Below are 57,671 nucleotides of genomic sequence, written 5' to 3'. Positions count from 1 at the left end.
TGCAGATCGGCGGCAGTTCACTGCCGGCGGTGCGCATCGAGCTGGAACCCAAGGCCCTCGACCAGTACGGCGTGGCCCTGGACGATGTGCGCAATACCATCGCCAACGCCAACCAGCGCCGGCCCAAGGGTTCCCTGGAAGACAGCGAGCGCAACTGGCAGATCCAGGCCAACGACCAACTGGAAAAAGCCAAGGACTACGAACCGCTGCTGATTCGCTACCAGAACGGCGCGGCCCTGCGCCTGTCGGATGTGGCGAAAATCACCGACGGCGTTGAAGACCGCTACAACAGCGGCTTCTTCAACAATGAGCCGGCGGTGCTGTTGGTGATCAACCGCCAGTCCGGCGCGAACATCATCGAGACCGTCCGCCAGATCAAGGCGCAACTGCCGGCGTTGCAGGCCGTGCTGCCGTCCAGCGTCAAGCTCAGCCTGGCCATGGACCGCTCGCCGGTGATCACCGCCACCTTGCACGAAGCCGAGATGACCCTGCTGATTGCCGTCGGGCTGGTGATTCTGGTGGTGTACCTGTTCCTCGGTAACTTCCGCGCCTCGCTGATCCCGACCCTGGCGGTGCCGGTGTCGCTGGTGGGCACCTTTGCGGTGATGTACCTGTACGGGTTTTCGCTGAACAACTTCTCGCTGATGGCGTTGATCCTGGCCACCGGCCTGGTGGTAGACGACGCCATCGTGGTGCTGGAGAACATTTCCCGGCATATCGACGATGGCGTGCCGCCCATGAAGGCGGCGTACCTGGGCGCCGAGGAAGTCGGCTTTACCTTGCTGTCGATGAACGTGTCGCTGGTGGCGGTGTTTCTCTCCATCCTGTTCATGGGCGGGATCGTTACCAGCCTGTTCCGTGAGTTTTCCATCACCTTGTCGGCGGCGATCATTGTCTCGCTGGTGGTGTCCCTGAGCCTGACCCCGATGCTCTGCGCCCGCTGGCTCAAGCCCCATGTCAAAGGCCGGATGACCGGCTTGCAGCGCTGGAGCCAGAAGATCAACGACCGCATGGTCGCCGGCTACGCCACGAGCCTGGACTGGGTGCTGCGCCATCGGCGCCTGACCTTGCTCAGCCTGTTGATCACCGTGGGCGTGAACATTGCGCTGTACGTGGTCGTGCCGAAAACTTTCATGCCCCAGCAGGACACCGGCCAGTTGATCGGCTTTGTGCGCGGCGATGATGGCCTGTCGTTCAGTGTGATGCAGCCGAAGATGGAGATCTTCCGCCAGGCCGTGCTCAAGGATCCGGCGGTGCTCAGCGTGGCCGGCTTTATTGGCGGCAACAACGGCACCAACAACGCGGTGATGCTGGTACGCCTCAAGCCTATCAGCGAGCGTAAAGTGTCCGCCCAGGCGGTGATCGAGCGCCTGCGCAAGGACGTGCCGCTGGTGCCGGGTGGGCGCCTGTTCCTGATGGCCGACCAGGACCTGCAATTTGGCGGCGGTCGCGACCAGACCAGTGCGCAGTATTCCTACATCCTGCAAAGCGGTGATCTGGCCGCACTGCGCCTGTGGTACCCGAAAGTCGTCACCGCGTTGCGCGGGCTGCCGGAACTCACCGCCATCGACGCCCGTGAAGGTCGCGGCGCGGCCCAGGTCACGCTGATTGTCGACCGTGACCAGGCCAAGCGCCTGGGCATCGACATGGACATGGTCACCGGGGTGTTGAACAACGCCTACAGCCAGCGGCAGATTTCCACGATCTACGACAGTCTCAACCAGTATCAGGTGGTGATGGAGGTCAACCCCAAATACGCCCAGGACCCGATCACCCTGAACCAGATGCAGGTCATCACCGCCGATGGCGCGCGCGTGCCGTTGTCGACCATTGCCCATTACGAGAACAGCCTGGCGGATGACCGTGTGAGTCACGAAGGCCAGTTCGCCTCGGAAAACATCGCCTTCGACATGGCCGAAGGGGTGACGGTGGAGCAGGGCACAGCGGCTATCGAACGGGCGATTGCCAAGGTCGGTTTGCCCGAAGATGTGATCGCCAAGATGGCCGGCACCGCCGATGCCTTTGCGGCGACGCAGAAGGGCCAGCCGTTCATGATCCTCGGCGCGCTGGTGGCGGTGTACCTGGTGTTGGGCATTCTGTACGAAAGCTACATTCACCCGCTGACAATCCTCTCGACACTGCCTTCGGCCGGTGTCGGCGCGTTGCTCGCCATCTACCTGACGGGGGGCGAGTTCAGCCTGATCTCATTGCTGGGCCTGTTCCTGTTGATCGGCGTGGTGAAGAAGAATGCGATCCTGATGATCGACCTGGCACTGCAACTGGAGCGCAATAATGGGATGGGCCCCCTTGAATCAATTCGCAGCGCCTGCCTGCTGCGGTTGCGGCCGATCCTGATGACCACGTTGGCGGCGATTCTCGGTGCCTTGCCCTTGCTGCTCGGCATGGGCGACGGCGCGGAAATGCGCCGCCCCCTGGGCCTGACCATCATTGGTGGCCTGGTCTTCAGCCAGATCCTGACCCTTTACACCACTCCGGTGGTTTACCTTTATCTCGACCGCGCGCGCCATCGTTTCAACAAATGGCGCGGCGTGCGTACCGATGCTGCCCTGGACACTGCGCTATGACCGATTCAACCTTTGCCAAATTGGCCATGACCCGCGGTTCCCGCGTCGCGAGCCTGGTGCTTTGCGGTGCATTGCTCAGCGCCTGTGCCATCGGCCCGGATTACAAACGCCCGGATGTCATCGAACCGGCGCAATTCAAGGAAGCCCAGGGCTGGCGCCAGGCCACGCCGAGTGATTCCCTGGCCCGTGGCGCCTGGTGGGAGTTGTACGGCGACCGTCAGCTCAACGACCTGGTGGTGCGCCTCAATACGGCCAACCAGACCGTGGCCCAGGCCGAGGCACGTTTTCGCCAGGCCCAGGCGTTGGTGCGCAGCTCACGCGGGGCGTTTTACCCGACGGTCGACCTGAGCGCCGGTAAAACCCGCGCCAGCCAGGGCACCGGCAGCAGCAGCGCCAGCCTCAGCAGTTCCAGCAGCGGTATCCGCGACACCCTCAATGCCCAGCTCGGGGTGAGCTGGGAAGCCGACATCTGGGGCAAACTGCGACGAGGCCTGGAGGCCAACGAGGCCAGCGCCGAAGCCAGCTCGGCAGACTTGGCGGCGATGCGCCTGAGCCAACAGTCCGAACTGGTGCAAAGCTACCTGCAACTGCGGGTCATGGACGAGCAGACCCGTCTGCTGCAAGCCACGCTGGACACCTACCAGCGTTCCCTGCAAATGACCGAAAACCAGTACCGCGCCGGTGTCTCCGGCAAGGACGCGGTGGCCCAGGCGCAAACCCAGCTCAAGAGCACCCAGGCCAGCCTGATCGACCTGATCTGGCAGCGTGCGCAACTGGAAAACGCCATCGCCGTATTGATCGGCGAAGCCCCGGCCAACTTCAACCTCGCCGTGAGCAAGGACATTCCAGCATTGCCGCAGATTCCCGTGAGCCTGCCGTCGCAACTGTTGGAGCGCCGCCCGGACATCGCCTCGGCCGAACGCTCGGTGATCGCCGCCAACGCCAATATCGGCGTGGCCAAGGCGGCGTACTACCCGGACCTGAGCCTGAGCCTGGCCGGCGGCTACTCCAGCAGCACCTACGCCGACTGGATCAGTCTGCCGAACCGCTTCTGGTCGGTGGGGCCGAAACTGGCGATGACGTTGTTCGATGGCGGCCAGCGCTCGGCTGAGGTCGACCGTACTGTGGCCAGCTACGACGAAACCGTGGCCAAGTACCGCCAGACGGTGCTGGATGGCTTCCGCGAAGTGGAAAACTACATGGTCCAGCTCAAAGTGCTGGAAGACGAGGCGGTGGTCAGCAATGAAGCGCTGGACGCGGCACGCGAGTCGCTGCGCCTGACGCAGAACCAGTACAAGGCGGGGCTGATTGCCTATCTGGATGTGGTCACCGTACAAGCGACTGCCCTGAGTAACGAGCGTACCGTATTGACCTTGCTGCAAACGCGCCTGGTAGCCAGTGTGCAGTTGATCGCGGCGCTGGGCGGTGGTTGGGATGGCAAGACCGCGATTGATGCCAAGGACTAGCATCGTGCTCCAAATGTGGGAGGGGGCTTGCCCCCGATAGCCATAGGTATCTACACAACTTCCAGTGGATGCTGAATCTATGGCAAATGGGCTGTTGTGGTGAGCGGGCTTGTCCCGCGCTGGGCTGCGCAGCAGCCCCAATAGGGTCACCGCAGAGTGCCAGAATCAATCGAGGTGAACGTTTTGGGGCTGCTTCGCAGCCCAGCGCGGGACAAGCCCGCTCACCACAGGGTTATGTGTCAGCCTTTAAGAGTTGTGTAGATGCCCATGCCCCGATAGCGGTGTGTCAGTCCCTACATCCATGACTGATCCACTGCCATCGGGGGCAAGCCCCCTCCCACATTTTTATCTCCATAAATCAGATAGGTCTCAGCATGCTTTTGATCAAGCCCACCCCTGCCAACCCGCCCGTTTTTAGCCGTTTAAAAGCCAGTCCTTTGACGCCAAATTAAAGGTGATGGCCCTCTGCTAATTAATCACCTGTTCAAGATTTATTCTCGCTACAATCGCGCGCTTTGCCACTTGGTACGGACGTTTCAAGACCGTTGCCCGCGAGAAATCCCATGCTCATCGGTAGTTATTCCACCCCCCTCGTCGTGATCTCCCTGTTCGTCGCGATCCTGGCGTCCTATACCGCGCTGGACCTGACCGGCCGCATCGCGACCGCCAGGGGCCGTGGCGTTTATTTGTGGATGGCCGGCGGTGCGTTGGCGATGGGCGTGGGCGTCTGGTCCATGCACTTCATCGGCATGTTGGCCCTGCGGCTGCCGTTTGCGCTGGGTTTTGACATCGGTATTACCGCGCTGTCGTTGCTGATCGCGATGCTGTCCTGTGGCTTTGCGTTATGGCTGGTCAGCCAGGCGCGTTTACCGGCGTGGCAGCTGGTGTTGGGTGCGTTGGTCATGGGCACCGGCATTGCCAGCATGCACTACACCGGCATGGCGGCGATGCGCATGACCCCAGGCATCGACTACGACCCCACGTTGTTTGGCCTGTCGCTGCTGATCGCCGTGGTGGCGTCCGGTGCGGCGTTGTTGATTGCGTTCAACCTGCGCCGTAACACGCCGTACGTGCGTCTGGCACGGGGCGGCGCAGCGGTGGTGATGGGCTTTGCCATCGTCGGTATGCATTACACCGGCATGGCGGCTGCACGCTTTGCCGATGAAAGCTACTGCGCCGCTGCGTTGGACGGCTTGACCGGCAACGGCCTGGATAACCTGGTGCTGGTCACCACCCTGGCGGTGCTCGCCATTGCGTTGCTGACGTCGCTGCTCGACGCACGCCTGGAAGCCCGCACCGCAGTGCTCGCCGATTCCCTCAGCCTGGCCAACCAGGAACTGACTCACCTGGCCCTGCATGACATGCTCACCGGCCTGCCCAATCGCACCTTGCTGGCCGACCGGATTCAACAAGCCATGCAGGCGGTCAAAGAGCAGGGCGGTTGCTTCGCCTTGATGTTTATCGACCTGGATGGCTTCAAACCGGTCAACGATGCCTTTGGCCATCACATGGGCGACCAATTGTTGCGCGAAGTCGGCCTGCGCCTGCGCGAGGACTTGCGCAGCCATGACACCCTGGCGCGCATCGGTGGTGATGAGTTTGTGCTGCTGGTGCAATTGAGCCAGCCGGACGATGCCCTGCGCTTGGCCGAGCGCCAGGTCGGGCTGATCAACCGCGCATTCCATGTGGCCGAGCACGAGCTGAAAATCTCGGCCAGTGTCGGTATCGCATTGTTCCCCGGCAACGGTGGCAACCCCCAGGAACTGTTGATGAACGCCGACGCCGCGATGTACCACGCCAAGGGCATGGGCAAGAACGGCTACAGTTTTTTCGATGTGTCGATGAACACCAATGCGCGCAAGCAATTGCAGTTGTTGCAGGACCTGCGCAATGCCCTTGAGCAAGAGCAGTTTCGCCTGTACTACCAGCCCAAGTTCGATGCGGTCAGTGGCATCCCCGTGGGCGCCGAAGCGCTGGTGCGTTGGGAACATCCGCAGCAGGGCCTGTTGTTGCCTGTGACCTTTATCGAACTGGCGGAAAAGACCGGCTTGATCATTCCCATCGGCGAATGGGTGCTCAATGAAGCCTGTCGCCAGATGAGCGTGTGGTATGCCCAGGGTTATGAGGATTGGCGCATCGCCGTGAACCTGTCGGCGCTGCAGTTCTGCCATGCGGGGCTGGTCAAGAGCGTGGCCAACGCTCTGGATCGGCATCAGTTGCCGGCCAACAGCCTGACCCTGGAAATCACCGAGACCACCGCCATGAGCGATGCCGACGCGAGCATGACGGTGTTGCAGCAGCTCTCGGACATGGGCGTCGACCTGTCCATCGATGACTTCGGCACCGGTTATTCCAGCCTGATGTACCTCAAGCGCCTGCCAGCCAACGAGTTGAAGATCGACCGCGGTTTTGTGCGCGACCTGGAGCACGACAGCGACGACGCGGCCATTGTTTCGGCCATCGTTGCCCTCGGCCAAGCCTTGGGATTGCGCATTGTCGCCGAAGGTGTGGAAACCGATGCGCAGCAGAACTTCCTGACGCGGCTGGGTTGCAACTCCCTGCAAGGTTACCTGCTGGGGCATCCGCTGCCGGCCGATGGTTTCATGGCGAATATCCAACGGGCCGAGGACGTATTGGCGCCTGACAAAAACCGTGCGTGACGGTTAGTATTGGATCCAACCCTATCACCAGGTTGGACCAGGAGACCGCACGCATGGACAAAGTTGTCATCATCACCGGGGGCAGTCGTGGCATAGGCGCCGAAACGGCATTGCTGGCAGCGCGTGAAGGCTATCGCGTTTGCATCAACTACCGCTGCGACGAAGCAGCCGCCCTCGGCGTTCTGGAACAGGTGCGTGGCCTGGGTGCCCAGGCGATTGCTGTGCGGGCGGATGTCAGCATCGAAGATGAAGTGATCGCCTTGTTCCACCGCGTCGACGCCGAATTGGGCCGCGTGACCGCCCTGGTCAACAACGCGGGCACCGTGGCACATAAGTCACGGGTCGATGAAATGTCCGAATTCCGTATCCTCAACATCATGAAAACCAACGTGCTGGGGCCGATTCTGTGCGCCAAGCATGCGGTGCTGCGCATGTCGCCCAAGCACGGCGGGCAGGGCGGCAGCATCGTCAACGTTTCGTCAGTGGCCGCGCGCTTGGGCTCGCCGAATGAGTACGTGGACTACGCCGCCTCCAAGGGCGCGCTCGATACCTTCACCATCGGCCTGTCCAAAGAGGTGGCGGGCGAGGGGATACGCGTCAACGCCGTGCGCCCCGGCTATATCTTCACCGACTTCCATGCCCTGAGCGGCGACCCGGACCGGGTCAGCAAGCTGGAGTCCGGCATTCCCATGGCGCGTGGCGGCCGACCGGATGAAGTGGCGGAAGCGATTATCTGGTTGTTGTCGGATAAGGCCTCGTATGCCACCGGGACGTTTGTGGATCTGGGCGGCGGGCGGTGAGTCGGTAGCGTCTGTTCGGGCGCCATCGGGGGCAAGCCCCCTCCCACATTCAGATGTGTGAATACCCTCAGTGTGGGAGGGGGCTTGCCCCCGATGATGTCAACGCCACCCAGCCCTCAAAACGACCGCACAATCCGCCCCAACGTCTCCATCGCCTTCTCCGACGCCTCGGTCCACGGGCTGCCGTAGTTCAGCCGAATGCAATTGCGAAAGCGCTGGGTCGCCGAGAAGATCGGCCCCGGTGCAATGCTGATGCCTTGGGCCAAGGCCATCTGGAACAACTTCAGTGAATCCGTCTGTTCCGGCAATTCCAACCACAGGAAATACCCCCCGGCCGGCTGGCTGACGCGGGTCTGTGCGGGGAAATACCGGGCAATGGCGGCGAGCATGGCGCTTTGCTGCTCTTCCAGGGCATAGCGCAATTTGCGCAGGTGCCGGTCGTAGCCGCCATGTTGCAGGTAATCGGCAATCGCCGCCTGGGCCGGCATTGACGGGCACAGCGAGGTCATCAGCTTCAGGCGTTCGACTTTCTGCGCATAGCGCCCAGCGGCCACCCAGCCCACGCGATAGCCGGGCGCCAGGCTCTTTGCGAAGGAACCGCAGTGCATCACCATGCCTTCGGTGTCGAAGGCTTTGGCCGGCTTGGGGGCCTGTTGGCCGTAATACAGTTCGGCGTAGACATCGTCTTCGATCAGCGGCACCTGATGGCTGCGCAACAACTCCACCAGCGCCTGTTTCTTGGCTTCCGGCAGGGTTGCGCCCATGGGGTTCTGGAAACTGGTCATGGTCCAGCAGGCCTTGATCGGGTAGCGCTCCAGGGCTTGCGCCAGGGCGTTGAGGTCGATGCCGTCGCGCGGGTGCACGGGGATCTCCACCGCCTTGAGCTTCAGGCGTTCGAGCACTTGCAGGCAGGCATAGAACGCCGGGGCTTCAATGGCTACCAGATCGCCGGGTTCGGTGACGGCTTGCAGGCACAGGTTCAGCGCTTCCAGGGCGCCGTTGGTGATCAGCAGTTCTTCCATCGGCAGCATCAGCCCGCCGACCATGTAGCGCAGGGCGATTTGCCGACGCAGTTGGGGGTTGCCCGGCGACATGTCCGTGACGACCAGGCGCGGGTCCATCTCACGGCTGGCGCTGGCCAGGGAGCGGGCCAGGCGCGGCAGCGGGAACAGCATCGGGCTGGGGAACGCCGAGCCGAAGGGCACGGTGTTGGGGTCTTTGATCGAGTCGAGTACCGAGAACACCAACTCGCTGACATCCACCTCGGTGGACTCGTGCACCTGTTCGCTCACCACCGGCTCGGAGAACGGGCTCGGCGCATGGGTGTTGACGAAGTACCCGGAACGCGGCCGCGCGCGGATCAGGCCACGGCGCTCCAGCAGGTAATAGGCCTGGAACACCGTGGACGGGCTGACGCCGTAGGTCTGGCTGGCGTAGCGCACCGACGGCACGCGCTGGCCGGGCCCGAGGACGCCGGAGCGGATCAGTTCGGCAATGTCTTCGGCGAATTTTTCGTAGCGTTTCATGTTGGCCTTAAACAAGTGTTTTTTGATACCGAGGTATCAGCGGTTGAGCGGCGCCACAAACCGGCTGTCGGCCACGCTGTAAATGCCCGGTTCATCCACATCCATGACCTTGAAGCGCAACGTCTGCGAACTGCTCGCCGGTTTATCCGCGAGCAACGCCACCGACACCGGCACATCAATGATTTCCCCCGGCGCCAGGCTGACCTCGGTCTTGCCGTGCAGCTGGAAACCGTCGGCGTCGATCAGTTCCACCCGGTAATCCTGGCGCTGCTGGGTTTTGTTGATGACCTTGAGGCTGTAGATGTTTTCGATCTGGCCCACGGCGTTCTCGCGGAACAGGCCACGGTCCTTGGTCACGTCCAACGACACCATCGGCCGTTCCACCAGGGCTACCACCAGCGCGGCAATCATCACCAGCAGCACCGCACTGTAGCCGATCAGGCGGGGCCGGAGCAGATGGGTCTTGCCGCCTTGCAGTTGATGTTCGCTGGTGTAGCTGACCAGGCCACGGGCATAACCCATCTTGTCCATGATCGAATCGCAGGCATCGATGCACGCCGCGCAGCCGATGCACTCCATTTGCAGGCCGTCGCGGATGTCGATGCCAGTGGGGCAGACCTGTACGCACAGGTGGCAGTCAATGCAATCACCCAGGCCGACATCGGCCGGCCTGACCTCGCGTTTGCGCGGGCCCCGGCTTTCGCCACGGGCGCTGTCGTAGGAAATGGTCAGGGTGTCTTTATCGAACATCACGCTCTGGAATCGCGCGTACGGACACATGTGCATGCACACCGCCTCGCGCAGCCAGCCGGCATTGAGGTAGGTGGCCGCGGTGAAAAACAGCACCCAGAACAGGCTCACGCCGCCTATTTCCAGGGTCAGCAGTTCCTCGGCCAACGGGCGGACAGGCGTGAAGTAGCCGACAAAGGTCAGCCCGGTCAGCACGCTGATACCCAGCCACAAGGTGTGCTTGGCCGAACGCCGCGCCAGTTTGTTCAGGCTCCAGGGCGCCGCTTGCAGCTTGATGCGTTGGTTGCGTTCGCCCTCGGTGACCTTTTCGCACCACATGAACAACCAGGTGAACGAGCTTTGCGGGCAGGTGTAGCCACACCACACACGGCCGGCGAACACCGTGACCGCAAACAGGCCGAAGGCGCAGATGATCAGCAGCGCTGACAGCAGGATGAAATCCTGGGGCCAGAAGGTCGCGCCAAAAATATGGAATTTGCTCTCCGCCAGATCCCACAGCACGGCCTGGCGCCCGCCCCAGTTCAGCCATACGGTGCCGAAAAACGCCAGGAACAGAAAGCCCGCACCCGCCACGCGCAAGGTACGGAACAGGCCGGTGAAGCTGCGGGTATGAATCAGGGTGTCGCTGGATTTGGCCTTCACCTTCTTGGGGTGAATGGGTTCAAAGGTTTCCACGGTTGGGATGCGTTCGCTCATGGTCATTCGCTCATCAGCCTCCATCAGGCGGATGAACTATGGGCCGGCGGCTGTTTGCATAACAGACTCAGCTAAAGCGATAAAAAGCGGATCAGATGGCCTGCGGGCCGGGCCCTGCGACAATCTGCTGCACCCCGGCGCGCCTGGGGTGCAGGTTGATTCCAGCGGTGATGACACGGATCAATCAAATCAGCGAACCAGGTTCGGTGGCCTTCACATGGTTACGCCCGTCCGTCGCGCCTTCGACCGTCAGGGCGTCTGCTTCGGTTTCGGTGATGTAGATGCGCTCGCCCGCGAGTTCTACGTAGGACATGGACTTGTCATCGTCCGTCACTATCTTCACGCGGGTGGCAGGCACGCTTTGCTCCTGGCCACTGGCGTCGAGCTTGAAATAGCACAGGTGGTTTTCAATACGCAGCGTCATGTTGGACTCCTTTTTCATCGGCTATGCACCTTAGGGGAGAGTGGCGAGGCAGGGTTCAAGGCAACTGACTGGCGGTAGGCGCTGTCCATGAATTATCGACTTCTTTGAAGGACAGCTTTCATGGACGCTTGGTGGCATGAAGTGTGGCAAACCCTGCAGGCCGAATTCGCCGATATCGGCGATGCCAGGCAACTGACCCAGGTCACCGTGCGCCTGCTGATCGCCGCCTTGCTGGGCGGCATCTTGGGCTTTGAACGCGAGAGCAAGGGCAAGGCGGCCGGGATACGCACCCATATGCTGGTGGCCTTGGGCGCCGCGCTGTTTGTGATGGTGCCGCAGATGTCGGGCAATCAGGCGGACGCCATGAGCCGCGTGGTGCAAGGCGTGATCGCAGGGATCGGCTTTCTCGGCGCCGGCACCATCATTAAAGGCAAGGATGATGAAGAGGGGCATGTCAAAGGCCTGACCACCGCCGCCGGCCTGTGGATGACCGCTGCGATTGGGGTCTCGACCGGGTTGGGCCGGGAATCGACAGCGGTCCTGAGTACGTTGTTGGCGTTGGCGGTGTTCCGCGTCATGCCAAAAATCGTCAAGCGCTTCGAGAAGGACTGACGATCACCGGGGGCATGGTTGTCGGCGGCTCTTCCACGGGGGGTGGCAGATTTTCCGGGGGCTCTTTTTCGGGAATCGGTTCCGATTCAGTGGGCGGCAGGGTCGGGTTGTCGATATTCGGGTCAGGGGTTTCAGCCGGGATCGGGATATTCATCGGTGTGGCCTCCTTTGTGCTTTGCTCTACCGGTGGACAACCGCCTGGGGGATTTGATTCCCCGCTCAGTGGCGGCACATCCACCTGAACTTTTGACCAAGGCTCAGGCTCGGACCTATGACGGCCTTGCTCAGGGAGAGCACTGCCGTTTCAGAATTCGGATCAAGCAAAGAGCGTCCACAGGGCGTAAGGGGAAGATGCTCGATGACTGCTGACACTCAGGTTCCAGATAATTGCTCACTGCCGCTGTCCCAGGCGCTGTTGCTGCCCAGGATCGCGATCGAAAGCACCATGCCGGTAATTGATGGCGGTGAATTCGCCGTCAAGGCCGTCGTGGGCCAGCGGGTCAACGTGACCAGCAAGGTATTCGCCGACGGCCACGACAAGCTCGCTGTCCTGATCCGCTGGCGGCCGTTGCAGGACGAAAGCTGGCACAGCGTGGTGATGACCGACGTGGGTAACAATGGCTGGGAGGGCGCGTTTACCGTCACCACCCAAGGCCCTCACGAATACTGCATTGAAGCCTGGATCGATACCTTCGCCAGCTTCTGCTACGAGCTGCGCAAGAAGCACGAAGCCGGCGTGCCGGTCAGCCTGGAGTTGCAGGAAGGCCGCAGCCTGGTGCTGCAGGCCGCCGAACGCAGTGACAACGAACTGCGCGACCGTCTGATGTTGCTGCACCACGAACTCTCCGGCCTGCTGGAAACCGAACAGGTCGCGCTGTTCCTGCACGAAGACAGTGCACACCTGATGACCCAGGCTGATCACCGCGCCTATTTGAGCATCAGCACCGTTTACCCGATCGACGTGGAGCGTGAGGCGGCGCAGTTCGCCAGTTGGTACGAACTGTTTCCGCGCTCGATCACCGACGATCCAGCGCGTCACGGCACCTTCAACGATGTGCACGCACGGCTGCCGATGATCCATGACATGGGGTTCGACGTGCTGTACTTCCCGCCGATCCACCCCATCGGCCGCAGCCACCGCAAGGGCAAGAACAACTCGCTGACCGCCGGCCCCGATGATCCGGGCAGCCCGTACGCCATTGGCAGCGAGGAGGGCGGTCACGAGGCCATTCACCCGCAACTGGGCAGTCGCGACGACTTTCGCCGCCTGGTCCAGGCGGCCGCCGACCACGGGCTGGAAATTGCCCTGGACTTTGCCATCCAGTGCTCCCAGGACCACCCGTGGCTCAAGCAGCATCCGGGCTGGTTCAACTGGCGCCCCGACGGGACGATCAAATACGCTGAAAACCCGCCGAAAAAGTACCAGGACATTGTCAACGTCGACTTCTATGCGGCGGATGCGATTCCGGGTCTCTGGACCGAGTTGCGCGACATCGTGGTGGGCTGGGTGGAAGAGGGCGTGAAGACCTTTCGCGTCGACAACCCCCACACCAAGCCGCTGCCGTTCTGGCAATGGCTGATCAGCGATGTGCGCTCAAAGCACCCCGAGGTGATTTTTCTCGCCGAGGCCTTCACCACGCCGGCGATGATGGCGCGGCTGGGCAAGGTCGGTTATTCCCAGAGCTACACCTATTTCACCTGGCGCAATACCAAGGCCGAGTTGAGCGAGTACTTCACCCAGTTGAACCAGTCGCCGTGGCGCGAGTGCTACCGGCCGAACTTCTTCGTCAACACCCCGGACATCAACCCAGGCTTCCTGCATGAGTCCGGCCGCGCTGGCTTTCTGATCCGCGCCGCGCTGGCGACCATGGGCTCGGGCCTGTGGGGCATGTATTCGGGCTTTGAACTGTGCGAAGCCGCGCCGGTGCCGGGCAAAGAGGAATACCTGGACTCCGAGAAGTACGAGATCCGTGTCCGCGACTTCACCGCCCCCGGCAACATCATCGCCGAGATCGCCCAGCTCAACCGCATCCGCCGGCAAAACCCTGCGTTGCAGACACACCTGGGGTTGAAGCTCTACACCGCATGGAACGACAACATCCTGTACTTCGGCAAACGCAGTGAGGAGGGCGACAACTTCATCCTGGTCGCCATCAACCTCGACCCGTTCAATGCCCAGGAAGCGCATTTCGAATTGCCGTTGTGGGAGCTGGGCCTGCCCGATGACGCGCAAACCCAAGGTGAGGACTTGATGAACGGCCATCGCTGGACCTGGTATGGCAAGACCCAGTGGACGCGCCTTGAGCCGCAGATGCCGTTCGGGATCTGGCGCATCACCACCTCCTGAGCCTAGTGAAGATCAACATGTGGGAGGGCGCTTGCCCCCTCCCACATTGACCGAGTTCAGTTTGAAAGAATTTGAGTATTCCAGGAGTTTCCAATGGCGAAGAAACCCAAGGCTGCCAGCTTCATCAAGGACCCGCTCTGGTACAAGGACGCGGTGATCTACCAGGTTCACGTCAAGTCCTTCTTCGACTCCAACAATGACGGCATCGGTGACTTTCCCGGGCTGATCGCCAAGCTCGACTACATTGCCGACCTCGGCGTGAACACCATCTGGCTGCTGCCGTTCTACCCCTCGCCACGGCGCGATGACGGCTACGACATCGCCGAGTACCGTGGCGTGCACAGTGACTACGGCACCCTGGCCGACGCCAGGCGCTTTATCGCCGAGGCCCACAAACGTGGGTTGCGGGTGATCACCGAGCTGGTGATCAACCATACGTCCGACCAGCACCCGTGGTTCCAGCGCGCCCGCAAGGCCAAGCCCGGTTCGGCGGCGCGAGATTTTTATGTGTGGTCCGATGACGACCAGAAATACGACGGCACGCGCATCATCTTCCTCGACACCGAGAAGTCCAACTGGACCTGGGACCCGGTCGCCGGCCAGTACTTCTGGCACCGTTTCTACTCCCACCAGCCGGACCTCAACTTCGACAACCCGCAAGTGATGAAGGCCGTGCTGTCGGTGATGCGTTACTGGCTGGACATGGGCATTGACGGCCTGCGCCTGGACGCCATCCCGTACCTGATCGAGCGCGACGGCACCAATAACGAGAACCTTGCCGAAACCCACGATGTGCTCAAGCAGATCCGCGCCGAAATCGACGCCCATTACCCGGACCGCATGTTGCTGGCCGAAGCCAACCAGTGGCCCGAAGACACCCAGCTGTACTTTGGTGACAAGAAGGGCGACGACGGCGACGAATGCCACATGGCTTTCCACTTCCCGCTGATGCCGCGCATGTACATGGCGCTGGCCCAGGAAGACCGCTTTCCGATCACCGATATCTTGCGCCAGACCCCGGAAATCCCCGCCAACTGCCAGTGGGCGATCTTCCTGCGCAATCACGATGAGCTGACCCTGGAAATGGTCACCGACAAAGAGCGCGACTACCTGTGGAACTACTACGCCGCTGACCGTCGCGCGCGCATCAACCTGGGCATTCGCCGACGCCTGGCACCGCTGCTGGAACGAGATCGCCGCCGCGTGGAACTGCTCAACAGCCTGCTGCTGTCGATGCCCGGCACGCCGACCCTGTATTACGGCGACGAAATCGGCATGGGCGATAACATCTACCTCGGCGACCGCGACGGTGTGCGCACGCCGATGCAGTGGTCCATCGACCGCAACGGCGGCTTCTCCCGCGCCGACCCGGCCAGCCTGGTGCTGCCGCCGATCATGGACCCGCTGTACGGCTACCAGTCGGTCAACGTCGAAACCCAGACCCAAGACCCGCACTCACTGCTCAACTGGAACCGACGCATGTTGGCGGTGCGCAAGCAATCCAAGGCGTTTGGCCGGGGCAGTCTGAAAATGCTTTCGCCGAGCAATCGCAGAATCCTGGCCTACACCCGTGAATACACCGGGGAAGACGGCCGCACGGAAATCATCCTGTGCGTGGCCAACGTGTCCCGCAGTGCCCAGGCCGCCGAACTGGACCTGTCGGCCTTCGCCGGGATGGTGCCGGTGGAGATGCTCGGCGGCAACGCGTTCCCGCCCATCGGCCAGTTGAATTTCCTGCTGACCCTGGCGCCCTATGGCTTCTATTGGTTTGGATTGGCGGCGCAGAACCAGATGCCCAGCTGGCATGTGGAACCGGCTCAAAGCATCCCCGACTTCACTACTCTGGTACTTAAAAAACGCATGGAAGAATTGCTCGAAGACCCTTGCCGCACCACCCTGGAGCAGACTTCCTTGCCTGCCTGGCTGCCCAAGCGGCGCTGGTTCGCGGGCAAGGACACCGCTATCGACAACGTGCACATCGCTTACGGCGTGCGGTTTGGCGACCCGGAGCATCCGGTGTTGCTCAGTGAAATTGACGTTACCAGCGGCGGCCAGGTCAGTCGCTATCAACTGCCGTTCGGTTTTCTGAGCGAAGACCAGTTCACCAGTGCCTTGCCGCAGCAATTGGCCCTGGCCCGTGTGCGGCGTACGCGGCAGGTAGGATTGGTCACGGATGCCTTCAGCCTGGAGCACTTTATCCGCGCCGTGATCCAGGGCCTGCAGGCCGGTACGGTGCTGAGCTCCAGCGAAGGCGACCTGCGCTTTGAAGCCACGCCCCATCTGGCGCCGTTGCAACTGACCGATGACGCCCAGGTGCGCTATTTGTCGGCCGAGCAGTCCAACAGTTCGGTGGTGGTGGGCGAGTGCCTGGTGCTCAAGCTGATCCGCAAAGTCAGCGCCGGTGTGCACCCGGAGCTGGAAATGAGCGCCTACCTGACCGCCGCCGATTACCCGAACATCTCGCCGCTGCTGGGCTCGATGATTCGCCGCGACGCCGACGGCCAGGACAACCTGCTGATGATCGCCCAGGGTTACCTGAGCAATCAGGGCGACGCCTGGAGCTGGACCCAGAACAACCTGGAACGCGCCATTCGCGACGAACTGGCGCAGGCCATCTCCGAACAGGACCAGCACTACAACGCCTTGGGCGAATTGGCGGACTTTGCCGGGCTACTCGGCCAGCGCCTGGGGGAAATGCACCTGGTGCTGGGCGCGAAGACCACCAACAAGGACTTCAAGCCCGAGGTCACTACCGCCAAGGACACCCAGGCCTGGGCCAAGGACGTCGGCGCGCAGATCGAACGTGCGTTGCAGTTACTCAAGCTGCATCAAACCCAATTGAACCCTGCGGATCAGGCGTTGGTCAGTGACTTGCTGGCGCAGAAAAAAGCCATCGGCGCCCAGGTCCAGGCGTTGGCGAAAGCCACGTTGGGCGGTCTGCGCATTCGGGTCCACGGTGATTTGCACCTGGGCCAGGTGCTGGTGGTGAAGGGCGATGCCTACCTGATCGACTTTGAAGGCGAGCCAGCCAGGCCGCTGCATGAGCGGCGTGGCAAGCACAGCCCGTATAAAGATGTGAGCGGTGTGCTGCGCTCGTTTGATTACGCAGCGGCCATGGCCCTGAATGTGCAAGGGGCGGATCACTCGCCGCAAGCCGATCAGGCCCGCCGGCGTGTGACCGAACGCTACCTGAATGAAGCACGCGAGGCATTTATCCAGGCTTATCAGGCAGCTACGTCTACACTGGCGCATGACTGGCAGGATGCCAAAGGCCAGGACGCCGCGCTGACATTGTTCAGCCTGGAAAAGGCCGCGTACGAAGTGGCTTACGAAGCGGAAAACCGCCCGACCTGGCTACCGGTGCCCCTGCAAGGGCTGCACGGGCTGCTCAGCGGGCTAATACCTCTATCTGACACTGCACGCGGTGGGGAGACGTCATGAATTACACGCATAAAGAACCGCTGCAGCCCAAGTTGACTGCCATGCCGGCGTCCAAGGACGTCGATGCGCTGGTGCGCGCCGAGCACCACGACCCGTTCTCGATCCTCGGGCCGCACGATGACGAGCAGGGCGGGCAATTTATCCGCGCATTCCTGCCCGAAGCCCTGAGCGTCCAGGTGTTGGCGAAAGACAGCGGCGAGCCCATCGGCAGCCTGGACGCGACCCAGGTGCCGGGCCTGTTTGTCGGGCACTTCATCACACGCCAGCCCTACCTGCTGAAAATCCAATGGGCCGGCGGTGAACAGATCACCGAAGACCCTTACAGTTTCAGCCAATTATTGCTGGGGGAAATGGACCTGTACCTGTTTGCCGAAGGCAACCACCGCGACCTCAGCAGCTGCCTGGGCGCCCAGGTGACCAGCGTCGACGGCGTGCAGGGCGTGCGCTTTGCCGTATGGGCGCCGAATGCGCGGCGGGTGTCGGTGGTGGGCGACTTCAATATCTGGGACGGGCGCCGTCATCCGATGCGCCTGCGCCATCCTTCGGGCGTGTGGGAGTTGTTTATCCCACGTCTGCAACCGGGCGCTGCCTACAAGTACGAGATCCTCGGCGCCAACGGAATCTTGCCGCTCAAAGCCGACCCCATGGCACTGGCCACCCAACTGCCGCCGGACACGGCGTCGAAAGTTGCGCCGCCGTTGCAGGTGGACTGGCAAGACCATGCATGGATGCAGTCGCGCAGCGAGAAGCAGAAACCCACCGCGCCGCTGTCGATCTACGAGCTGCACGTCGGTTCCTGGCAATGCGAGCTGGACGAAGCCGGCGAAGTCGCCCGCCAATATGGCTGGCGTGAACTGGCGGAACGCCTGGTCCCGTACGTGCAGCAATTGGGTTTCACCCATATCGAATTGATGCCAATCATGGAGCACCCGTTTGGCGGCTCCTGGGGTTATCAGGCCTTGTCGCAGTTCGCCCCGACTGCGCGCTTTGGTTCGCCGGAAGATTTCGCCTATTTCGTCAACGCCTTGCACCAGGCCGATATCGGCGTGATTCTGGACTGGGTACCGGCGCATTTCCCCACCGATACCCACGGCCTCGCCCAGTTCGACGGCACCGCGCTGTATGAATATGCCAACCCGCTGGAAGGCTTCCACCAGGATTGGGACACGCTGATCTACAACCTGGGCCGCACCGAGGTGCACGGCTTTATGCTGGCCTCGGCCCTGCACTGGCTCAAGCATTTCCATATCGACGGCCTGCGTGTGGATGCGGTGGCGTCGATGCTGTACCGCGACTATTCGCGCAAGGCCGGCGAGTGGGTGCCCAACCGCCACGGCGGCCGCGAGAACCTGGAAGCCATCGACTTTCTGCGCCACCTCAATGACGTGGTAGCCCTGGAGGCCCCCGGCGCCCTGGTGATCGCCGAGGAATCCACCGCCTGGCCCGGCGTAAGCCAGCCCACCCAACAGGGCGGCCTGGGGTTCAACTACAAATGGAACATGGGCTGGATGCACGACTCGCTGCATTACATCCAGCAAGACCCGGTCTACCGCGCCCATCACCACAACGAGCTGAGCTTCGGCCTGGTGTATGCCTGGTCCGAGCGTTTCATCCTGCCGATTTCCCATGATGAAGTGGTACACGGCAAGCATTCGTTGATCGACAAGATGCCCGGCGACCGCTGGCAGAAGTTTGCCAACCTGCGTGCCTACCTGGCGTTCATGTGGATGCATCCCGGCAAGAAACTGTTGTTCATGGGCTGCGAGTTCGGCCAGTGGCGCGAGTGGAACCACGACCAGCAACTGGACTGGTACCTCTTGCAGTACGCAGAGCACAAAGGCGTGCAGAAGCTGGTCGGTGACTTGAACCGTCTGTACCGCGAAGAGCCAGCCCTGCACGAACAGGACGATGCGCCACAAGGCTTCCAATGGCTGATTGGCGATGACGCGATCAACAGCGTCTACGCCTGGCTGCGCTGGAGCAAGGACGGTAAGCCCGTCCTGGTGGTGGCTAACTTCACCCCGGTGCCCCGCGAGGCCTATGCCGTCGGCGTGCCGTTTGCCGGACGCTGGAGCGAAGTGATCAACAGTGATGCGGACATGTATGCCGGTTCCAATTTCGGCAACGGCGGCGAAGTCTTTACTCAGGATGAGCCGCGCCATGGTCAACCGGTGTCACTGTCGCTGAATTTACCGCCGTTGGGCGTGCTGATTCTGCGGCCTGAAGGGGCTTGACCGCTCTGCTGTGCGGGATTCAGTTGTCCGCGGTGCTGGCAGGGTGCCACAATGGCGCCTTTGTCGCGGCAGTCGAATCAGGCGAATTTCATGAATGGCCTTGGGCGTGAGCAGGACCAGGATTGCTTTATAGAGCAGCAGGTGCGGACCGACCGTCTGCACCAGCTGTTCCGGCAGTCATTTGCCGCCATCTTCGGCAGTTACCTGGCGGCGGTCATGCTCTGCTGGCTGTGTTGGGAACGCTTCGATCGCGATGTCATGCTGGTGTGGCTGGCGGTGCTTTCGGTGTCGTCGCTGCTGCGGGTCAAGATGTTCATGGACTGGTTTCGCTGCCCCAACAGCGAGCGCACGCCGGATCGTTGGGAGCGCCGCTACTGGGTTACGTTGATGCTGTCCGCCGGCGTCTGGGGCATCGGTGCGTTGGCGGTGATGCCGCCGGATGACCGGCTGTCCCAGGTACTGGTCATGTTGTTCACCGTGGGCATGTCGGTCAGCGCGGTGTCGTGTTATTCGGCCTATCGCTACATGACGCTGGTGTCCATCGGCCTGGTGTTGCTGCCTTGCACTGTGTGGCTGCTGTTCCAGCCGTCGTCCATGCAGGTGGGGGTCGCCATCGCGGTGCTGGTGTTCGCCACCTTTGTCGCCAGCGCCACGCGTAAATTGTCCGATGCGCTGGAGAAGGCGTTTCGCCTGACCCGGCAAATGGAACGCGCCCACAGCATTTCCGCGCGCGCCGCACAAACCGACGAACTGACCGGGCTGATGAACCGCCGTGCGTTTTTCGAACATGCCCACCTGCTCTACGCGCAGTGCCGACACAACCAGCAGCCGCTGTGCGCGCTGATGATGGACATGGACCACTTCAAGCACATCAATGACACCTACGGCCACCAGGCCGGCGATCAGGTGTTGCGCCAGATTGGCGGCGTGATCAGTGCCTCCTTCCGTAAATCTGATGTGTATGGCCGCCTGGGCGGCGAGGAGTTTGCGGTGTTGCTGCCCAATACCTCGCTGGAAGCCGCGCAGGCCATTGCCGAGCAGTTGGTCGAGTCGATTTCAGGGCTGGCGGTCGAGCCGGTCAAGGGGCTTTCGGCAAGCCTGGGCGTGGCCTCGACCCAAGCCCAGGATGAGGACCTGCATGGCCTGATGAACACCGCCGACAAAGCGCTGTACCGGGCCAAGGCGCTGGGCCGCAATCAGGTGGCCGTGGCGCAGTAGGGTGGCGTTCAGTCCTTGAGCATCGCCTTGACCAGCACCCGCGACACCTGCTCGGCCGAGTAAGGCTTGGGCAGGAATTCGAAGCCTTCGTAGCCGCAGTCTGCCAACTCGTCGCTGTAGCCCGAGGTCAACACCACTGGCAGGTCTGCCCGGCGCTGGCGCAGCAATTTGGCCATGACGACGCCCGTGATACCGGGCATGACCACGTCGGAGAAAATCACATCGAAGGCCATTGCATCCTGGCCGGCCAAGGTCAGGGCTTGCTCGGCATCGGTCGCCCAGGTGGTCTGGTAGCCCAGGTCTTGAAGGATCTGGCTGGCAAAGCGCCCGACTTCCAGGTTGTCCTCCACGATCAGCACCCGGCACTCGGTGGTGTCGTGGGGCGTGGCGAGCGTTTCCTGAGGGCTGGGCGGTTGCGATGCCTGGGCTTCGACCTGGGGCAGGTACAGGGTGAATACGCTGCCTTGGCCGGGCGTGCTGGACACATCGATATTGCCCCCCGACTGCTTGGCAAACCCGAAGACCTGGGACAGGCCCAGGCCAGTGCCCTTGCCGACTGCCTTGGTGGTGAAGAACGGTTCGAAAATCCGCTCCACGGCGTCGGCCTCGATACCCGGCCCGGTATCGGCGATGGCGATGGCGATGTAGGGCTGGCGTGATCCCGCGTCGCCACGGATGCGTGGCAGCGCCTGCCGGCCGGCGACCCGCAGGCTCAGCGTGCCCTGGCCGCCCATGGCGTCCCGTGCATTGAGGGCGATGTTGATCAGGGAGGTTTCGAATTGGCTGGCGTCGATACGTGCGAAACAGGCCAAGGGCGGCAACTCGACCTGCACCTGAATGCGTGCGCCGGTGACGCTTTCGAGCATCTCGCCAATGTTCTGGACCCGCTGGCCCACGTCGAAGACTTCCGGGTTGAGCGGTTGGCGGCGGGCAAAGGCGAGCAACTGGCTGGTCAGCTTGCTGGCGCGCTCCACGGTATCCGACACCGCGCCCATGTAGCGCTGGCGCCGTTCTTCCGACAGGCCTGGCTGCCGCAGAAAATCCACCGACGAGCGAATGATCGTCAGCAGGTTGTTGAAGTCATGGGCGACGCCGCCGGTCAATTGGCCGATGGCTTCGAGTTTCTGGGATTGGCGCAGCGCAGCTTCGGCCTGGGCCAGCGCCTGGGTGCGTTCTTCCACCCGTTGTTCCAGGTAGGTGTTCAACTCTGCATACGCTGCCAGGCCTTCACGCACATCGGCATCAGCGCGCACGCGCTCGATATGCGCCCAGGAACGTTCGGTGACTTCGCGCAGCAAGGCCAGGTCGTAGGGTGACCAGGCCCGTGCGGATTTGTCGTGGACGGCCATCAAGGCAGTCAGGCGGCCGTTCTTGATCAGCGGCATGCAGATGGTGGCGGTTACCCCCAGCGCCTGGAAAGCCGCAGATTCTTCCGGCGGCAGCTCGCGCAGGTTGTCGTAGATCACCAGGGGCTCGCCGCCCCGCAGGCAGTTGACGGCCTTCTCGCCGAACCCCGCCAGGCTGTAGCGACCGATGATGCTCGGCGAGCCGGGCGCGGTCCAATTGTCGCGGATGGTAAAGCCGTCTTCATCGGCGTCCATGTCGGCGTAGGCGCAATTGCTCACTTGCAGGTGTTCGGCGAGCAACTGTGTGGTGTGGGTCAGGATGGCTTGGGCATCAGTCGCATTGACCACCGCATGGCCGATGGCATCCAGCACCGCCAGGCGCCGGGCGAGAAATACCGTGGGCGTGGTTTCGGTCACGGTGTCGAGCAGGCCGACCACGCGGCCCTGGGAGTCGCGGATCGGGCTGTAGCAGAAGGTGAAATACGCCTGTTCCCGTGCCTGGCCGCGTTCAATCACCAACGGGAAATTTTCAATATAAGTCGCGTGCCCCTGGAACGCCGCGTCGGCGATGGGGCTGATGTCGGACCACGCCTCGCGCCAGATGTCACTGAACGGGCGGCCCAAGGCATAGGGCTTATTGCCCAGGATCGGAACGAACGCGTCGTTGTAGATCGTGATGAGATGAGGGCCCCAGACAATGGCCTGGGGAAAGCTCGACGCGAAACACAGCGCAACGGTGGTTTTCAAAACGTCCGGCCATTGCTCCAAGGGACCGAGCGGCGTGTTGGCCCAATCATGCTGACGTACCCGTTCAGCCATGTCGCTGCTGCTTTGCAGCCAATTCATCATTGGGGAAACACCTTGTAATCCAGAGTCTTCAGCGCGCCTTTCAGTGTGTGGCGCAAAGCTACAGACCCGCTAGGACGCTGCCAGTTCAGCATAATTATCCAATAGATGGCAATTTGATGCTCTATTCATTTGAGTAGAGTTGAGCCGCTGTGGTTGGGCAATTGCCCACCCCTTATTGCGTGCCGAACAAACCGGTCCAGTAGATGCCCGCATCACTCTTCGGGTCCATGGCGTAGGCCGCGCCCAGTTCGCGAAATTGCGGGTTCATCAGGTTGGCACAATGGCCGGGGCTGGCGAGCCAGCCGTCGACCACCTTGCGCGGGGTATCGAGGCCTGCAGCGATGTTTTCGCCGATGTTCTTCGCGATGTACCCGGCCAGTTCGGCGCGATCACCCGGCGTGCGGCCGTCGTGGTCCAGATGGTCGAAGAAATTGCCGTTGGCCATGTTACGTGTGTGGCTGTTGGCGGCGCTGGCGAGGGTGTCATTCCACGACAGCGGGGTGGTCGCGGTAAACGCCTGGGTGCCGCATTGGCGCGGCTGAGTGCGGGCGGCGTTGATCAGGTCGAGCAGTTTGCGGCCTTCGGTCTGCCAATCCCCCAGGCCGCTGGACAGCAAGGGGCGGGCCAGCACGATGCGCCAGTCCTGGCCGCTGTTGCTCACGCCGATGTCGATAAATTGCGGGTCCAGGACCACCCGGCAGAAACTCTCGCGTACCGCCTTCATGGCGGCCTGGGCATCCTTGGGGCCGGATAGGCTGATGGCCTGCACATTCACCATCGGGTACGCGGCCCGGGCCAGCGCCTGCTGCAGGTCGCCGACGTTAGTGGCCGGCAGCACCAGCCGGGTGTCGCTGGCCAGCGGTGGCAGTTCCTGGGAACCCTGGTCGCCGCAGCGCTGGACCTGGCTGCGGTACTCGTTGATCTGTTGCACCAGCTGACTTTCTTCATTCGCCATCGCGCTGGCGCAGAACACCGAACTGGCGGCCAGCGTCGTAAGACCCATCATCAATGACAGAACGCGCATGGACGTTACCCTTGAGCTTGAAAGCGCCCATGATGCGCGATGTAACCCGGTCTGGCGCAACGCCTTTTTTGTTTTTTTGCCTCAACGGAGGTTATGAAGGCCATTCACGGCGCGGTTGCGGCCCCATGCCATCACGGCGGCAAGAAGGATCAGCCCGGACGCTGCGCAGAAGGTAGCGTGCAGGCCATTTGCCACGGACTGCGCGGTGGCGTGGGTCACATCCGGGGTTGCCCACGCGAACACCGCGCCGAGTGCCGAAGCACCGACAATCAGGCCGAGGTTGCGCGACAGGTTCAACAGGCCCGAGACAGTACCGCGCCGCGTCGCCTCGACATCGCGCATCACCGCAGTCGTGTTCGCCGCCTGGAACAGGCTGTAGCCCGCAGTCAACACAATCAGCGCGCCCAGGTAGCTGAGCAACCCTGAAGCCACCGTCAGCCACAGCGCGCCGCACAGCAGAATGCCGAGCCCGCCGCGGGTCATGCGTTGGCTGCCCAGGCGGTCGGTCAGGCGGCCCGCCGGTATGCCGGTGACAGCCGCGACGCACGGCCCGACGGCCATGGTCAGGCCCATCCAGGCCGGGTCAAGCCCCAAGCCACGAGACAGGTAAAACGGCCCGACGACGAAAGTGGCCATGATGACCGCCGCCACCAGCGCACTCATCGCCAGGCCTGTGCGCAATGGCGGATCCTTTAATAGCGCCCAGAACCGGTGGCCGCTGGAGGCTGGCGCAGGGTGTCGATCCACCGGCAGAAAACGCCAGGCAAGGGCAGCCGCCAGCAGCCCGAGCGGGACGCCCACCAGAAACAATGCCCGCCAGCCCAACAGGCTTAGCAGCACTCCGCCGACGCTGGGGCCCATGGCGGTGCCCACGGCCGACATCGTGCCGAGCAAACCCATCACCCGGCCGGTGCGTTCCTTGGTCACGGTATCGCCGACCATGCCCAGGGCCATGGCCATCATGACCGCCGCGCCAAGCCCTTGCAGGATGCGTGCAGCAATCAGCATGTCGAGCGTGGCCGCCGCGCCGCACAGCCCGCAGGCCAGACTGAACAGCAGCAAGCCGCCGAGCAGCAGCCGACGCCGTCCCAGGCGATCACCCAGGCGGCCGGCGCTGACAATCACCGCCGTGATCGCCAGCAGATACGCCAGCACCACCCACTGCACGGCGTGAAACGACGCGTCGAACGCCTGCGCCAGGCTGGGCAGGCCGACATTGGCGATGCTGGTGCCCAGTGACGCCAGCAGCATGGACAGCGACAGGCTGATGAGGCTGCCGCGTGGGGAAGGGGACATGGGCAATTCCTTGAGTGAAAGCAACTGTCACAACTCTACGGCGTCGCCTAATATGGCGGAAGACGCAGGGTATGCAGCAAATACCTGCACCCAACGCCTGATGAGGAGCGCTGATGCCTGATCTGAATCTGCTGGTCACCCTGGATGTGCTGCTCGCCGAAGGCAGCGTTGCCGGCGCGGCCAAGCGCCTGGGGTTGAGCCCTTCGGCCATGAGTCGCGCCTTGGCACGCCTGCGTGAAACCACTGGCGACCCGCTGCTGGTGCGCGCCGGTCGCGGCCTGGTGCCCACGCCTCGTGCTGTGGCGTTGCGCGAACAGGTCAGCCGCCTGGTGCAGGACGCCCAGACGGTGCTGCGTCCCGCGCAGGCTGTGGACATGGCCGTGGTGGCGCGCACGTTCACCTTGCGCACCAGCGAAGAATTCGTCGAAAGCTTTGGTCCGGCGCTCCTGGCGCGTATCGCCCGAGAGGCCCCCGGCGTGCGCCTGCGTTTCGTCAACAAGACCGACAAAGACAGCACGCTGCTGCGCGACGGTAGCGTTGATCTGGAAACCGGCGTGGTCGATCCCACCGCCAGCCCCGAGGTGCTGACCCAGGCGCTGTTTCGCGACCGCCTGGTTGGCGTGGTGCGCAGCGGTCACCCCTTGAGCCAGGGCGACATCAGCGCTGCGCGGTTTGCCGAGGGCGAACACGTCTACGTCTCGCGGCGCGGGCAGGCGCGTGGGCAGATCGACGATGCGCTTGAAACCCTGGGCTTCACGCGGCAGATCACCAGCATCGTCGCCGGTTTCTCCACGGCCATTGCCCTGGCGCGTGACACTGACCTGATCGCCAGCGTGCCGCAGCGCTACACCAGCAACCGTCACGACGTGTTCTGTTTTGCCCTGCCGCTGAGGTTGCCGACCTTTACCGTGGCGATGCTCTGGCACCCACGGCTGGACGCCGACCTGGCCCACCGCTGGCTGCGCGGGTGTCTACGCGAGGTGTGCGGGCAATAAACCGTGCGCAACAGGTACAATCGCCGCTGCCTAGACGCGAAACCCCAGGAATTTGCATGTTCAGCCTTACCCGTTACACCTCGCCATGCCCCGAGCCCATCAATGGCCAGATCCTGCAGATGGTGGTGGACAACCTCACCGACATCAGCAGCATTGCGCTGCCGCCGAGCAACCTGCTGTACAACATCTACCAGTACGCGATTGGCTTTGAGGTGCACCTGTACCTGGAGGCGCTGAATGGCGAGAAGGGCATTGCCGTCGAACTGATCGTCGCCACCGATGCCCAGGACGCGCAGAAGGTCATCGGCTTTTTACTGTGCCTGCCGGTGAAGGATGATCCCGACGCCTGTGGTGTTGCCTTTATGGCGGTGCAAGCCGGCATGCGCCGCCAGGGTGTGGCGCGGGGCATGATGCAGGACGTGCTGACACGCTATCCCCATGCGGAGCTGGGGTGTGCGGTGGAAAAGGTGCCGGTGTTCGAGGCCCTGGGCTTGCAGGTGCGCGGCGCACGCGGCACCCAGGTGCTGATGAACACGCGGGACTACGGCACCGATGGCTTGATGGGCGTGCTGGATGTGGCCGCGATCTACAACTCCCTGGAAGTGCGGCAGATCCACACGTATTTGCTGCAAAAACACGGCAAGCGCGCGATGGTTGACGCGGAGAAGCAGCGGGATCGGCATCTGGACCAATTGACGCGCAAAGCCCGGTTGTTCGTGCAAGCGCGTGACTGAAACCCCATCAGCCCCTGGCGATCAGAAGCGATCCAGCCGATACAGCCCAGGCGCCGGTAAACCTGTTTGCTCGGGTGTTTGCGACACCCGTTGACCGACCATCTGCGCTGTCACCGCCGCCTGGGTCAAACCCAGATGCTGGTGCCCGAACGCGAGCAGCACTTTGCCGTCGCACACCCGGTCAATGATCGGCAGTGAATCCGGCAGTGACGGTCGAAACCCCATCCATGGCGTGGCGTCCTGTGCATTCAGCTCATCGCGGAACAATCCCTTGCTCAACCGATGCAGTTGCCAGGCGCGTTGCATGTTGGCCGGGCGTTCGAGGCCGGCGAACTCTACGGTGCCGGCCAGGCGCAGGCCGCCTGCCATCGGCGTCATGATGAATTTGCGTTCCAGCGAGGTCACGGCGAACGGCAGGCGTTGCTGCTCGTGAGGCAGCATCAGGTGATAACCACGCTCGGTGTCCAATGGGACTTTTTTGCCGGTCAGCGCGGTGGTGAGCGTGGCTGAATGGGCACCGCAGGCAATCAGGACCTGGCCCGCGCAGAAGGCGCCTTGATCGGTGACCAGCTCGACGCCATCGTCGACAACCCGCGCATCCAGCACCTGGCGCTTGAGGAACTGCACCCCGCTGGCCCTGGCGGCATCCACCAATTCACAAAGAACCTCGTACGGGTCGAGAAAGTGCCCGGTACCCGGAAAAAACAACCCGCCCTGGATCTGCTCGCTCAATTGCGGGGCAGCCTTGCGGATGGCCTCCGCCGACCAGAACGCCACCGGCACGTTTTGCTGCTGCATGCGCCGGTGCAGGCGATCGAGCGCCTCACGCGATTGCGCCCGCTCATACACCAGCAGCGAGCCATCCTCGCGCAACAGCCCAGGCCGATCGATGCTGGCCAGCAAACGCTGCCAGGCGCCGAGGCTGCGCTCATTCAACGCACGAATGCCGGCCACGGTTCTCTGATAACGGGCGGGTCGCAGGTTCAGCAACAGCCGGGCAAACCAGGGCAGGGCGCGAGGCAGGTATTTCCAGTCCAGGCGCAGCGGCCCCATGGGATCCATCAGCATCGCAGGCAAGCGCTTGAGGATCGACAGATCGGCGATGGGGAACACCTGTTCGGTCGCCAGGTGCCCGGCGTTGCCATAAGACGCACCCATGCCAGGTTCCTGGCCGTCGAGCACCACCACGCGCCGCCCTTGGCGCGCCAGTTGCAGGGCACAGGTGACGCCGATAATGCCGGCGCCGACCACCACGAAATCTTCAGCCATGGCTTATGCCTCTCTGTGGCCATCGAGTAGGCCGCCGTGAACAGCCCTGCGGCGCGCAAACATCAGGCGACGTTCTGTTCTGCCGACCAATTGGCGTACCACTGGCGGAACAGCGCGTACTGATTTTCCGCGTAGCGGCGCTGGGCATCACTGAGCACGTCGGTTTCGTTGAAGTGCAGGGCATAGCCCTTGTCGCCGTTGAGCACCATCAGGTGCTTGTAATACAGCACCAGGTCGCAGCCTTCATCGAAGGATGACAGCACCGCCAACGCGGCCTCCAACTCACGGGCCAGGCGCCGCGCCTTGGCATCGCCCTTGGCCGCCTGTGTGCTCAGGGCCACCAGTTGCAGCACTTCCCGTGGCAAGGCATTGCCGATACCGGTGATGGCGCCCGTGGCGTTGCAGTTGACGAAACCGTGCACCACTTGGGTGTCGACGCCGACCATCAACGTCACGCTGTCGTCCTGGGACGTGATGTGTTCGGCGGCGTAGCGCAGGTCGGCGCCGCCGCCGAATTCCTTGAAGCCGATCAGGTTCGGGTGCTCGCGACGCAGTTCAAAAAACAGCTCGGCGCGGGTGGCGAAGCCGTAGTACGGGCTGTTGTAGATCACTGCCGGCAGGTCCGGCGCGGCCTTGAGAATCGCCGAGAAGTGAGCCTTTTGCGCAGTGGCAGACGCGCCACGGGACAGTACGCGGGGAATCACCATCAAGCCATGGGCGCCGACCTTGGCCGCATGGGCGGCATGGGCCACCGCTTCACGGCTGTTCACCGCGCCAGTGCCGACAATGGTCGGCACGCCGGCCGCCACCAGGCGCGCCACGCCTTCCTGGCGTTCGGCCTCGCTGAGCAGCGGCCAGTCGCCCATGGAACCGCAGTACACCACCGCGCTCATGCCGGCCCCGATCAACTCGCGGCCTTTGGCGACCAGTGCGTCGAAGTCTGGCGTGCGCGCGGCCGTGCACGGGGTCATCAGCGCCGGGATGCAACCGGTGAAAATGTTGTCGCTCATGGTGCTCACTCCGTTCAGTCAAATAGAGGGGGCTCCGATGCCCCAGGCGAAAGGGTCCTGCTCATCGATCAGCAACGTGCTGTCGGCGGTCATGTAGGCGCGGCCGGTGATGAAAGGGATGACACGTTCGCCGTCCCATTCATAACGGCCTTCGAATTGGCTGCCGGTGATGCTGGCCTGTACCCAGGTTGCCCCGGCGGCGAGCTTGCCGTCGGCGGCCAGGCACGCCAGTTTGGCGCTGGTGCCGGTGCCGCACGGGGAGCGGTCGTAGGCCTTGCCGGGGCACATCACGAAGTTGCGGCTGTCGGCGTGGGCGTCGTCGGCAAACAGTTCGATATGGTCGATCAGTTCGCCGTCTGCACCGCCGATGCCCTGGTCCTCCAAGGCCTTGAGCATTGCCCAGGTGTAATCGGTGAGCGCGTCGACGTTGTGCATCTCCAGCGCCATGCCGTGCTCGGACACCAGGAAGAACCAGTTGCCGCCCCAGGCGATATCGCCGTACACCACGCCATGCCCTGGCACCGCCACTGCCACGTGCTGGCGATAGCGATAGGCGGGCACGTTGCGCAGGGTCACGGCGCCGTCGTCATGCAAGGTGGCGGTTACCGGGCCCACCGGCGTGTCGATGCGGTGCACCCCCGGCTGGATACGCCCCAGGTGGTGCAAAGACGCGACCAGCCCGAGCGTGCCGTGGCCACACATGCCCAGGTAACCGGCGTTGTTGAAGAAGATCACCCCGCAGGTAGCCCCTGGCGTGACCGGTTCGCAGTACAGCGCACCGACCAGCACATCGTTGCCACGGGGTTCCAGCAGGCAAGCGCGGCGCCATGGGTCGTGTTCGCTGCGCAGGTTGTGCAACTGGTCGGCAATGCTCGCACCCTTGAGCGCGGGGAAACCGGCCATCACCAGGCGCGTCGGTTCGCCGCCGGTGTGGGAGTCGATCACATGCAGTCGCTTCATCGCGTTGCCTTCTGGTGGGTGATTGGATCGGCAGGCAGTGGCGTTATCGTGAACGCGCAGGCGACGCGGCGATTGATGTTTTTTGCCGACATCGATGACGAATTCAGCACAGTTTTCCTCCCTCGACAGCACTCGGGGCATCGGGCAATCTGCTATGCGTCGAGGGATCAGCAGGGGGAATACCGTCATGATGCACAGCGCGTTTGCGACCCTTTGCCAAGGCGGCGGTGCGAATCGCCCCCATGACATCGAGCAGTTGGTGGCCGGCGTAGCGCAGTTGCTGCCGATGCTGGATGTGATCCCCAATGCGGCCCTCTTCATCAAGGACCTGGACGCCCGTTACGTGCTTGCCAACCGCACGTTGGTGCAGCGCTGCGGCCTCAGGCATCTGCAACCGTTGCTGGGCAAGACCAGCGCCGAAGTCTTCCCGGCACCACTGGGGCCGGGCTACACCGAGCAGGATCGGCGTGTGCTGGAGCAGGGGTTTGTGCTTGAGGACCAACTCGAACTGCACCTCTACGGCAGCCGCGAACCCGGTTGGTGCCTGACCCACAAATGGCCGTTGTACAACCATGAAGACCGCATCATCGGCCTGGCCGGCATCTCAGTGGACCTGCAATCGGCCAGCCAGACCCACCCGGCCTACCAGCGCCTGGCCGCTGTGGACGAGCACATCCGCACGCACTTCAACCGCCGCGTCAGCCTCAGCGAACTGACACGCATCGCTGGAATCTCCGTGGCGCAGCTGGAGCGCTACTGCAAGCGCGTGTTCCACCTCACACCTCGGCAGATGATCCAAAAGGTGCGGCTGGAACATGCCCATCGCCTCTTGCACGGCGACCTGCCGATCACCGAAGTGGCCTTGCAGTGTGGTTATACCGATCACAGTGCGTTTACCCGGCAGTTCAAGGCTTCGACCGGGTTTACGCCACGCCAGTATCGTCAAGCCACGGAGGGAATGGCGTAACGACGGCCATTGCAATGCAACGAATGGGCTCCGTCCCCCTCATATGTCTACGAGTAACGTTTTACGACGACAGGTACCGAGCTTATGACCGCGGCTGAAAACAACCATGTGAACTGGCTGGTAGAACAATCGATGCTGCATGCCGCCCGCCAGCGCGCCAAGCTCTATTCCGGGCAAGGCCGGTTGTGGCAACAGCCCTTTGCACAGACACGACCGCGCGATGCCACGGCCCTTTCGTCGGTGTGGTTCACCGCGTACCCCGCGTCGATCGTGACCCGCGAGGGCGGTACGGTGCTGGAGGCGCTGGGGGATGAAACCCTGTGGCATACCTTGTCGAAGATCGGCATCCAGGGCATTCACAACGGCCCGCTGAAAAAGTCCGGCGGCCTTAGCGGCACGCGGCACACGCCGACCATCGATGGCAACTTCGACCGCATCAGCTTCGAGATCGACCCGCAGCTGGGCACCGAGGCCCAGTTGCAGGCGTTGACGCGCATGGCAGCGGCGCACAACGCAGTGATCATTGACGATGTGATCCCGTCCCACACCGGCAAGGGTGCGGATTTCCGCCTGGCCGAGATGGCCTACGAGGATTACCCCGGCCTCTATCACATGGTGGAAATCCGTGAGGAAGACTGGCCGTTGCTGCCCGACGTGGCCGAGGGCCGTGATGCGCAGAACCTCAGCCCCTTGCAGGTGGACGCCCTGCGCGACAAGCACTACATCGTCGGTCAGTTGCAGCGGGTGATCTTCTTCGAACCTGGCGTCAAGGAAACCGACTGGAGCACCACCGCCGAAGTCATCGGCGTGGATGGCAAGCCGCGCCGTTGGGTGTACTTGCACTACTTCAAGGAAGGCCAGCCGTCGCTCAACTGGCTGGACCCGACCTTCGCCGCTCAGCAAATGATCATTGGCGACGCCCTGCACGCCATCGACGTGATGGGCGCCAAGATCCTGCGCCTGGACGCCAACGGCTTCCTCGGTGTGGAGCGCAAGCTCGATGGTACGGCCTGGTCCGAAAGCCATCCGCTGTCAATCACCGGCAACCAACTGCTCGGCGGGGCGATTCGCAAGGCGGGCGGGTTCAGCTTTCAGGAACTGAACCTCACCGTCGACGATATTGCTTCCATGTCCCACGGCGGCGCCGACCTCTCCTATGACTTCATCACCCGGCCTGCGTACCAGCATGCGCTGCTGATGGGCGATGCGGAGTTTCTGCGCCTGATGCTGCGCGAGATGCACCGCCAGGGCATCGACCCCGGCTCGCTGATCCATGCCTTGCAAAATCACGACGAGTTGACGCTGGAACTGGTGCACTTCTGGACCCTGCATGCCCACGACAGCTTCCTCTACCAGGGCCAGACCTTTCCCGGCAATATCCTGCGCGAGCACATCCGTGAACAGATGTACGAGCGCCTGACGGGCGAGCATGCGCCGTATAACCTCAAGTTCGTCACCAATGGCGTGTCCTGCACTACGGCCAGCATCATCACGGCGGCGCTGGGTATCCGTGACCTGGAGGCGATCACGCCGGCGGATATCCAACAGATCCGCCAGATCCATTTGCTGCTGGTGATGTACAACGCCATGCAGCCTGGAGTATTTGCCTTGTCCGGCTGGGACCTGGTGGGCGCGCTGCCGTTGGCGGCTGACGACGTTGCGCACTTGATGCAGGACGGCGACACCCGCTGGATTCATCGCGGGGCTTACGATCTGGTGGACCTGAACCCCGATGCCGAACTCTCTGCCGGCCAGATGCCGCGCTCGAAAAGCCTGTATGGCAGCCTGAACAGCCAACTGCTGGACCCCGACTCATTTGCCTCGCAACTGCAAAAAATCCTGGCCGTGCGCCGCGCCTACGACATCGCCGCCAGCCGCCAGATCCTGGTGCCGGACGTGGAAAACCCCGCGCTGCTGATCATGGTTCACGACTTGCCGGCCGGGAAGGGCACGCAAATCACTGCGCTGAACTTCGGCCCTACGCCGATCACGGAAACCCTGCACCTGCCGGATATCGCCGCGGGGATGGTGGTGGACATCATCAATGAACGGGTTGAGGGCGACCTGACAGCGGAGGGTGAATTCACCATTACCCTGGATGCCTATGAAGGGCTGGCACTGCGGGTCGTGAGCAGCTCACCGATATAACGGTGGCCAGATCAAAAGCCACAGCGTGCTACAGACCCAGTTCAGACAACCCCGGATGTTCATCCGGGCGTCGACCCAGCGGCCAGTGGAACAGGCGTTCGCTTTGCTGGATCGGCTTGTCGTTGATACAGGCAAAACGGTTGGCCATCAGGCCGTTTTCGTCGAATTCCCAATTTTCATTGCCATAGGAGCGGAACCAGTTGCCGGAGTCGTCATGCCATTCATAGGCGTAGCGTACGGCGATGCGGTTGTCGGTGAAGGCCCACAGTTCCTTGATCAGGCGGTAATCCAGTTCCTTGGCCCATTTGCGGGTGAGAAAACCTTTGGCTTCTTCGCGGTTATGGACGAATTCGGCGCGATTACGCCACTGGGTGTCCAGGGTGTAGGCCAGGGACACCCGTTGTGGGTCGCGGGAGTTCCAGCCGTCTTCGGCCAGGCGGACTTTTTCGATGGCCGATTCGCGGGTGAATGGCGGCAGCGGCGGGCGTGTTTCTGGGGTGGATGACATTTCAGCGCTCCTGTTTCAGATAAAGTTGCTCGGCCGGTGGATTCAAAGCGCCAATAATGTTCGCGCCATGCCTTGCGCATTATCCGCAGCGGTTGAATCGCCCATGACCAGGGCAACGGTAATGGCGCCATCGATCAGGATCAGCAGTTGTGCGGCCTGCCGTTCGGGGTCGGGGGTGCCGTGGGCTTGGCACAGTTCGAGTGCGTACTCGAACAGTTTGTGTTTATGCGCTTTGGCCAGCTGGCGCACGGGGTTGTGCGGGTCGCCGGTTTCGCCGCTGGTGTTAATGAAGGCGCAGCCGCGAAAATCCGCCGAGCCAAACCAGGTTCTGAGTGCGTCGAACAGCGCGAGCAGGCGTTCGCCGCTGCCGTCGATGCGTTCCACTTCGCCCCGCAACCAGTGCATCCAGCGCTCGTCGCGGCGTTGCAGCGCAGCGATGACCAACTCGTCTTTATTGGCGAAGTAGCGGTAAATACTCTTGCGCGAGACACCAGCGGTTTTCACCAGGAAGTCCATGCCGGTGGCGGCGATGCCGTGGCGATAGATCAGTTTCTCGGTGACGTCGAGGATAATGTCGCGGGTTTCATTGCCAGTCATGTCGTTCATGCGAGAGACAGTAGAACGATCGTTCTTCATGGTCAATTAACTTTTTCCATGTCAGGCAACGAGACCTGAGCAACCCCATGGTGTAAGCTCGGGGCCTCTTCGGATTCGACCCATTGCGAGCCCTATGCCGTCGTTCTTCAAACGCTCCCTGTTGCCCAAGCTGCGTGGTTTCCCCCTCACTCCCGACGCGCTCGACGTGCTGTCCGGTGCCGATGCGTATCGCCGCTGCCTGCTGGAAAAAATCTCCCAGGCCACTCGGCGTATCTACATCGTGGCGCTGTACCTGCAACAGGACGAAGCGGGGCAGGAGATCTACGATGCCCTGCACGCCGCCAAGGTTGCACGGCCGGAATTGGACATCGTGGTGGTGGTCGACTGGCTGCGTGCCCAGCGCGGGTTGATCGGCGCGGGCAAACAGCCGGGCAACAGCGCCTGGTACCAGGCCATGACACACAGCCATGCCAGTGAAGTGCCGGTGTACGGCGTACCGGTGCAAACCCGCGAGCTGTTTGGCGTGCTGCACCTCAAGGGTTTTGTGATCGATGACAGCGTGCTGTACAGCGGTGCCAGCCTGAACAACGTGTACCTGCACAAGTTCGACAAGTACCGGTTTGACCGTTACCACCTGATTCACAGCAAACCCCTGGCCGATTCGATGCAGCACCTGGTGGAACACGGCCTGGTCGCCTCCAAGGCGGTGCACCGCCTCGACCTGCCGAACCCGCCCACCACCCGCAGCCTGCGCAACGATATCGGCGACCTGCGCAGCCGCCTCAAGCACGCGGTGTACGACACCACGGCCGGGCAGTTGCCCAATGGCCACCTGTCGGTCAGCCCGTTGCTCGGCGTGGGCAAGAACAACCCGCTGAGTCGGGTGATCCTGGAGCTGATCGCCAGCGCCCAGCAGCAACTGACCATCTGCACGCCGTATTTCAACCTGCCGCTGCCGGTGACCCGCGAGATCAACCGTGCCCTGGCGCGTGGCGTGAAGATCGACATCATCGTCGGCGACAAGACCGCCAACGACTTCTATATCCCGCCCAGCGAACCGTTCAAGGTCATCGCGGCGCTGCCTTATCTGTATGAAATCAGCCTGCGCCGCTTTGCCAAGCGCCATCAGCCGATGATCGACAGCGGGCAACTGAACCTGCATCTGTGGCGCGACGGCGACAACACCTACCACCTCAAGGGCATGTGGGTCGACGAACGCTATACCTTGCTCACCGGCAACAACCTCAACCCTAGGGCGTTCCGGCTCGACCTGGAAAACGCCTTGTTGATCGACGACCCCAGGGCCGAGTGGCTGGAGCCGCGTCGTACCGAGCTGGCACAGATTTTCCAGCACACCACGCGGATCGAGCGTTACCAGCAATTGCAAACCCTGGTGGACTACCCGGAAGCCGTCGGCAAGTTCCTGCGCCGGGTCAGCCGGGTGCGGATCGAGCGGTTGCTGTACCGGATCCTGTAATCCGGCGCAACGTAATACGTGGGGCGGCCGGACTCGGCTTACAGTCAGCATGCTTCAACGGTTCTTAGATAGCCTCTCCAGACAACGTGCAGAGAGGCTTTCACATGTTGACGTCACTATCGAACACCGGCTCGCCCGTTCCACAGGCCCCCATCGTCGCCGAACACAGCACCAGCCCCGCGATTCAGGCGCCGCGCCAACGGGCCGGCCTGGAACATACGCCGCGCCTGACGGCTGAGCGGGTGGAACGCGAGGCGCTGGCCGAGCGCCTTGAAGCAGGGCTTGGCGACCTCCTCGACGGCGAAATCACCGACTGGTCTTCAGAGGCCTGTGATCTCCCCCCCACATCGGCGCTGCCCGCGCTCAGCCAAGCCGCGATGGCGCGTCTGCAGGCACTTGTGTCTCGCCCGGAAATGCTCAGCCTGTTGCAACGTGAACGATTCGACTGGGACGGCAAGCCCTTCCGTGTGTCTGAAGGCCGTCTTGAACGCTTGACCCCGGTGGGCAACTGGGTGGACTTGACCCGTTACGTCAACGCAGTGGAGACGTTGCGCGATGAACTGGCGGCATTGACCCCGCTGACCGAACCACTGGGCAATGCGGTGTACTCGACGCCACGCTTTGATGCGCGCCAACTCCTGGAACTCAAGGGCCTTGGGTCGCCACGCACCGTGGCCGAGACACGCAATGTCATCCGCTGGTTACGGCTGTCGTTGCCGCCGGCGCCCCCGGTGGGCGACTACACCGGGCCGTTTGCGCCCGACACGTTGAGCGCCGCTGACAAGGCCACATTGACCAAGGTCGCGCGAGTCAATCTGGGCGGCGTCAAACCTGGCCATATCGCCGGGTATTCGATCTATCAGCCGGCGAACATGGGCCGCACGTTCAGCGAGGTGCGTCGCGATATCGAGTGCCACCTGCAGCAACAAAACAAGCTGACACCGGCCCTGGCAGCGCGGTTGGCCGCGGTATACCTGGCGCAAGCAGCCCCGGAAATGCTGGTCATGGAGGTGCCGGACGCGGTGCGCATCGGCACTCCGGCCTGGATGGAATTACGCCTCGGCTGCGCGCTCGCCGATCATGCCGCACCGGGCACGTCACGGATGATGAGTGAGCACCAGGTCCGCGAGCTGACCCTCCTGGCGCCCACCTCAGAGGCACAAGCGCAGTTGATGCAACTCAATGCACTGAAAATCCTCGCCGACTGGGGCGTGTTGAACGGTGCCGTCAGGCTGCGCAGTGACGGCGAGTATTCTCAACACGACATTGAGGACGCTTCGCGGGCGTTGTTCAAGCAGCAGAAAGAGACGGTCGAGGCCTTCGCCTGCGCCAGCGCGGAGCTGCCGACCCGCAAGGCGCTGGCCATCAGGGAGTTGCTGCGGGCATTTCCGGACAGCACGGCGGCTGAGCTTGAGGGCATGTGCCTGGAAATGGCGAGCGCCGCGGATCGCCGCAACGCACCGGTTACGGAGCCGCGCCGCCGTTCGCTGGTGGAAACCTACATGACCGGCGACCTCACACCGGGAAAATGGGTGCACAGCGAAGATCCGCTTGCCCCGCCGGCGCCGGCGAAAACGCCCTATCAGGCAGGCCGTGGGCCGCAGATTGCGCAGGGCGACCAGGAAGCACTGGACCGACGTATTCGTCATCTGCCCGAGCTGGATGCGCTGCTTGAAAGCGCTGTCGGCAATCACCTCCAACAGCTCCAGGGCGCCTATGCAGTGAAGCTCAAGTTGATGCTTGCCCAGTTGCCGCTGGCCGAGCGCACGATGATCGAGCTGGGCAAGGTCCAATTGTTCACTCTGCGCGGCGAGACCGACGTCATTCAGGTCGAGGAGACCCAGGCCCACAGAGATGCACAGCGCGGTCGCCAGGCAACCCTGATGCGCGTGGAGCATGATCAGGCAGTGGTCTATTACGAGGTCTTTGCCAGCGGCAAGCTGATCAAACGCACGGACCTGCCCGACGCCCTTGAGCTTGGCGGAGTGACCGGCAAGAAACCTATCGGCACGCGCCGTGGTTCTTCGAGTGTGCTGGTAACACGTGGCACCCAGATGTCTTTCGACTTTGCTGCCTACACGACCGGCTCAGCGCCAAGGCCAGGGGTAATGACGTCATCGGTTATCGTCGAACCGCTGGGAGGGGCAATTGCATCGCGCGAGTTGCCGGCCAACCACACACTGCAAAGCTATGTTCCCAACACCTATGGCTCGCGAAAGATCGCTGAAATTGCCAACAGGATCGCCCGTGACAACTTCTATGAGCCCGCCGAAGCCCTGATGCAACGTGCGCGCGAGCCGTTGCCACTGGAAAAACGTCGCGAAACCCGGGCCGGCGAGCATGAATTTCTGTTGGGATTCGTGCCGTTTCTGGGGGCATATCAGGCGTTCAAACGCGGCGATATCGCCCAGGGCCTGGGCAATCTGGCCCTGGATATGGTCGGTGTGGTCATCGGCGCCGGGGGGCAGGCGCGTGGGCTGCTGCGGTCGGCCAAGGCCTTGCTGCCCAACCCGGTGCAGCGCCTCGTCGCACGGTTCAGACCGCCCGCCGCTGCGCTGGCAGCCACCAAGCCGGTGGCCACGTTCGGCGAGCGTGCGTTCGACTTCATCAAGCATTCCGGGTTGTTTGCCAATGCGGTGTTAAACCCATTGGACGGTTACCCGCAACTGATCCGGGCCGCAACCAAGGGGCTGCTGAAGCTGCCGATGTTGCTGGCCGGGGGCGGGGTGAAATGGGGCAAGGCGGCGCCGCATCTGATCACGGCGGAAGAAAAGCTGCGTAGCTACCTGATGGTTTCAGCGGGGCAGGAGAACTGCGCCCAAGCGCCCAATGCGGTGACATCCCGCGCCGGAACGCAGGACGTCGAGTCAGGTGTTGATCAGTTCAGCCCCAGCTTACCGCGCAGCGTCGATAGGTCTTCAGCCAGGGTGTTGACCGGACCCACGAGCGCCTTGCGGTCGTTTTCCTTCACTTTGTCGTAGGTCTCGAAGCCGCCGCCCTGGGTCTTGTACTTGGCCAGGATCTTGTCCACGGCGGCAAAGTTCTTGTCGACCTTGGCCAGGAAGGCCTTGTCTTGTTTCTCGATCTGGCCACGGAACAGGTCGACGATTTTCTTCGCGCCGTCGATGTTGCCCTGGAAGTCATACAGGTCGGTATGGCTGTAGCGGTCTTCTTCGCCGGAGATCTTGGTTGCAGCGACTTCTTCAAGCAGGGCTGCGGCGCCACCTACGACTTTTTCCGGCGGGAAGGTCAGGCCGTCGACGCGGGTCTTGAGGTCGTTGACATCGGTGTTGAGCTTGGCGGTCAGCGTTTCCAGGCCCTTGGTCGAATTCTGCGAGAACAGTGCGTATTCGATGCGGTGAAAGCCGGTGAAGTCTTCGGCGGTCACGCCTTTTTCATGGTCATCGACGCGGGAGTCGATGGACGCATCCAGGTCGCTGAACAGCTCGGCGATCGGCTCGATGGACTCATAGTGCACACGGGTCGGCGCGTAGAGTTTCTTGGCGGTGGCCAGGTCGCCTTGGTTGATGGCATCGGTGAACGCCTGGGTCTGGGTCACCAGCTCGCCGATTTCCTCGGTGACGTAGATCTTGTAGTCCGACACCGGCCCTACCAGGTCCAGCGGCGCCGTGGTGGCGGCGAAGGCGGCCAGGGGCGAGAGGGTCATTAACAACGACAACGCGAGAGTCGACTTCTTCATGGGGCGGTTTCCGCTGTGGGGGTTTGGTTTCAGGTGTTGGCAGTGGTTTGGGGATGCGTGGCGGCGAGCAGCGTGCGGCCAATGAAGTCCTTGGCGCCGGTGACGCCCGGCAAGGTGAAGAAGTACCCGCCGCCGACTGGCTTGAGGTATTCCTCCAGGGGTTCGCCGTTGAGCCGGGTCTGCACGCTGATAAAGCCTTTCTCCAGGTCAGCCTGGTAGCAGATGAACAACAGCCCCATGTCCAGCTGACCGTTTTTATTGACGCCGTTGGAGTAGTTGAACGGCCGGCGCAGGATCAAGTTGGCCTGAGTCTGCGGGGTGCGCGGGTTGGCCAGGCGGATGTGCGCATCGAGCTTGGTCAACTTGCCTTCCGGGTCTTTGCTGTAGTCAGGCACCTGGCTTTCCTGGCGGCCATCCATCGGCGCGCCGGTGGTCTTGACGCGGCCGATGATGCTCTCTTGTTCTTGCAGGGGCGTGCGGTCCCAACGTTCGACGAAGTTGCGGATGATGCGCACCGCCTGATAGCTGCCATGGGCGGCCCAGGCCGGTTCGTCGCTGCCGGTTTGCACCCAGACGATCTGGTCCATGGCCTTGGCGTCGTTGGAGTTCGGGTTAGCCGAACCGTCACGAAAACCCAGGAAGTTGCGTGCGCTCTGCGCCGGCTCGCCGGGTTTGGCCGGGGCCTGGGGCGGCACGCTGCCTTCCTGTTTCCAGCGCACCAGCAACAGGTCGGGGAGGTTCTTCACGATGTCGCGCAGGGCGTGGATATTGGTGTCCGGGGTGTTGGAACAAAATTGCAGGCTCAGGTCGCCGTGGCACTGCGCCGGTTCCAGCGCGTCGTTGGGGAAACCGACCATGCGGCTCAGGCGCTTGGGTTTGGCGACGCCCAGGCCGAAGCGCTCATCGAACAGCGACTCGCCGACGGACACCGTGATGGTCAGGTTGTCCGGCGTGACCACCGGGCCAAGAATCCCTGAATCGGTAGGCGGCAGCTTTGGGTCGATCTGGGCCACGGTGCCGCCGGTCATCAGGAAACTGATGCGTTCGTTCAAGGTACGGAACAGGCGCTCCAGGTCTTCGCGGTCGCTGGCCAACACGTCGAATGCCACGAGCATGCCGCACGCCGGGCGCGGGGTGACGATGCCGCTTTGGTGCTGGCCGAAAAAGTCGTGGTGGTCCTGGGTCTTGTCACTGCGCGGCGCGGTGGTGACTTGTTCCTGGGCGGTGGCGGCCATGGCCGGGCAGCTCAGGCTGCTGCCGGCAATCGCGGCGCCAGTGGCGGCCATGCCCAGCAGGACACGGCGGCGTTGTAGATCAAACGGTGTTGAATCACTCATGTGTGCGGTCGTCTTCACTGCAGGCCGGAAAGGCCAAGGGCGGGGTCGATTCCATCGAGTGCAACGGCCAGAGCCTTGGCCTTGTCGGCGATCTGCTTGCGCTGATCGGCGGTGACGCTGTCGTACGTGGCGTAGCCTTTGTCGACCTTGAAACCCTGGATTTCGGCATCGAAAGCGGCGAGGGCGCTGTCGATATGCGGCAACAGGTCGGCGGCGGACTTGGTCAACAGTGGGCGCATCAACTCGACCACCTTGTGCGCAGCCTCCAGATTGGCGGCAAAACCATTCAGGTCGACATGGCTGTAGCGTTCTTCCTCACCGCTGGCGGCACGCACATCGGCCAGGCTGTTGAGGTTGCGCACCACGATGCTGACCAACTGCTCCGGCGGCAGGGACTGGGCCAGCAATTGCTGTTTGAGGGTGCTGACATCCGTTACCAGGCGCTGCGCCACCGGGGCCAGGCCATCAAGGCTGCGTTGCTGGAACAGGCTGTATTCGAGGCGATGGAAACCGCTGAAGGCCGGGTCTTGCTCACGTTTTTCAAAATAGTCGGCACGCGCGTTGATTGCGTTGTCCAACTCGGCCAGGCGCTGGGAGGCCGGTGCCAGTCGTTGGTAAGCCTCACGGGCCGGCACATACAGCGCCTGGGCCTGGGTCAGGTCACCGGCGTCAATGGCCTGCTGCAAGGCGGTCGCAGCCTTGACCAGCGCGCTGCCCTGGCTGCTCAAGTACACGCGGAACTCCGACAGCGGGCCGATAAACGCCACCATCGATGGCTTGGCCTTGGCCTGGGCATCGGAGGCGGCCGTCGGCGTCACATGCAGGGTGCCACGGGGGTTGCTCAGCAGGCCGCAGGTGATCGCATAGTCGCCGGGCAGCAGGTTGGCGTTGATCACCTGGCTCAGGCCGGGGGCGATGTTTTCCCGTTCTTCGACTACCAGCACGCCGTCGAGGATTTCCCATTCCACGGCGCGGTCGGAGCGGTTGATGATGCGAAAGCTCGCACGCCCGGCCGGCACCGTCAGTGCATTGGGCTCGCAGGCGTGGCCATGAATAGTCACAGCGATTTCATTGCTGTTGGTCTGGCGCTTGGCGGCGGCCAATTGCGAGGCGTAATAAAACAGGCCACCGGCGGCGATCATCACGACCACCGAGCCGGCCACCGCCCAGCGCAAGGCGCGGGGAGGCGAGGCGGGTTGAGGCGTTGGGCTGGACAAGAGACGGTCCTTACTGGCTGGAAACGGAAGAGGGCGTGTGGGCGGGTTTGGCCGGTGCGGCAGGCAGGAAGAACATCACCAGCGCCACCACCAGATAAATCAGGTAGGCCCCCAGGGTGCTGACGGTTGGCGCTTCCTGATAGCCGAACATGCCGGCGAGCACCGAACCCAGCGGGCTGTCCATCGGCAAGGCGGCGCTGAAGTCGAACAGCACGGTTTGCAGGTGGTTCCACACGCCGGCTTCGTGCAGGGCCTGTACCGAATTGGCCAGGATGCCGGCGGCAACCACCAGGATAAACAGCCCGGTCCAGCGGAAAAACGCGCCGAGGTTCAGGCGCATGCTGCCGCTGTAGATCAGGAAACCCACGATGATTGCCAAAACCAGGCCGAGCAGGGCGCCAATCGGCGCGCCCGGCCCTTCGCTTTGCTGGAACACCGCGAGCAGGAAAAACACGGTTTCCAGACCTTCACGGGCCACGGCGAAAAACACCATGAGGATCAATGCCGTGACCTGGTGTTTAGAGCCGGTCAACGCCTGATCAAGAGAGGCGTGGAGCGAATGCTTGATGGAGCGCGCCACTTTGCGCATCCAGAACACCATGGAACTGAGAATGCCCACGGCCACCAGGCCGACAATACCTTCGAACAGTTCCTGTTGTTTTTGCGGGAACTCGGCGCTGACCAACTCCAGGCCACCGCCCACCAACAACGCCAACGCAGCGGCGAGAAACACCCCGATCCACACCGCCGGCATCCACTGGCCACGGCCGGTCTGTTGCAGGTAACTGGCGATGATGCCAACGATCAATGCTGCTTCAATGCCTTCGCGCAGCATGATGAGAAAGGGGACAAGCATTCGGCACCAGAACGTAACTAGATAGGAGCCTAAGTTGTAACATAATGATACTCATTACTAAACAGCCAATCTTGACGTTTGCTGAACAGGGGCTGAACGGCCCTGAGAAGGCCGTTCAGTAGTCCTGCCCGACGGCCTGGTTATAGGTATCCACCAGCAAGTCAAAGCGCCGTTGAGTTTCAAAGTAATCAGCGTCCAGCCGCTCTGGGTCGGGGTTTTCGCTTGAATGCCGGGCAAGTGTTTGCAGCGCGCCGAGGTAGGCGTAACCGGGTTGTTCAATCCGCTGCCACAGCCGTTGGGCCTCGGCCTCGGAGGTCGGTTGATTGGGGCGCAGGTACCGCTGGGCGTAATCCCAGGTTTGCTGTAAGTCGCTCAACGCATCCGTCAATTGCTTGGGGGATCGCGGGTCAAGGCTGTGCATCGTGTCGCGGGTTTGCAGGATCAGGCCAGAGATAAGTGCCATCTGGTGTTTGTCACGGACCTGCAAGTGCTGCAGTTGTTGCAAGCGTATCTGGCGGTCGGCTTTGTCCACGGCGGCGCGCAGTTCGGATGAGACTGCGAGGAATTTTTCCGCCACGGGGAAGAACCGCGCATCGCTGATCGCTCGCTGCGCAGGGGCGAGGCCAGGAGTGGTTGCGTTGGGGTAGAAGTCGAACTCCTTCACCGATGAATAGACCTGCAACAGGTGGTCCATATAGTCATCGCGAAGCGCGGCGACCTTCGGCAGGTATTTGCGCAGCGCGCTTCTTTGCGAGGACGTCAGCAGGCACAGGTCCGGGCGCTTGGCGTCGTAGTCCAGCAGGCTTAATTGAGGGCCTTGCGTGCGCTGGTACAGCTCGGGAAAACGCTCGATGAAGTCCAGGCTGGGGTCGTTGGCGCGGGCGCTGCGATTGCGGTAGTTGAAGTACGCCAACCGCCAATTGCTGTCGACTCGGTTAAGGCAATCGATCACCGGGCGCAGCGCCTGGGCTTGCTGGTGTTCAAGCGCGGCCTGGCGGTTGGCCCAGGCTTTCAGTGGGGCGAGCAGATCGGTATTCGTCAGCAGGCCCACGGCGCTCAGCGTCAGGGGCACGAGGGTGCACAGGGCAGCAATGGTGATGCGGTTCATGGTGTACACCCCGGCGCGCCCGCTTTGAGCCCACTGCAAGGGCTCATCAGGTACGGTTGCAAGCCCTCGTCACGGTGGATACGTTGACTGTTTGCGTACATCAGCGCGGCGCTCAGCAGCAGGGCGCCGAGGCCCAGGCCGATGGCCCATTGGCGTGTCGACGGTCGCGCAGGCCAGCGCCACGTCAGCGCTGCACGTATCGACGGTCGCCCGAGTACGCGCTGCGCCAACCCCAGGCCCTGCAGCGTCAGCACATAGCCGGCGAACGCGTAATTGCCCAGGATGATCCAGATCAGCAGGCCAAGCACCCAGCACGGCAGAATCTCGCGGATCACCAACGGCGGCGGCCGGCGAAAGCTCAGCCAGGGCGACAGGTGCGCGGCGAGCTTCTCGTCGATTTCACCGCAACCGTCAGTAGCCGGACGCCAGATGGCCAGGATGAGCAGCGCCGGTATGGCGATCAGGAAGGCCCAGGTCGGGGCCATGCCGAGGGATTCCATCAAGGTGTGGTCGGTCAGTTGCTGGTCGTGGATCGCCCAGCCTGCGGCCATGCCCAGCAGCGCCACAAACATTGGCCAAGGGCGGCTGATGCGCTCCCAGTCGCGCCAGAAGTAAGGATCCTCATCGGGCATTTGCGCGCACAGCGCCGGGTATTGATTGAGCAGGGTTTCGCTGAGGGTGCGGCAGGCGTTCCAATCGGACTCGCCAAAGCGCCGGGCATAGCGTTGGCGTTGTTCCAGCGTCAGCTCGCCGAACAGCAACCTGGCCGCGCGCGCCTGCGGGTCACGGCTGTTCAGGCTGGCCTGGTGGTAGGCCTGCGCTTTGAAACGCTCCAGGGCGTTGCGCGCCTTTAACGCCGACCACTCGGGCTCTGGGCAGCGGTTTTCCAGGTACTGATCGGACCAGGCCTGCTCAGTGCACAGGGTGTCGAACAGCGCCTCGGACCAGAAGCTGCTGGCCAGCAGCGTGCGGGCCAGCGCGTCATTGAGCCGTGCATGGCGCGCCAGGGGCTTGAGCCATTCGGTGTTATGCAAGTCGATCAAGGCGGCGGTGAAGGCCTCGACCTGTTGTTGATCGAGCAATTCGGTCAGTTGGTGCTCGACCTGGGCAAACATCTGCTCCAGCAGCGCGGCCAGGCGGTAGTCAGGCAGCCGCGCCGGCGTTTCCCGCTGCCAGGGGCTGAGCCAGTGCAGGTGAGTCACGGCCCAGTCCGCAATCGCGGGTTCCGTGCCACTCAGGCAGCGTTGCAGCAGCAAGGCTTCAAATGCCTCGGCGCATTCATTGTCCTGGGCTTGTTGATAGAGAAACGCGAGATCGGCCGGCGTGGCACTGGCCACCAGGGCTTGCGCCTGGTCGTAGCGCGTGTCCGGCTCGGCGGCGGCTGGCTGTACGGTGTCGACCGGCAGGGCTTGCGGCACTTCGACGGGCGCCTCATAACGGCTCCACTGTAACGCGTGCTCATAGGCCTCGCGCAGGCGCTGGAAGCCGACAGGGTCTTCGTCCGGGCGATGCTGTTTGAGCAACACCGCGTATTGGCGCTTGATACTGCGGGTATCGGCGTCGGACGGCAGCCCAAGTACTTCCCAGCAACTCATCGATTCAACTCCCTGTCGGTAAAAATCCCGGCGCAGAATACCCGAGACCGGCCCCCCGGTGCCTACTCTTTTGCCGCGTGACTGCCTAAGATGGCCGCACTTCACGTCACACAGGGCACGGACTGCACCCATGTCGGAAAAAGACACCATCTCCCTCCACCTCGTGCGCGAGGCCTTGTTGCAGAGCTGCGCAACCGGTGCGGCCACCGTGGAGGTGTTGCGCAAGGTCGGGATTGATCCTGGGTTGCTGGAACAGCCGGCTGCGCGCATTCCGGCTACGGCCTATGCACGGTTATGGCGCCTGCTGGCCCGGCGCACGGACGATGAGTTCTTCGGCATGGACCCGCGCAAGCTCAAGTCCGGCAGCCTGGCGTTCCTCTGTCGCGCCTGCGTGGCGCAACCCACGCTTGCCGCCAGCCTGGAGACCGGATTGGGGTTTCTCTCGCTGATGCTGGAACGCATGCCCGCCCAACTGGTGCGCCAACAGAGCCTCGCGGAAATCGTGTTGCTCGAGCCTGAAGATGAGCCCAGTCGCGCTTTCACCTATTTCACCTACTGGATGATCGTGCACGGCGTGGCCTGCTGGCTGGCGGGACGGCGCATTCCGATCCTGGCCATTGAACTGCGCTGCCCACCGCCGGATTTTTGCGATGACTATCAGGTGATGTTTTCCGACAACCTGCGCTTCGACCGACCGCGCACTCGCATGATCTTTTCCGCCGACTGCCTCGATTTGCCGATCAAGCGCAGCCCGGAAGAACTCAAGCGCTTCCTGGCCCATGCGCCGGCCAACATCCTGGTCAAATACCGCGACCCCGACAGCCTGGCCAACCGAATCAAGCACGACCTGCGCCAGATGCCCGCCGACACCTGGCCGGAAACCGAAGGCCTTGCGGCCACCTTGTGCATCTCCGCCTCAACCCTGCGCCGACGTCTGGCGGAAGAAGGGCAGAGCTATCAGGGCCTCAAGGACAGTGTGCGCAAGGAATTGGCGATTGTGTGGCTGGCAGAACCGCAGATCAGCTTTGCCGAGATTGCCGCGCGGTTGGGGTTCGCCGACACCAGTTCGTTTTATAAGGCGTTTCGCAAGTGGGCGGGGTCCAATCCTGGGCACTATCGGAGTTTGATTTTGGGCGAGCCCCGTTAAACAGCGCACAGGAGTGCTAGCGGCCAAGACTTTTCCTATCCCATCTATACGATTCCCTGCGGCAGGGTAGGCACTCTTCAATCGTGAAAGCGTGCTCCCCAAATGCCCAAGGTCGCTGCTACCCCTGAGCCTGTTGTCGTAGGTTCGCTGTTTACCGCCACCCGCACTCAGCCAGAGCGTTCCGCTGAGGTCAACCGTCCAGAACCATTGCTACGCCCTTCGACGCTGCTTCATCACATCCCAAGCCAATTGCAGGGCATCAGCGATTTTTCACAAGCCATGCTCGACACGGCTGTACTGGATGCCAGAAACAAGGAACGCTGGCTCGTTGTCTTGGAGCAAGGTGTGCAGGGCAAGGCTGATCAGGACCGTATCGACCTCGCGGACATCCGTTTTTCAAGCGTCATGGGGTCCACGCTGGCCACTGACGTTCAACGTGGGCGCAAGGTTCTGGTAGCCCTGGCGAATCGTCCAGGCATGCAGGTGCTCTGGCGCAACCATGGAATCGACGGCCAGACCGCCCGTCTACGCATCTGCGATGGCCGTTTGCAGGCGTTGGGCAGTGCAGGTCGCTGGATCGATATGAGCGACGATGTATCGGCCCGACCCGGCTTGAAGAAGCTCTTCGACAGACTGCTGAAAATGGCGCAAACCACCGGACATGTTCTGCACTCCACGGGCGAAGTCGACGCGTTGCAGGTACTGCGTGTGATGCTACCCGAAGCAGACGGGCAGGACGTACTCCGCTCGGCCGGGGCCATTCGCAATCTGATTGGCTGGCAGCGCCATCCGTTTCCGGCCAGCCCGCCGATGGGCAACTACACCGGCCCATGGCTGGCGCTGGACGCGCCGCTGAAACTGAGCCTGGAAGACCGCCAAACGCTGGTGGAGTCTTTTGAACGCTTCGTCGGCCCACAGTGGCTGGACCAACTCCAGTCTCTTTCCGGTAATGTCGATGCGCACATCCTTGGGCTATTACGCCGTCAGAAAAATCTCAATGTGTATCGCCAGCATCGTTTGCTGGAGGGGTTGAAGCTTCCCCGCGCTGGTTTACGCGAAACACAGCTCAATCAGTTGCTGATCACCGCGCACCTTTTACGTATTGATCCGCACCTGGGACAGCGGAGAAATCACGTGGCGGGTTATGACGTGTACTCGGTACAAAATACCGGGCTCAAGATGGCCGATGTTCGCAACGACCTGCAATCGCACCTTGTGCACAGCAAAGGCGTGCATCCGGACGCCGTGGACGCTGTAAGCCATCTATTTCTGGCGACTGTCGCGCCAGAGTTTCTGGTGCGTGATACCCCGGACACCCTGCACATAGGTTCTCCCGCCTGGCTGGTGTTGAGAAAAACCGTTGCCCTGCTTGAAGCGCACGCGCCAGGGTCGAGTCGGACCCTGACGTATGCTCAAGTGCTGGAGCGTGCGGCTCTCCAGCCGCCAATACCCGCGCTGATGCCGTTTTTCCTGGCGGCCGAGGCCGATCCGTTGCTGGATTGGGGCGTGCTCAATGGTGTGATCGTGGGCCGCGCGGATGACCATTACACCGTCGAAGATCTGCGCAAGAGCGCTCAGAAATACAACGACTATATCGAGACCACGCATAAAGCCACCGCCGCCCTGCAGACGGCTCCCCTGACACGCAGAGAATTGGCAAAAGCGGACCTCAAGGTGGCGTTCCCAAAGCGGGACCTGGAAAAACCCGTGCAAAAAGACACCTATCCGATGCCTTTTTTCATGGCCGACCCCGAGCATGAATTGAGCTTGATTGACCTGCATATGATGGGCGCGTTGAAGAGTGGCGAGTATGCGCAACACGTGGCCAACGGCCCGTTTGGCGGCATTACGGTGGACGTGGCCGGGGATCTCGCCGATCTGCAATCGGGTTTTGATCGGCTTCGCTTTACCAAAGACCGACTCGAGCAGTCTGTAAAGTTGGGTGTCGACACGTTCAGTTCGGCCATCACTACACGTATCAAGGACTTATTCAGCAAAATGCCTTTCCAGGACCGACAGTTGCTGGAGCGAGAAGAACTGACGTTTTACAGGGTGGAGGCCGAGTCCATCACTGCCGAGGGAAAGTCCATCAGCAGTGCGGATGAACAAAAGGAACGCGTAAAGGGGCGTTATGGTTTTATCGTCCAGGCGGGACAGGGTGAAGAGGCAAAGTGTTTTGAGTTCTGGCCCTTGAGGGGCGAGTACTTCGAGCGTCCGGCGTTCCTGAAGACACTGGCCCGAGGCGAAGCTGTCGTGCCCCGTCTGTGGGTGACAAAACTGCAATCCCATGTGGACGGCCAAGGGGCTGCGGAGTCCGAAGTACAGATACGAGCCTTGCGCGAAACCCTGCCGGCCGGTGGCGGGCGTGGATTAATGGCAGACGGCGGATATTTTTCGCCGAAGAGCAGGGATTTTGCCGCCTATGTGCGGCGCCATGATCTGGTGCTCAATCGACAGGAACTCCTGGGCTCCGCCATGGGCTCAACGGCGCGTGAGCGTTTCCAGGCACGCACGCAAGAAGCGGTACAGACGATTGAAAACCTGCTTATTCCCTTTAAGGGCTGCTATGACGACATCTCCTCCGGTCGCGTAAAGACCGACCTTGGCGCGCTCACCGGCTGCGCACTCGACGCCTTGATGATCGGTTCAGTGGTTGCGGGCGAGGCTGTGGAAGGGGCACAGGCTGTCAGTCGGGCAGAAACCGCACTGTCCAAGGTGTCGGCGGCTACCAGGGCGTTTGGCAAGCTGACCCATAGCCTGTTCAATCCTGTTGCGGGCTTGGAGCAACCGTTACAGCAAGGCTACGAATGGTTGAGCAAGCGCAGTTTCTTTCGTCTGGGCAAGCCCTTGGGTGAGCTTCGTACAACCTGGAATACCGCGCTGAAAGAGCAACTTGGCCCCCGGCCCTTTGCCACCGAGCGTCCTCGGAAAATGCGCAGGCCGTCTGTTGACGGTGAGGATCTGCGTTCACAGGATCCCGCTCAACTGCCTACCCTGGCAACCGCCGAAGCGTCCACCGCAACAACCCCGCTTGAACAAAGCCGTCAAGCCATTGAACGGGCACTGCCCATCGCCCGGGAGCGGCTCAATGGCGCCCTGCGTGCGTTGTCCGATCCTGAGTTGGAGAAAGATCTCAAATTTGTGTGCAAAACGTTCTTCGGTTCGGACTCCGATGATGCAGTAGCTGCCTTTACGCGCAAGCAGCGCACCATGAAAGCGGACTTGGATAAACTGGATCTTTCCAACATCAACTTCCTTGAAAACGAGGGTCCCGAGTGGCAGGCCCAACTCCTGCCGTCGTCCTACAGCCGCTACAAGGCAGGCAACCTTCAGGAAAAATATATTGAAGTGAATGTGGACGGCGCCACGCACTATTACCGCTACATGGGGCGTAGCGATGAGGCTATGGCCAACACCCTGATCCATGAACAGGCCCATGGATTTCCGGGTGATGAGGATTACGTGTATTCCGGCGCGATCAAGGGGGGGCGCGAGGACATCGCAGACCTGCTCAACCTGGGGAAAACAACGGACCCCAACCATTTTCGCCACTTGGGTGACGAGGTGCAGGAGGCGACCTTGAGCTTGTTCGCCAAGGCGCCCCAAGCGCATAACGCCGACTCGACCCTGTTTGGCATTGCGTTGCTGGACCAGGCTAAAAACAACCGGGCGTTGTACGAGGAAAACGTGAAAGCGATTCAACAGGCGCTGGAAAAGGCCAAAGACAATGGCGGCGTGATCGCCGAACACTTGCCCGTCAGAATTATTCGCAAGCGTGCAGTACGCAGCACACCTTTGCCGCGCTTTGTACTGGTGCGCCACGATCAGACGGGCAACATCGTCCAGGTGCTGGAGCGGCTTCCACGGCCAGCGGGGCACGGGCCTCATGCTTCACGGCCTGTCAGTGAGGTTGTGCAGGAGGTGTTCAAGTGGCATTGAAGCGCGTGTTCGAATGCACTGGGAAAAAACGGCTTGGCTGAGCCGCAGATCAGCTTTGCCGGGCGACTGGGAATGGCGGGATGCGCCCAGCCTTATCGTTAGGGTCTGCCGGTTGCCGGTTCCAGGAGTTTGGCCTTGGCTAGCTGCTGGATCAGTGCTTCGCTGGGTTTTGGCGGGGGGATATTGGCCAGGCGTGCTTCCAGCCATTGCAGCTTGCCGTCCCATGCGGGGAGTTTGGCGGGGGGGAGGGGGAGGATTTCGTTGATTTCGGGGACTTTTGGGTCGGCGTAGGAGTACCTCGCAAGCACGCGCCAGATTGTTTTATAGCGATCAGCGCGTTCGAGGTCTTGCTGTTGGTTGAGGTAGTACAACCTATCGGATGAGGGGGGACCGCGAAAGGCCTTATCCAACCTACTAGCAGCGCTCTCGCGACCTGCCACAACGCCCATCTGGAAGACCTCAAGCGCTTCTTGGTACCGACCCTCGATTTTAAGATCGACACCCAAAGCGACAGCTGCATTGCCATTGCCCTGTTCAGCCGCGCAACGGCGCATCTGCCGGGCAACATCAGGCGCGATGTCAATCGGCGCGAGCATGTCGCCCACATCGTATTGCGCTTGCGCACTGCCTTCGTCGGCCGCCTTTCGAATGTAGCGCAGCGACATAGCAGCATCCTGCTTCAGTCCTGCTGAACCGTTCTTCAGGAAAACGCCGATAAAGTAGTACCCCGTCGCCACATTCGCCTCTATCAGTTGCTGGCTCAGACGCAGGCGATCTGCGCCACGGAGTTTGAACTGACCGCGCATGGCGCCGTTTTGCAGGTTGATATTGGCTTTGTAATGACCATTCTCGGCAGCAATCCGGTACAAGCGCTCGATCTCGGCGTCGACGCTTTTGTCCTGCTTGAGCAGGTTGTTTTTCTGTAGCCAGCGTGCGTACTGGAACAGCTCATCGGTTTCGGCGGACGGCGTAGGAATTTGCTCGTGTACACAGTCAAAGGCCAGCTTGGTTTTGATCTCGGTCAGCGAGTTCACGGAAGTGAACTGGGGCCGGTCAGTCGGGGTGCTGCCGTTATCGCAGGCAGCCAGCAGCAGACTTGCCAGCAGGAGGAACCTTTTTTTCATACCTTACCCCAGCAGTTGCCATTCAATATTTTCTTCACTGACCGTGATGATGTCGGGCAGCAAAAAGCGGGATTTGTGGCTCTGAACCTTCAGCGTGGGCATGATCTCGTTCTCTTCGAAACGGCGGACGGTGCCATCTGTGAGCCGCGAGTAAACATTGCGACTCAGGCTCAATGCCTGCCAGTAGCCAGTCTGGGGGCAGGCCTGGCCGCTGGAACAGGTGGGTTCGAGGTGGCTGGCCTTGATGAACGCGGGAGAGTCGGGGGTGGCTCTGCCGGTTGCCGGTTCCAGGAGTTTGGCCTTGGCTAGCTGCTGGATCAGTGCTTCGCTGGGTTTTGGCGGGGGGATATTGGCCAGGCGCGCTTCCAGCCATTGCAGCTTGCCGTCCCAGGCGGGGAGTTTGGCGGGGGGTAGGGGGAGGATTTCGTTGATTTCGGGGACTTTTGGATCGGCGTACGAGTACCTCGCAAGCACGCGCCAGATTGTTTTATAGCGATCAGCGCGTTCGAGGTCTTGCTGTTGGTTGAGGTAGTTCAACGTATCGGAAGAAGGAGGACCTCGAAAGCCATCGTCCAACCAGCCGGCAGCGCCCTCGTTGCCTGCTGCAACACCCATCTGGAAGACTTCAAGCGCTTCCTGGTACTGCCCCTCATTTTTAAGGTCGACACCCAAAGCAATAGCTGCATCGCCATTACCCTGTTCAGCCGCACAGCGGCGCATCTGCCGTGCAACATCAGGCGCGATGTCAATCGGCGCCAGTATGTCGCCCACATCGTATTGCGCTTGCGCACTGCCTTCGTCGGCCGCCTTTCGGATGTAGCGCAGCGACATAGCAGCATCCTGCTTCAGTCCGGCTGAACCGTTCTTCAGGAAAACGCCGATAAAGTAGTACCCCGTCGCCACATTTGCATCGATCAGTTGTTGGCTCAGACGCAGTTGATCCGCGCCAGAGAGCCTGAAGTGGCCCCGCCGGGCGCCGTTTTGCAGGTTGATATTGGCCTTGTAATGGCCATTTTCGGCAGCAATCCGGTACAAGCGCTCGATCTCGGCGTCGACGCTTTTGTCCTGCTTGAGCAGGTTGTTTTTCTGTAGCCAGCGAGCGTACTCGAATAGCTCATCGGCCTCGGCGGACGATGCGGGAATTTGCTCGTGTACACAGTCAAAGGCCAGCTTGGTTTTGATCTCGGTCAGCGGGTTCACGGAAGTGAACTGGGACCGGTAAGCAGGGGCACTGCCGGTATCGCAGGCAGCGAGCAGCAGACTTGCCAGCAGGAGGAACCTGTTCTTCATACCTTACCCCAGCAGCCGCCATTCAATACTTTCCTCGCTGACCGTGATGATGTCGGGCAGCAGAAAGCGCGGTTTGTGACTCTGAACCTTCAGCGTGGGCATGATCTCGTTCTCTTCGAAACGGCGGACGGTGCCATCTGTGAGCTGCGAGTAGACATTGCGACTCAGGCTCAATGCCTGCCAGTAGCCAGTCTGCGGGCAGGCCTGGCCGCTGGAGCAGGTCGGTTCGAGGTGGCTGGCCTTGATGAACGCGGGAGAGTCGGGGGTGGCTCTGCCGGTTGCCGGTTCCAGGAGTTTGGCCTTGGCTAGCTGCTGGATCAGTGCTTCGCTGGGTTTTGGCGGGGGGATATTGGCCAGGCGCGCTTCCAGCCATTGCAGCTTGCCGTTCCAGGCGGGGAGTTTGGCGGGGGGGAGGGGGAGGATCTCGTTGATTTCGGGGACTTTGGGATCGGCGTAGGAGTAGTCCGCTAGCAGACTCCAGATTGTTTTATAGCGATCAGCGCGTTCGAGGTCTTGCTGTAGGTCGAGGTAGTTAAACGTGTCGGAAGGAGGAGGACCTCGGAAGCCATCTTTCAACCAGCCGGCAGCGCCCTCGTTGCCTGCTGCAACACCCATCTGGAAGACTTCAAGCGCTTCCTGGTACTGCCCCTCATTTTTAAGGTCGACACCCAAAGCAATAGCTGCCTTGCCATGACCTTGTTCGGCCGCACAGCGGCGCATCTGTCGGGCAACATCAGGCGCTATGTCAATCGGCGCCAGTATGTCGCCCACATCGTATTGCGCTTGCGCACTGCCTTCGTCGGCCGCCTTTCGGATGTAGCGCAGCGACATAGCAGCATCCTGCTTCAGTCCGGCTGAACCGTTCTTCAGGAAAACGCCGATAAAGTAGTACCCCGTCGCCACATTTGCCTCGATCAGTTGCTGGCTCAGGCGCAGGTGATCTGCGCCACGGAGCTTGAACTGACCGCGCATGGCGCCGTTTTGCAGGTTGATGTTGGCCTTGAAATGGCCATTCTCGCTGGCGATGCGATACAGTCGTTCAATCTCCAGATCGACTGTCTTCTCCTGCTTCAGCAGGTTGTTTTTTTGCAACCAACGAGCGTACTGGAACAGCACATCAGACTCTGCGGACGGAGCAGGGATCCGCTCATGTGCACAGGTAAAGCTCAACTTGGCTTTGATATCTGTCAGTGGGTTCATGGAAATGTCCTGGGTCAGGTGGGTAGGGGCGCTGCCGTTATCGCAGGCGGCCAGTAGCAGGCTTGTCAACAGCAGGAAAATGCGCATCAGTCGAGGTCCTTCACGGTCTTGTCGTCGTAATAAAACTCAACAAGCGGTGAGTCGGGTGTCGACTTTTCCAATTGGCGAGCTTTGTTGCTATTGATGAGCTTCTGCCAAGCATCGAACGCCTTCTTCGGCTCATCCTGCGCCCCCCTCCCATCCGTATGCAGGTTCCACAACCGTCGTCTCAACCCCCGCGTCACACTCATCCACTCATGGGCAATATTCAGCTCGCTATCCACCTGCATGCTGCGGGTATTGATGTTGGCTGAGCCGTGGGTGGTGAACACGTCATTGACGATCATCAGTTTGGAATGGATGTACACCGGCATCCACGGCTTGCCCGCAGGCGAATCCGGTGCAACCAGTGAGCACACGTGCACTTTCAGGCCGGGGCGCGATTCTGGTTTAACCGTGCTGTCTTCGATTGCCGCAATCTCTGCTCTGAGATCCATCTGTCGAATGGCATTGTTTCTGGCGGCCACGCGTTGGGCTTCTCGGGCTTTGTCGCTCATCTCGCCACCACCGAGTGCGTCGGTGAGGCTGGTCAAGGTGAGCAAGGCTTGTCGTTCGAGGAGTTCCGCCAAGGTCGGCGTCTGCGCTTCGGCTTGGGCTTTGACCCTTTCAATGCGCTGCAACTTGGTGATTTCAGGAATGGTCTCACCGCGCCCGAGGCTTTCGAGCATGCGCTGGGTGTTCAAGCTTCCAGGGCCTACGCCGTCAGTGCTGGCATTGGTGATCACAAACAGGTGCAGGTTGCCATGCAGGCCCGGATCGCGCCCTGCACGGGTCTGGTCAGCCGCCGCTTTTTTGATGGCCTCGGCCAGCGGTGGCCAGCGAAAGTACTGGTTCTCGATGTAGATGAACTGCGTCGCGTTGTTGACCGCCTTCAGGTAGACCTTTTCGATGTCGCGCTTGCCGTCTTGTGCCTGGGTGCGCAGGATTTGCGCCACTTGCCGGGTGACGCCGGGAGTGCATTGCAGTTGTGGTCCCAGCACCATCGCCTTGCGCGATGCGAGCAGGTCCTCGCCGGTTTCCTTGCGCCAGGCGCTGGCGAAGTTATGGTGCAGGTGCTCCAGAATCGGCCCGCTGACCTGGCTGGAAATATCCTGACGAGGGGTATCGCCACGGGGGCCGCAATCAGGTGCAGGTTTGCTGCCCTCGGTGCGATTGAGCGCCGAGTGCCGGTCGGTGTCCCAGTACTCATCGAGCATATTGTGGCCCATGACAAAACCAACGGCGCTGTCCGGCAGTTCGTAGTCGACCAGCACTGTTTTCTGATGGTGAGTCGCGGCGACGGCCAGGGCGCCCAACGTGCTGTGACTGAGCTGCGGGTCGAGGCTTTTGTATTTGGCCTGATAGGCGATTTCAGCCCGCTCATAGACGCTGAAACCACGGCCGACAAATACCGGAATACTGCGCGCCGCCCTAAGCCCTGCCGCGATGTAATCGGCCGTCGCACAGCGGGCAAACCAATAGCGGTCATAGGCGTACTGATCCTGCGTGGCGTTTTGCAGCGCCCGATCCGAGATACGTAGCGGGCCTTTGCCGGGCAGGTTGGCCTCACCCCCTAAGCCAGCACTATTAAACGGTGCTTCCCAGCCCAGCACCCGCACCTCAATCCCTTCCCGCGCTTTGGCCATCAGCAGTTCACCGATGCACGGCGCACGGCCATCACGGATGAAGAACATCGACGGCTGGAAGCCCCAGCAGATGATGTCGACCGTTTTGGTTGCCTGGGCGATCGCCAGGTGCACGGCCTTGAAGGCTTCTTCACCGTTAATCAGAGGTTGATAGGTCGCCAGCGCGGGCGGGTATTCGGTGCTCTGCACGTACCAGGGCGGTGTGCAAGTGACCTGCTGGGCGTGTTGCAGGGCGACGGGGCTGATGATGTCGGGTTCAATCATGAGGTTTTCCCTTCCTGGTCACTGATTGCGCTGATCGCTGCGGCGTACAGGGCACGATGGTCGGTGTGCGAGGTGGGCTGGCTTACCTCGGCGTCGGCTTGCGAGCGGTGGTTATGCATGCCGCCATTGGCAAGATGGCCTTGTTCGGCGTTTCGGTAGTCGGTGGGGACCGGGATCTGGCAGCTCACGCCGTTGGCCAACGCGATTCGGTATTGCTGGGTGACGACCGCGTGGTCGATTAACACGTGCCCGGACTTGTCCAATACGCCTTGCTTGAGCACGACACCGTCGGCGTACAGCGTGTACGGCATGCCTGCCCAGCCTTGATCAGAGGCATTGGGGGTTTGCGGCATGCTGAGCCGCAGCGGTTGTTTGAAAAGGTTTTGCGGATATTCGGGATGTGCGGCTTTCAGGCTGGCGGGGCCGGAGAACGCGTAGTGCTCCGACTTGATGAGGTAGTCGCCCAACGTCCCAGACTCGATGCTGCTTTGATCAAGGGTGATGTAACTGCCCCCTGCGTTGAGGGTGATTTTCTTTTTCGCCGTGATATGGATCTCGTCCTCGGTACTGGTGATCTCCAAGCCGTGACGCGCGAGTAGCTCCAGCTTGTCGTTTTGTGCCTGGATCTTTACCGCCCCTTGATTGGCGATCAGCTTGATCCCCAGCTTGCGCACAAACAGGCTTATCCCTTGACCCACGCCGATAAACAACCGCTTGACCACGCTGATATCTGCCTCGGCCCCGGCGTTGATCATCAGGTTGTGTTGAGCCGCCAACTGCAAGTGCTGGCCGCTGGTCATGGCTACGCCAGCAGGCGCGCTGAACATCAGCACGGACGACTTGAGTTGCTCCAGGTCTTGCTTGAGCAACTTCAACTGGGCCTCTACATCGGCAGAGTCTGCCTGGGCTGCCTGGGCGTCTGCCGACAACCCGTCCAACTGTTCTCCCGCCTGCTGTAGCCGGCCCAGTGCTGCGCTCATTTCAAGCATCTGGCCCTGCGCTTTGGGCTGTGCGTCCGCACTGATGAAGATCCCGCTGCCTGCACGGATGGCGGCATGGCCATCCGTACGCAATTCGGCGCCCTGGCCTCGGGGTTTGCGCTGACCATCCACCAAATGCCCAAGATTCAACTGGCTCTTGCCACTGTGCTCAGTACTCAGCTTGACGTGCTCCTGCCCCCGCGTGTCGTCCATGCGCAGTTTGTTGTTCGCCGGGGTGCGCAGGACGTTGC

The 57,671-nt window shown here is 61.9% G+C and carries 40 protein-coding genes (1 of these 40 running past the window's edge); 17 read left to right on the top strand and 23 right to left on the bottom strand.

Annotated elements, in window-relative coordinates:
- The 4 genes from NDJ82_RS11255 to NDJ82_RS11240 form a co-directional block, all read left to right on the top strand.
- A protein-coding gene (locus NDJ82_RS11255; RefSeq protein ID WP_191959425.1) for an efflux RND transporter permease subunit crosses the window boundary here: on the top strand, positions 1-2,585 show its 3' portion. It extends 523 nt beyond the left edge of the window; only the last 2,585 of its 3,108 coding nucleotides appear in the window; the start codon falls outside the window, past its left edge; its stop codon occupies positions 2,583-2,585.
- Positions 2,582-4,051 (top strand): efflux transporter outer membrane subunit, encoded by a 1,470-nt coding sequence (locus NDJ82_RS11250; protein WP_284738589.1) that lies wholly within the window; start codon positions 2,582-2,584, stop codon positions 4,049-4,051. The genes NDJ82_RS11255 and NDJ82_RS11250 overlap by 4 nt, the downstream gene beginning before the upstream one ends.
- Before the next feature lie 563 nt (positions 4,052-4,614).
- Positions 4,615-6,711: a putative bifunctional diguanylate cyclase/phosphodiesterase gene (locus NDJ82_RS11245; protein WP_099585178.1), complete on the top strand. Its 2,097-nt coding sequence runs from the start codon at positions 4,615-4,617 to the stop codon at positions 6,709-6,711.
- Between the two features lie 53 nt (positions 6,712-6,764).
- Positions 6,765-7,511, top strand: a complete 747-nt coding sequence (locus tag NDJ82_RS11240) for an SDR family oxidoreductase (RefSeq protein ID WP_250925470.1) — start codon at positions 6,765-6,767, stop codon at positions 7,509-7,511.
- 116 nt (positions 7,512-7,627) lie between these two features.
- Here NDJ82_RS11240 and mapR read toward each other — a convergent pair whose 3' ends face one another.
- The 3 genes from mapR to NDJ82_RS11225 form a co-directional block, all read right to left on the bottom strand.
- Complete coding sequence (mapR, locus tag NDJ82_RS11235) at positions 7,628-9,037, bottom strand: GntR family transcriptional regulator MpaR (RefSeq protein ID WP_250925469.1); 1,410 nt, start codon at positions 9,035-9,037, stop codon at positions 7,628-7,630.
- Between the two features lie 36 nt (positions 9,038-9,073).
- Positions 9,074-10,483, bottom strand: coding sequence for a cytochrome c oxidase accessory protein CcoG (gene ccoG / locus NDJ82_RS11230; RefSeq protein WP_250925468.1), 1,410 nt, complete (start codon positions 10,481-10,483; stop codon positions 9,074-9,076).
- A gap of 184 nt (positions 10,484-10,667) precedes the next feature.
- On the bottom strand, positions 10,668-10,907 hold the full coding sequence (locus tag NDJ82_RS11225; protein ID WP_250925467.1) for a DUF3203 family protein: 240 nt from the start codon (positions 10,905-10,907) through the stop codon (positions 10,668-10,670).
- Positions 10,908-11,027: 120 nt separating this feature from the next.
- On the opposite strand from NDJ82_RS11225, the gene NDJ82_RS11220 reads away from it, so the two are divergent.
- Positions 11,028-11,519, top strand: coding sequence for an MgtC/SapB family protein (locus tag NDJ82_RS11220; protein ID WP_112195102.1), 492 nt, complete (start codon positions 11,028-11,030; stop codon positions 11,517-11,519).
- Here NDJ82_RS11220 and NDJ82_RS11215 read toward each other — a convergent pair.
- Positions 11,497-11,673: a hypothetical protein gene (locus NDJ82_RS11215; RefSeq protein ID WP_250925466.1), complete on the bottom strand. Its 177-nt coding sequence runs from the start codon at positions 11,671-11,673 to the stop codon at positions 11,497-11,499. The genes NDJ82_RS11220 and NDJ82_RS11215 overlap by 23 nt on opposite strands.
- 204 nt (positions 11,674-11,877) lie before the next feature.
- Here NDJ82_RS11215 and NDJ82_RS11210 point away from each other — a divergent pair, with 204 nt between their 5' ends.
- The 4 genes from NDJ82_RS11210 to NDJ82_RS11195 all read left to right on the top strand — a co-directional run bounded on the left by NDJ82_RS11210 (position 11,878) and on the right by NDJ82_RS11195 (position 20,759).
- Positions 11,878-13,866, top strand: coding sequence for an alpha-1,4-glucan--maltose-1-phosphate maltosyltransferase (locus NDJ82_RS11210; RefSeq protein ID WP_191947915.1), 1,989 nt, complete (start codon positions 11,878-11,880; stop codon positions 13,864-13,866).
- Between the two features lie 93 nt (positions 13,867-13,959).
- Entirely contained in the window at positions 13,960-17,307 is a 3,348-nt protein-coding gene (gene treS, locus NDJ82_RS11205) for a maltose alpha-D-glucosyltransferase (RefSeq protein ID WP_250925465.1), read from the top strand.
- Positions 17,304-19,541 (top strand): 1,4-alpha-glucan branching protein GlgB, encoded by a 2,238-nt coding sequence (gene glgB, locus NDJ82_RS11200; RefSeq protein WP_250925464.1) that lies wholly within the window; start codon positions 17,304-17,306, stop codon positions 19,539-19,541. Before treS (NDJ82_RS11205) ends, glgB begins: the two co-directional genes overlap by 4 nt.
- Before the next feature lie 51 nt (positions 19,542-19,592).
- Complete coding sequence (locus tag NDJ82_RS11195) at positions 19,593-20,759, top strand: GGDEF domain-containing protein (RefSeq protein WP_250925463.1); 1,167 nt, start codon at positions 19,593-19,595, stop codon at positions 20,757-20,759.
- An 8-nt stretch (positions 20,760-20,767) separates the two neighbouring features.
- Here NDJ82_RS11195 and NDJ82_RS11190 read toward each other — a convergent pair whose 3' ends face one another.
- From NDJ82_RS11190 to NDJ82_RS11180, 3 genes are all read right to left on the bottom strand, one after another.
- Positions 20,768-22,954 (bottom strand): GAF domain-containing protein, encoded by a 2,187-nt coding sequence (locus NDJ82_RS11190; protein ID WP_250925462.1) that lies wholly within the window; start codon positions 22,952-22,954, stop codon positions 20,768-20,770.
- Between the two features lie 172 nt (positions 22,955-23,126).
- Positions 23,127-23,978 (bottom strand): CAP domain-containing protein, encoded by an 852-nt coding sequence (locus NDJ82_RS11185; protein ID WP_112195110.1) that lies wholly within the window; start codon positions 23,976-23,978, stop codon positions 23,127-23,129.
- An 81-nt stretch (positions 23,979-24,059) separates the two neighbouring features.
- A complete protein-coding gene (locus NDJ82_RS11180) occupies positions 24,060-25,274 on the bottom strand; it encodes an MFS transporter (RefSeq protein ID WP_250925461.1) in 1,215 nt (404 codons plus the stop codon).
- Positions 25,275-25,387: 113 nt separating this feature from the next.
- Between NDJ82_RS11180 and NDJ82_RS11175 the strand changes: the two genes are divergently transcribed.
- Entirely contained in the window at positions 25,388-26,269 is an 882-nt protein-coding gene (locus NDJ82_RS11175) for a LysR family transcriptional regulator (protein WP_250925460.1), read from the top strand.
- A 56-nt stretch (positions 26,270-26,325) separates the two neighbouring features.
- Complete coding sequence (locus NDJ82_RS11170) at positions 26,326-27,003, top strand: GNAT family N-acetyltransferase (protein ID WP_112195116.1); 678 nt, start codon at positions 26,326-26,328, stop codon at positions 27,001-27,003.
- Between the two features lie 21 nt (positions 27,004-27,024).
- Here NDJ82_RS11170 and NDJ82_RS11165 read toward each other — a convergent pair whose 3' ends face one another.
- The 3 genes from NDJ82_RS11165 to NDJ82_RS11155 form a co-directional block, all read right to left on the bottom strand.
- A complete protein-coding gene (locus NDJ82_RS11165; RefSeq protein WP_250925459.1) occupies positions 27,025-28,272 on the bottom strand; it encodes an NAD(P)/FAD-dependent oxidoreductase in 1,248 nt (415 codons plus the stop codon).
- 62 nt (positions 28,273-28,334) lie between these two features.
- A complete protein-coding gene (locus NDJ82_RS11160; protein WP_099585163.1) occupies positions 28,335-29,282 on the bottom strand; it encodes a dihydrodipicolinate synthase family protein in 948 nt (315 codons plus the stop codon).
- Between the two features lie 18 nt (positions 29,283-29,300).
- Complete coding sequence (locus NDJ82_RS11155; protein ID WP_250925458.1) at positions 29,301-30,242, bottom strand: 4-hydroxyproline epimerase; 942 nt, start codon at positions 30,240-30,242, stop codon at positions 29,301-29,303.
- A gap of 187 nt (positions 30,243-30,429) precedes the next feature.
- Between NDJ82_RS11155 and NDJ82_RS11150 the strand changes: the two genes are divergently transcribed.
- Together NDJ82_RS11150 and treS (NDJ82_RS11145) are read left to right on the top strand one after the other, a co-directional pair.
- A complete protein-coding gene (locus tag NDJ82_RS11150) occupies positions 30,430-31,209 on the top strand; it encodes an AraC family transcriptional regulator (RefSeq protein WP_250925457.1) in 780 nt (259 codons plus the stop codon).
- Positions 31,210-31,293: 84 nt separating this feature from the next.
- Positions 31,294-33,357: a maltose alpha-D-glucosyltransferase gene (gene treS / locus NDJ82_RS11145; RefSeq protein ID WP_099585160.1), complete on the top strand. Its 2,064-nt coding sequence runs from the start codon at positions 31,294-31,296 to the stop codon at positions 33,355-33,357.
- Positions 33,358-33,385: 28 nt separating this feature from the next.
- On the opposite strand, the gene NDJ82_RS11140 is transcribed toward treS (NDJ82_RS11145), so the two are convergent.
- Together NDJ82_RS11140 and NDJ82_RS11135 are read right to left on the bottom strand one after the other, a co-directional pair.
- Positions 33,386-33,865 (bottom strand): nuclear transport factor 2 family protein, encoded by a 480-nt coding sequence (locus NDJ82_RS11140; protein WP_250925456.1) that lies wholly within the window; start codon positions 33,863-33,865, stop codon positions 33,386-33,388.
- Between the two features lie 42 nt (positions 33,866-33,907).
- Positions 33,908-34,471: a TetR/AcrR family transcriptional regulator gene (locus tag NDJ82_RS11135; RefSeq protein WP_250925539.1), complete on the bottom strand. Its 564-nt coding sequence runs from the start codon at positions 34,469-34,471 to the stop codon at positions 33,908-33,910.
- A 124-nt stretch (positions 34,472-34,595) separates the two neighbouring features.
- Between NDJ82_RS11135 and pssA the strand changes: the two genes are divergently transcribed.
- Entirely contained in the window at positions 34,596-35,939 is a 1,344-nt protein-coding gene (gene pssA / locus NDJ82_RS11130; protein ID WP_099585157.1) for a CDP-diacylglycerol--serine O-phosphatidyltransferase, read from the top strand.
- Between the two features lie 104 nt (positions 35,940-36,043).
- A complete protein-coding gene (locus NDJ82_RS11125; RefSeq protein WP_250925455.1) occupies positions 36,044-38,920 on the top strand; it encodes a hypothetical protein in 2,877 nt (958 codons plus the stop codon).
- Here the strand turns inward: NDJ82_RS11125 and efeO (NDJ82_RS11120) are convergent.
- From efeO (NDJ82_RS11120) to NDJ82_RS11095, 6 genes are all read right to left on the bottom strand, one after another.
- On the bottom strand, positions 38,818-39,639 hold the full coding sequence (efeO, locus tag NDJ82_RS11120) for an iron uptake system protein EfeO (protein ID WP_112195134.1): 822 nt from the start codon (positions 39,637-39,639) through the stop codon (positions 38,818-38,820). The two genes, NDJ82_RS11125 and efeO (NDJ82_RS11120), sit on opposite strands and share 103 nt — an antisense overlap.
- A 29-nt stretch (positions 39,640-39,668) precedes the next feature.
- Positions 39,669-40,976, bottom strand: coding sequence for an iron uptake transporter deferrochelatase/peroxidase subunit (efeB, locus tag NDJ82_RS11115; protein ID WP_099585261.1), 1,308 nt, complete (start codon positions 40,974-40,976; stop codon positions 39,669-39,671).
- A gap of 14 nt (positions 40,977-40,990) precedes the next feature.
- Complete coding sequence (efeO, locus tag NDJ82_RS11110; protein ID WP_250925454.1) at positions 40,991-42,193, bottom strand: iron uptake system protein EfeO; 1,203 nt, start codon at positions 42,191-42,193, stop codon at positions 40,991-40,993.
- A 10-nt stretch (positions 42,194-42,203) separates the two neighbouring features.
- Complete coding sequence (gene efeU / locus NDJ82_RS11105; protein WP_099585153.1) at positions 42,204-43,049, bottom strand: iron uptake transporter permease EfeU; 846 nt, start codon at positions 43,047-43,049, stop codon at positions 42,204-42,206.
- Positions 43,050-43,164: 115 nt separating this feature from the next.
- On the bottom strand, positions 43,165-44,157 hold the full coding sequence (locus tag NDJ82_RS11100) for a hypothetical protein (protein WP_250925453.1): 993 nt from the start codon (positions 44,155-44,157) through the stop codon (positions 43,165-43,167).
- Positions 44,154-45,752 carry a J domain-containing protein gene (locus NDJ82_RS11095; protein ID WP_250925452.1) on the bottom strand — a complete coding sequence of 533 codons (1,599 nt, stop codon included), beginning with the start codon at positions 45,750-45,752 and terminating at the stop codon, positions 44,154-44,156. Before NDJ82_RS11095 ends, NDJ82_RS11100 begins: the two co-directional genes overlap by 4 nt.
- A 130-nt stretch (positions 45,753-45,882) precedes the next feature.
- Between NDJ82_RS11095 and NDJ82_RS11090 the strand changes: the two genes are divergently transcribed.
- Together NDJ82_RS11090 and NDJ82_RS11085 are read left to right on the top strand one after the other, a co-directional pair.
- Positions 45,883-46,899: an AraC family transcriptional regulator gene (locus tag NDJ82_RS11090; RefSeq protein WP_099585150.1), complete on the top strand. Its 1,017-nt coding sequence runs from the start codon at positions 45,883-45,885 to the stop codon at positions 46,897-46,899.
- Between the two features lie 102 nt (positions 46,900-47,001).
- Positions 47,002-50,838, top strand: a complete 3,837-nt coding sequence (locus NDJ82_RS11085) for a hypothetical protein (RefSeq protein ID WP_250925451.1) — start codon at positions 47,002-47,004, stop codon at positions 50,836-50,838.
- A gap of 98 nt (positions 50,839-50,936) precedes the next feature.
- On the opposite strand, the gene NDJ82_RS11080 is transcribed toward NDJ82_RS11085, so the two are convergent.
- The 5 genes from NDJ82_RS11080 to NDJ82_RS11060 form a co-directional block, all read right to left on the bottom strand.
- The gene (locus NDJ82_RS11080) at positions 50,937-51,962 is read right to left on the bottom strand and encodes an SEL1-like repeat protein (protein ID WP_250925450.1); all 1,026 of its coding nucleotides are present in this window, start codon (positions 51,960-51,962) and stop codon (positions 50,937-50,939) included.
- A gap of 3 nt (positions 51,963-51,965) precedes the next feature.
- The gene (locus NDJ82_RS11075; RefSeq protein ID WP_250925449.1) at positions 51,966-53,252 is read right to left on the bottom strand and encodes an SEL1-like repeat protein; all 1,287 of its coding nucleotides are present in this window, start codon (positions 53,250-53,252) and stop codon (positions 51,966-51,968) included.
- A gap of 3 nt (positions 53,253-53,255) precedes the next feature.
- A complete protein-coding gene (locus NDJ82_RS11070; RefSeq protein WP_250925448.1) occupies positions 53,256-54,539 on the bottom strand; it encodes an SEL1-like repeat protein in 1,284 nt (427 codons plus the stop codon).
- Positions 54,539-56,440 (bottom strand): phospholipase D-like domain-containing protein, encoded by a 1,902-nt coding sequence (locus tag NDJ82_RS11065; RefSeq protein WP_250925447.1) that lies wholly within the window; start codon positions 56,438-56,440, stop codon positions 54,539-54,541. The genes NDJ82_RS11070 and NDJ82_RS11065 overlap by 1 nt, the downstream gene beginning before the upstream one ends.
- The coding region (locus tag NDJ82_RS11060) for a DUF2345 domain-containing protein (RefSeq protein WP_250925446.1) at positions 56,437-57,671 on the bottom strand (1,235 nt) is incomplete at its 5' end. The genes NDJ82_RS11060 and NDJ82_RS11065, both read right to left, overlap by 4 nt.

The sequence above is a fragment of the Pseudomonas sp. SR18 genome, from assembly GCF_023701505.1.
Lineage (GTDB): Bacteria > Pseudomonadota > Gammaproteobacteria > Pseudomonadales > Pseudomonadaceae > Aquipseudomonas > Aquipseudomonas cyclaminis.
This window is presented reverse-complemented; position numbering and strand designations above follow the sequence as displayed.

Bases quoted from the DNA above. Each gene is read 5' to 3' on its own strand.
- NDJ82_RS11170 (WP_112195116.1), top strand. From the start codon at position 26,326: ATGTTCAGCCTTACCCGTTACACCTCGCCATGCCCCGAGCCCATCAAT.
- NDJ82_RS11160 (WP_099585163.1), bottom strand. From the start codon at position 29,282: ATGAGCGACAACATTTTCACCGGTTGCATCCCGGCGCTGATGACCCCG.
- NDJ82_RS11125 (WP_250925455.1), top strand. From the start codon at position 36,044: ATGTTGACGTCACTATCGAACACCGGCTCGCCCGTTCCACAGGCCCCC.
- NDJ82_RS11075 (WP_250925449.1), bottom strand. From the start codon at position 53,252: ATGAAGAACAGGTTCCTCCTGCTGGCAAGTCTGCTGCTCGCTGCCTGC.
- glgB (WP_250925464.1), top strand. From the start codon at position 17,304: ATGAATTACACGCATAAAGAACCGCTGCAGCCCAAGTTGACTGCCATG.
- NDJ82_RS11135 (WP_250925539.1), bottom strand. From the start codon at position 34,471: ATGAACGACATGACTGGCAATGAAACCCGCGACATTATCCTCGACGTC.
- NDJ82_RS11150 (WP_250925457.1), top strand. From the start codon at position 30,430: ATGATGCACAGCGCGTTTGCGACCCTTTGCCAAGGCGGCGGTGCGAAT.
- NDJ82_RS11180 (WP_250925461.1), bottom strand. From the start codon at position 25,274: ATGTCCCCTTCCCCACGCGGCAGCCTCATCAGCCTGTCGCTGTCCATG.
- efeU (WP_099585153.1), bottom strand. From the start codon at position 43,049: ATGCTTGTCCCCTTTCTCATCATGCTGCGCGAAGGCATTGAAGCAGCA.
- NDJ82_RS11100 (WP_250925453.1), bottom strand. From the start codon at position 44,157: ATGAACCGCATCACCATTGCTGCCCTGTGCACCCTCGTGCCCCTGACG.
- mapR (WP_250925469.1), bottom strand. From the start codon at position 9,037: ATGAAACGCTACGAAAAATTCGCCGAAGACATTGCCGAACTGATCCGC.
- NDJ82_RS11070 (WP_250925448.1), bottom strand. From the start codon at position 54,539: ATGCGCATTTTCCTGCTGTTGACAAGCCTGCTACTGGCCGCCTGCGAT.
- NDJ82_RS11245 (WP_099585178.1), top strand. From the start codon at position 4,615: ATGCTCATCGGTAGTTATTCCACCCCCCTCGTCGTGATCTCCCTGTTC.
- ccoG (WP_250925468.1), bottom strand. From the start codon at position 10,483: ATGAGCGAACGCATCCCAACCGTGGAAACCTTTGAACCCATTCACCCC.
- NDJ82_RS11210 (WP_191947915.1), top strand. From the start codon at position 11,878: ATGACTGCTGACACTCAGGTTCCAGATAATTGCTCACTGCCGCTGTCC.
- NDJ82_RS11185 (WP_112195110.1), bottom strand. From the start codon at position 23,978: ATGCGCGTTCTGTCATTGATGATGGGTCTTACGACGCTGGCCGCCAGT.
- NDJ82_RS11175 (WP_250925460.1), top strand. From the start codon at position 25,388: ATGCCTGATCTGAATCTGCTGGTCACCCTGGATGTGCTGCTCGCCGAA.
- efeB (WP_099585261.1), bottom strand. From the start codon at position 40,976: ATGAGTGATTCAACACCGTTTGATCTACAACGCCGCCGTGTCCTGCTG.
- NDJ82_RS11140 (WP_250925456.1), bottom strand. From the start codon at position 33,865: ATGTCATCCACCCCAGAAACACGCCCGCCGCTGCCGCCATTCACCCGC.
- NDJ82_RS11190 (WP_250925462.1), bottom strand. From the start codon at position 22,954: ATGATGAATTGGCTGCAAAGCAGCAGCGACATGGCTGAACGGGTACGT.
- NDJ82_RS11225 (WP_250925467.1), bottom strand. From the start codon at position 10,907: ATGACGCTGCGTATTGAAAACCACCTGTGCTATTTCAAGCTCGACGCC.
- NDJ82_RS11165 (WP_250925459.1), bottom strand. From the start codon at position 28,272: ATGGCTGAAGATTTCGTGGTGGTCGGCGCCGGCATTATCGGCGTCACC.
- NDJ82_RS11215 (WP_250925466.1), bottom strand. From the start codon at position 11,673: ATGAATATCCCGATCCCGGCTGAAACCCCTGACCCGAATATCGACAAC.
- NDJ82_RS11155 (WP_250925458.1), bottom strand. From the start codon at position 30,242: ATGAAGCGACTGCATGTGATCGACTCCCACACCGGCGGCGAACCGACG.
- treS (WP_250925465.1), top strand. From the start codon at position 13,960: ATGGCGAAGAAACCCAAGGCTGCCAGCTTCATCAAGGACCCGCTCTGG.
- efeO (WP_112195134.1), bottom strand. From the start codon at position 39,639: ATGAAGAAGTCGACTCTCGCGTTGTCGTTGTTAATGACCCTCTCGCCC.
- NDJ82_RS11250 (WP_284738589.1), top strand. From the start codon at position 2,582: ATGACCGATTCAACCTTTGCCAAATTGGCCATGACCCGCGGTTCCCGC.
- NDJ82_RS11220 (WP_112195102.1), top strand. From the start codon at position 11,028: ATGGACGCTTGGTGGCATGAAGTGTGGCAAACCCTGCAGGCCGAATTC.
- NDJ82_RS11195 (WP_250925463.1), top strand. From the start codon at position 19,593: ATGGCGCCTTTGTCGCGGCAGTCGAATCAGGCGAATTTCATGAATGGC.
- NDJ82_RS11240 (WP_250925470.1), top strand. From the start codon at position 6,765: ATGGACAAAGTTGTCATCATCACCGGGGGCAGTCGTGGCATAGGCGCC.
- NDJ82_RS11065 (WP_250925447.1), bottom strand. From the start codon at position 56,440: ATGATTGAACCCGACATCATCAGCCCCGTCGCCCTGCAACACGCCCAG.
- pssA (WP_099585157.1), top strand. From the start codon at position 34,596: ATGCCGTCGTTCTTCAAACGCTCCCTGTTGCCCAAGCTGCGTGGTTTC.
- NDJ82_RS11090 (WP_099585150.1), top strand. From the start codon at position 45,883: ATGTCGGAAAAAGACACCATCTCCCTCCACCTCGTGCGCGAGGCCTTG.
- NDJ82_RS11085 (WP_250925451.1), top strand. From the start codon at position 47,002: ATGCCCAAGGTCGCTGCTACCCCTGAGCCTGTTGTCGTAGGTTCGCTG.
- treS (WP_099585160.1), top strand. From the start codon at position 31,294: ATGACCGCGGCTGAAAACAACCATGTGAACTGGCTGGTAGAACAATCG.
- NDJ82_RS11095 (WP_250925452.1), bottom strand. From the start codon at position 45,752: ATGAGTTGCTGGGAAGTACTTGGGCTGCCGTCCGACGCCGATACCCGC.
- NDJ82_RS11080 (WP_250925450.1), bottom strand. From the start codon at position 51,962: ATGAAAAAAAGGTTCCTCCTGCTGGCAAGTCTGCTGCTGGCTGCCTGC.